This window comes from Sphingopyxis sp. GW821-FHT10B01, from assembly GCF_059415685.1.
The window spans coordinates 543,994-601,664 of the sequence record NZ_JBWKNS010000001.1 but is presented as its reverse complement, the minus strand read 5'-3'; the positions used below and the strand labels follow the sequence as shown (position 1 = coordinate 601,664).

The following is a 57,671-nucleotide window of genomic DNA, read 5'->3' as shown; positions in this document are numbered from 1 at the left end:
CGGACGCGCTCTATGCCGTCACCTACGCCTACACCGGCTATCCGCTGGTCCGTGAGGCGCGCGAGCGTGTTGCGCGCGGCGACCTTGGCCGCATTCGCCGGATTCATGTCGAATATCCGCAAGGCTGGCTGGCCGAGCCGGTCGAGCAGGGTGGCAACCGGCAGGCCGGGTGGCGTACCGACCCCGCGCGGACGGGCGTCGGTGGCTGCATTTCGGACATCGGTGTCCATGCGCTCAACCTGGCTGAATATGTGTCGGGCGAGCGGATCGATCATCTCCTCGCCGACCTTGTGGCGGTCGTGCCCGGGCGTCGGCTCGACGATGATGCCACGCTGTTGCTTCGCTTCGGCGGCGGCGCGCGGGGTTTTGTCGCGGCGACGCAGATCGCCGCGGGCGCGCGCAACGACCTGCGTATCGGAATCTGGGGCGAGCGAGGCGGGCTGCAATGGTCGCACGCCGACAGCCAGCACCTCTATCTACGCTGGCCCGACCGTCCCGACGAGATTGTAAGCGCCGGCGGGCCCTGGCTGGGGCCGGCTGCCGCAGCGGCAACGCGGTTGCCGGCGGGGCATCCCGAGGGCTTCATCGAGGCGTTTGCGAACATCTACCGCGATTTCGCCGGCGCGATCCGGGCGGCGACGCCGATCGCACAAACGCCGCTCTGCGGGATCGAGGATGGCGTGCGCGGGTTGCGCTTCGTCGATGCTGCGTTCCGATCTTCCGCACAAGGCGGCACATGGCAACCGGTCGAAGAAGCCGGGCCGCATAACTGACTCTCCCCTCCGAAAGGTTTTTCATGCGAACGATTAAAGGTCCCGCGATTTTTCTGGCGCAGTTCGAGAGCGACGAGGCGCCGTTCGACAGCCTTGCCGGAATGGCGGGTTGGGCGGCGGCGCTCGGCTACAAGGGCCTCCAGCTTCCCACGGGTGGGCGGCTGGTGAACCTCGAGCTTGCCGCAGAGAGCCGCGACTATTGCGACGAACTGTCCGGCACATTGGCCGAACATGGTCTCGCCATCACCGAGCTTTCGACGCATCTGCAGGGGCAACTCGTCGCGGTCGATCCGGCGCAGGACCGGTTGTTCGACGCCTTCGCACCCGCGCATCTCCACGGTAAACCCGAGGCGCGGCAGGAATGGGCGACCGGGCAATTGCTGCTCGCGGCGAAGGCGAGCCGCAATCTCGGGCTCGATACGCATGTTACTTTCTCGGGCGCGCTCGCGTGGGCGAATTTCTATCCGTGGCCGCAGCGTCCGGCGGGGATGATCGACGACGCCTTCGCCGAACTGGCGCGTCGCTGGCGCCCGATTCTCGACGCCTTCGATGACGCGGGGGTCGATGTGGCCTACGAGATCCATCCGGGCGAAGACCTCCACGATGGCGCCACCTTCGAGCGTTTTCTTGCCGAGGTCGACGATCATCCGCGCGCCAATATCCTCTATGATCCCAGCCACTTCCTGCTGCAACAGCTCGATTATCTTGCCTTCATCGACTTCTATCACGAGCGCATCAAGGCGTTCCATGTGAAGGATGCCGAGTTCCGGCCGAGCGGCCGGTCAGGGGTCTATGGCGGATATCAGGACTGGATCGATCGCCCCGGACGTTTTCGTTCGCTTGGCGACGGCCAGATCGATTTCCGCACGATCTTCTCGAAGCTCGCCCAATATGATTTTCCCGGGTGGGCGGTGCTCGAATGGGAATGTTGCCTGAAGCATCCCGAGGACGGCGCGCGCGAGGGTGCGGGCTTTATTGCCGACCGTATCATCCGCGTCACCGACCGGGCGTTCGACGACTTCGCTGGCGGGTCGGACAGGGGCTGAGGGGCGGAGGCGGGCGGGCTCCTCCCGACTGTAAATGATAACGTTATCAAGAAGGAAAATAGGCATATTGATGCATATTTTGTAATCGATTACTTGACTCCGCCTCCAGCTTGGGTTTTACCCTTGAAAAACATGAACTGTAATCGAGTTCATGAAAAAGATAACAGGAGGGAGAGAGCCTATGGCACATCGTCTGCGTACCTATCTGTGCGTCACCGCGGCGCTGATCGCATCACCCGCACTTGCCCAAGAACAGCCCGAACCGCAGGACGGCGATATCGTCGTGACCGCGACGCGAACCGAGTCGCTTGCCTCGAAGACGCCGATCGCGCTGACGGCGATCGGGGCGGAGGGCCTCCGCGACGCGGGCGTCACCAATCCGACCGCGCTCGCCGACGTGGTGCCCAACCTGTCGATCGATCGCGCCAACGGGCTTCAGATCACCATCCGCGGCGTGACGAGCACCGACGGCACCGAAAAGGGCGACCCGTCCGCCGCTTTCCTGCTCGACGGCGTCTATATCGCCCGTCCGCAGGCGCAGGAGGTGAGCTTCTTCGACATCGAGCGCGTCGAGGTGCTGCGCGGGCCGCAGGGAACGTTGTTCGGCCGCAACACGACAGCCGGCGTCGTTCATGTTATTTCGGCGCGGCCGACCGACAAATTCTCGGCGTCGTTCGATGCGACCTATGGCAATTTCGATACGATCCAGGCGACCGCCGTGGTCAATGTGCCCGTCTCCGCCGGGCTCGCGCTACGCGGAGCGGTCAATTACGACCGCCGCGACAGCTATGTGATCCAGTCCGCGACGTCGCCTTTCGGACTCGATCCCGCGAAGAAAAATCTGTCGGGGCGGCTGTCGGCGCTGATCGAGTTCAGTCCGGACGTTACCCTGCTGGTCAAGGGCGATTATAGCAGCATCAAGGGGCGGCCGACGAACACCGTCAGGTTGACCAATTTCTTCGAACGGCCGTTTGTTGCCGAAGGCCGGCCGCGCTATATCGACATGGGCTCCGCTCAGCGCCGTACGCGCCTGCACAATGACGGGGTTGAATCCTTCTACGACAACGAAACCTGGGGCGTGTCGGCCGAACTCAACTGGGCTTTCGGGCCGGTCGATATGACCTATCTCGGCAGCTACCGCGAACTCACCCGTCACGAAGGCGGTCCGCAGGACTTCGGCGGGCCGATCGCGTTCCCCGGGGTTTTCGACGGCGAATATTGGCAGAATTCGCAGGAGTTGCGCTTCGCCTATAATGACGGCGGGCCGTTCACCGGTCAGGTCGGTGGCTATTATTTCAAGGAAAAGTCGGGGATCGGCGCCTATATCCTGAACCCGCCCTTCATTCCCGGCGCGACGGCTTACGGCTTTCCACAGGACCCGACGGTCTCCGAATCCAAAGGGGTTTTCGGTCAGGTCAGCTATGAACTGATCCCCGATCTGAAGCTCACCGGCGGCATTCGCTATTCGCATGACCTGAAGTCGCGGGTCGGTCAGACCGTCATCGTCTTTCCCGACCCGGTCGGGGTGGTCCCGACCCAGCAGAACACGGCGCGGCGAACCTTCAGCAAGGTGACATGGCGTGCTGGCATCGACTATAACATCGGCAACACCTTGCTCTATGCGACGGTTTCAACCGGGTACAAGGCGGGTGGTTTCAACGACGGATGCGAAGCGGGCTCCGGGACCGGATGCGTTCTGCCCGCCGACGTCCTTTATTATGACCCCGAAACGCTGACCGCCTATGAGGCGGGGGTGAAGACGCGCTTTGCCGATGGCGCTGTTCGCCTCAATGCATCGCTCTTTCATTACGACTATAAAGGCTTGCAGCTGAGCTTTCAGTCCAACAGCTGTGGCGGCCCGTGCCAGATCACGACCAATGCCGCCGCCGCCAAGATCGACGGGGTCGAGCTCGAGGCGATCCTTCAGCCGCATTCGGCGCATCGCTTCGACTTCAGCCTCAATTATCTGAACGCCCGTTACAAGCGCTTCCTGCCGCATCCGACGATCGACTATGCGGGCGTCGATCTCGACCGCTCGCCCTCGCTGACGGCGTCGGCCGGCTATAATTTCACCTATGAAATGGCGAATGGCGGCAAGATCGAGGCGGGCGCACGAATCCGGTTGAGCGATGCCTATTACATCACGGACTTCGCGGTCCCGCTGGCGACCCGGCCGACGGAGAAAGGGCCGTTGCAGTTCCGCCAGCCGAGCTTTCACAAGACCGACCTGACGCTGACCTACACAGCGCCCGATGATCGTTTCTATCTTCAGGCCTATGCCAAGAATCTGGAGAATGAGATCACGCTTTCCACCGCCTCGGCGCAGAACGGCACCAGCGCCGCCTTTGCCGACCCGCGGACCTATGGCGTGCGTGCGGGGGTCAAATTCTGACCCCACCCCCGTCGGGCAAAAGCGAAACCGGGAGAAATGTCATGAGAATGCTCGCCGCAATGGCTCTGGCCTGTTGTGCTATCCCCGCCGCAGCTCAGCAGGCGCCCGTCGCGACGGTGACGGGCGGAGAGGTGCGCGGCGCGGCCGGTGACGGCGTCACCGCTTTCAAGGGCATTCCCTTCGCTGCTCCCCCGGTCGGGCCGCTCCGCTGGCGGGCGCCCCAGCCGGTTCTTCCCTGGGCAGGCGTTCGCGACGCGACCGCCTTCGGGCATGATTGCATGCAACTGCCGTTCCCGAGCGACGCCGCACCCCTCGGCACCGCGCCCTCGGAAGATTGCCTGACCGTCAATGTCTGGGCGCCGGCCCATGCGAAGGGCCGGAAATTGCCCGTCCTCTTCTGGATCTATGGCGGCGGCTTCGTGAATGGCGGCGCCTCGCCCGCGGTGTATGACGGGGCAGCGTTGGCGCGCGAGGGGGTCGTTTTCGTCAGTTTCAATTATCGTGTCGGGCGTTTCGGTTTCTTCGCACATCCCGCGCTGTCGGCCGCCGGCGAAGGGCCGGTCGGCAATTGGGGGCTGATGGACCAGCAGGCGGCGCTGCGTTGGACGCGCGACAATATCGCGGCCTTCGGCGGAGATCCCGACCGTGTCACGATCATGGGCGAGTCCGCTGGCGGCATGTCGGTGCTCAGCCTGCTTGGCGCGCCCGCCGCTCGCGGTCTGTTCCGCGGCGCCATCATCATGTCGGGGGGCGGGCGTACCGCGAGCCAGCAGCGCGAGATATCGCGCGACTTGCCCGGCGCGCCCTCAGCCGAGACGATTGGTGTCAATTTCGCGAAGAGAGCCGGCGTCGAGGGCCGCGACGCGGCAGCCTTGGCTGCGCTGCGCGCGCTACCGGCCGATCGTATCGTGTCGGGCCTCAACCTCGCCAGTCTCTTCGCTCCCCCATCGGGTGCGCCGACCTGGTCGGGCCCTGTCATCGATGGTGTGACGCTGACCGCGAGCGTCGAGGCGATGTTCGACCGCGACGCGCAGGCGCCGGTGCCGGTGATAGTCGGCGCGACCAGCGCCGATATCGGCTTCGTGCCCGCGACGACAAAGGACCAGATATTTGCAAGCTTCGGCGCGAACGCGGCAAAGGCGAAGGCGATCTATGATCCCAAGGGCGATGCGGCCTTTTTCGAGGTGATGCTGAAGGTCGGCGGCGACCGGTTCATGATCGAACCGGCGCGCTATGTCGCGGGCCGCGTGGCCGCGACCGGACGACCAGCCTATCATTACCGTTTTTCCTATGTTGCGGAAGCGGTCCGTGACGGGGCGAAGGGCGCGGCGCATGCCAGCGACATTCCCTATTTCCTGGATACGGTGGCAACCAAATATGGGCCGGCAACGACCGCGGGCGATCGCGCCATGGCGGCGACGGTCAGCCGCTTCGTCGTCAATTTCGTAAAGACCGGAAATCCGAACGGGCCGGGCTTGACCGACTGGCCCCGTTTTCGTCCCGGCGAGCTGATGGATTTCGCGCCGGATGGCCTCGCGCGGCCCGGAAACGATCCGTGGACGGACAGACTCGACCTTGTGGGGCCAGTGCCGCGCTGACGACATCTTGGCGTCGATGTTTCAGCAAGGTCTGCATCCCACCATCGGCGCCGAAGAACGGACATGCCGCTAGCGGCCAATGACGGTCGTCGGCTAGCCGCTCCGAGCTCCGAGTCCCCGTCGGAATGACGTTCCCTGCGGGGCGACGAGTAGCTCGCGACTGCATGCCGGGTCCGATGCTAGAATGCATCTGCAACGCGCGATCTCTAAAGGTCGCGGTGCAGGTGTATACGATGTCGTTGCCCGGGCTCTCCGCGCTTCGCCAGTTCAGGCTTCGCGCAAACGCCGGTGTCGACCGGGGTACGGGGCTACTCAGCCATCTCGCAATTGTATCCCGCTTTGCTACTGGAAACTCGCGGCTGCGGCGGGATCGGCATCCCGCATATTTCTGCGGCGCCGCATCGAAGATGGACGCAGCGTCGGTTCACGGAAGATTGTAGCGTTGCGCCTGTCTGCTTTGCACCGCATTTCCGTTGCTTCCATAACCCTGGTCCTTTCCCGATAGCTGTCCGTGGAGAGCTGGTCATTATCCCGAAGATGACGTGCGCGCGGGCCCTCTGCTCCGCAACTTCGGCGTAGATGCGCTCCGGATTGACTCAATGCAAAATATAATCATATTATATGATGATTGATCTTGATTATAATCATATAAAGAATATCGCTTCGGGCGATCCATGCAGGAGAGGTGGCGAATGTCAGTGAAGGCTCTGGAGCAGCGTCTCGTCGAATTTCGCGAGCGCGGTTATACGATTTTCGAAGGCGCCTATGATGCAGAGCAGATGCAGGCGTGGAAGGACCGTTACGACGATATGGTTCGGCGCAATACGCCGCCAGGTGCGTCCGAGCCGCGCTTGCGCGTGACCAGCGCGCTGGAGCAGGAGCCCGGCCTGATGTTGCCGGCGGTCAATAATCAGGCGGTGCTCGATTTCGCCGAGCGGGTCATGGGCCCCTTCGCTCAACTCGACAATCTTACCTTCATGGCCTTCCCGTCCGAGTCGAAGGAGCAGGCGGAGGGCAAGGTCAGCTTCTGGCATCGCGACCGCTGGGGCTGGATGCCCGATGGGCCGCAATATATCCGGCCCATCGCTTGTAACGCGATCTGCTACCTGCAGGATCTCACCGATGAATATGGTCCCTTGCGCGTCGTCGAAGGATCGCATCGGCGACCGGTTACCATCGAATCCGATGGGCATCGCACCCTGCCGCATCCGGAAGAAACGGTGCTGAACGTCAAGGCGGGCGACGTGGTCTTCACGCATTGCTCACTGCTGCACACGGGCACGCCGAACACCTCGGGCAAGCCGCGCTATTTCTTCAGTAGCTATTATAATCGCGTGGGTCTGCCGACGCGCGACAATCACAAGGGACCAGCCGTCCAGCGGATCGTCGAAGCGGCGCGTGCGCGCAACGACCGGCGGTTGATGCGGCTTTTCGGTGTCGACGACCTGATCGAAGCGCGCGCGAACAGCCTGTTTCTCAGGCCGGATGAGGAGATGTGGGATCGGTGGATCGCCGAGGACCGCGCCGCGCTGGAGCCGTGAAAGCCGGTCTGCGAACCGCGCGTATGGGAGAGATTCCGCTTCTCTGGGCCGAGCCGGCAGGCGCGGGCCTGCGGCCGCTGGTGCTCTGGCTGCACGCCTTCAGCTGGTCGAAGGAGGATGTCGCGCCGCAACTGCTCGAACTTGCCGCGCGCGGCTTTGTGGCGGTGAGCTGGGATCTGCCGCAGCATGGCGAGCGAGGCGGCGAGACACCCGATGAAATCAGGCGGCGGGTTCGAAGCGACCTGCGCCGCCATTTCTGGCCGATTCTGGCCCAGGCCGCCGAAGAGGTGCCCGCCATCATTGACTGGGCCGCCGCGCATTTCGACTGCGCCGGGGCCGTGGGCATTGGCGGCATCTCGATGGGGGGGGATATTGCGGTCGTGTCGGCCGGGATTGATCGCCGTATCGCGCGAGTCGCGGCGGTTCTGGCTACGCCGGACTGGTTGCGCCCGGGATCGGATGAGCCGCAGGGCGTGGCGGGGGAAGAGCAATGGGCATTATATCGCCGGTTCGATCCGCTGAGCAATCCTGCGCATTATCGTCACTGTCCCGCGATGCTGTTCGTCTGCGGTGCGGACGATCGGCAGGTTCCCCCCGAGGGAGCGGAGGCGTTCGTCGCGATGCTGGGCAATATGCATCCGAACGGTTCGGGGCATATGACGATTGCACGCCAACCTGGAATTGCACACCGTTTCACGCCGTGGATGTGGAGCGAGGCCCTGGCATGGTTCGAGGCCGGCTGCGGTCACAACACCCCGTTGCTCCGCTAGTCCTGCACGCATCGCAATCGATGAGCATTCGGTAGAGCGGCTTGACGTCAAAAATAATTAGGCATATTAAATGATATGTACTGAGATAAACAATATGGTATTATGACTCGCTTCGGCGAGGATTGCGCGGTCTTAAGATAACGATAAATCGGCCGGAATCACGGGCCGGCCAAATGGGAGGAAAGCATGTTGCGTAGAGCACTATTCGTATCCGTGTCCGCAATGGCGATGATGTCGCCGGCGGGCGTGGCGAATGCCCAGGAGCAGGTCGCACCGGCAGCGCCGCCGCAGAGCGAGGCTTCGGGGACGGAGGATCCGGAGATCATTGTCACCGGCGTCTTCAGTGCGACCTCGATTGAACGGGCGCCGATTTCGATCACCGCGGTAACCGAAGATGCGCTCCGGCGTCAGGCGCCGATCAGTTCGGCCGACGCCTTGAAAAGCGTCCCCGGCGTGTTCGTCAACTCGTCGCTGGGTGAAATTCGCAACATCGTCTTTTCGCGTGGGGTGTCCGCACGCTCGCTCGAGGCGGCTGGCGGCTATTTCTACATATCGTTGCAGGAGGACGGCCTGCCCGTCGAGCCGGTGACGGCGACGAACTTCGGTCCCGATTATTTCAGCCGTCTCGATCTGATGAACAATCGCATCGAGGCGCTGCGTGGCGGCACCGCGGTGGTGACGGGGGCGAACGCCCCGGGCGGTATTTTCAACTATATCTCGAAAACGGGGAAATCCGCGCCCGGCACGCAGTTCCAGTTCAAACTCGGTCTCGAGGGCGATGGCAAATCGCCGCTTTACCGCTTCGACGGCTACACTGGCGGGCAGATCGCCGACAGCGACCTCTATTATGCGATCGGCGGCTTTTATCGCGTCAGCGACGGGGCCCGCTATCCCGGTTACAAGCTCAACAAGGGCGGTCAGATCCGCGGCAACCTGCTGTGGGACTATGGCGAAGGATCGCTGACGGTCCGCGCGAAATATCTCAACGATCACAACGGCTGGTTCGAGACGTTGCCCGCGCGCGACTTCAAGGATCCCAAGATTCTCGCGCCTTACACAAATTTGTCGTCGGTGCTTCCGCCCGCGTCGCCGCATAGCTATCCCGAGTTCGGCACGGGCGAATTGCGTGACTGGGATGGGTCAAACCTGGTCAAGAGCACGGCGGTGGCGTTCGACGTCGACTGGCGTCACGACCTGACCGACAACATCCAGATCAGCAATAGCTTCCGCTTCTCGCGCAACAAGGCGCACTGGAACACCGTCGCGGTCAATTTCGCGACGCCGCTGACCGATGCCGACGCTGGTATCCGTACCATTCAGGGCACCAGCGGGATCGACGGCACCTATACCTATCGCCTCCCCGACGGCTCGGTCGCCGCGGTGGTGTCACAGGTGGGCGCGACGCGCACGCTGGTTGTCAATAATCTGCCCAACCAGAACATCCTTGCCGGCGGGATCATGGCGGGTCTCGCCTATCAGCCGGATTTCCGGTCGCAGACATTTCAGGATCAGCTGACGATATCGGGGACCTTCGGGCGCCATCGCCTTTCGCTCGGCGCCTATTTTGACCAATCCACCTTTCATCAGCGTTTCTCAGGCGCCGGCGGCGGCGTCATGACGCTCACGCCGCGACCGGTGCTTTTGAGTACGACGCTGACGCGCCCCGATGGTTCGGTCTATCTCGTCACGGATTCGTCGGGCTGGGCGGGGATCGGGCAAGGCCTTGCCATTCGCGAGAGCGGAACGAAGATGACCGACATCGCGGTCTATGGCGGCGATACCTGGGAAGTGACGGACAAGCTTACCATCGATGTCGGTGGTCGCTATGAAAGCTTGAACTACGACTCATTCACTTATGTGCCCGTGGCGTTCACCGGCAACAAGCTGACGACCGGCGGGCGGGACGGCAACCCGTTGACGCTGTACGACAATGCAACCACGGCGCGCGGGGCGAGGTTGCCGTTCAAGCGCAAGTACGACTATTTCGCCTTCTCGGGTTCGGCCGCCTATCAATTCTCGGGCACGTTCCAGGCCTATGCGCGTTATACCAGCGGTAAAAAGGCGCCGGACTTCGGCATCTTGTCGGGGATTACGACCGCGGCAGCGATTGCCACGATTTTCCCTTCGGCGGAGAAAATCCAGCAGATCGAGATGGGGCTGAAATATCGCGATAATGGCGTGTTCATCCAGGCCTTCCCGTTCTGGAGCAAGAATTCGAACATCGCGGACAATCAGACCTTCACCTACAAGGCCGGGACGCCGAACGCGGGAACAAATTATTCGCCGCCACCGGTATTCGGTCAGGTTGAAACCTATGGCATCGAGATTTCCGGCGATTTCGACGTCACCGACCAGCTGAATCTCCACGCCGATCTGACATTGCAGGATCCGAAGGCGAGCGGGTTCAGCACCTACACCCAAGGCCCCAAGGGCGACGGCTCCGATGACATCGTCAGCACGGTTCCGGCGGGAACGGCGGACAATAATCCGAAGGTCATCGCCCGCGCGACGGCGACCTACCGGCCGGTCGAAGCGGTTTCGCTGTTCGCCACCTATTCCTATCTCGGCAAGCGCGCCGCGAACCGCCGCAATGCCTGGTATTTGCCCGCGTTCAGCACGGTCGACGTCGGTGTTGCATGGGACGTGAGCAACAACTTCAGCGTCCAGGGCAATGTCACCAACCTGTTCAACACCGTCGGCATCATGGGCTGGGCGAAGGGGGGCAGCCTGCTGACCGCCCTCGACCGGCAGACGTTGACGCCGGCACAAGTGCAGGCCGATCCGAACCAGCTGTTTTCGGTCCTGCCGAACCAGCCTCGGGCATTCTATCTCACACTCTCGATGAAGCTCTGAGCGAATGCGCATCTGGCCGCTGGCCCCAAGCCGGTTGCGCGCGAGCGACCGGTAGACGGGCCGCGGATCGGGTGCGCATAGCCGTACGGACGGGGTGGGGAGGAGCAGGCGAATGAATGACGCGAGCGGTCTGGAGCCCAAAACGAGGGGTTTGCTCTCGGGATGGCCGCTCGTCGCCATCCTGATGTTCTTCTACTTCCTGTCGTTCGTCGATCGTGCGTTGATCTCGTTGATGGTCGAACCGATTCAGCGCGATCTCGATTTCTCCGATGTCGAGATGGGCCTGCTGCTCGGGCCCGCTTTCGGTATTTTCTATGCCGCTGCCGGTATCCCTCTCGGCCGGCTGATGGACCGCTATTCCAAGCGCTGGCTGTGCATGGGCGTGGTGGCATTTTGGGGCCTTTCGACCGCGGTCTCGGGCATGGCGACCAGCTTCTCGCTATTCTTTGCCAGCCGGCTTGGGCTTGGCGCCGGGGAAGCGGGCCTGTCGCCCGCCGCCTATTCGCTCATGGCGGAGCAAGTGCCCCGCCGGCGCCTTGCCACCGCCTATTCCTTCTACACCATCGGCGCCTTTGCCGGAGGCGGCCTCGCGATCGTGGGGGGTGGCTGGCTCGTTCACAAGCTGGCGCATGCAGATATGGTCGCAGTGCCGCTGCTGGGACAATTTTATCCTTGGCAGCTGACCTTTCTGCTGGTCGGGGGGCTGACTATCCTGGCCGCGCCGCTGGCGCTTTTGTTGCGCGAGAATCTGCGTCCGGCAGCATCCGAAATGTCTGCGGATGGCGGGCAGGCGCCAGGCCTGTGGGCGTTGATCCGCACCGATCCGCTGTTCTACCTCGGTTACCCTTTCGCGTTTGGATCGGTGAATGTCATCGTGACGGCGTTCCACGTATGGACGCCGACCTTCATGGCACGCACCTATGGCTGGAACATCGAAGAAGTCGGCATCGCTTATGGTGCGACACAAGGGATTGCGGGGGTAATCGGACTGCTTGCGATGGGCTGGCTGGTTGAGCGCCTCTACAATCGCGGCATGACCGATGCGCATGCCAAGGTTCCGGCGATCGGCTTGTGCCTCTCGATCCCGGCGATGATCGCGGGCATATTGTCGGGCAGCCCGACAACCTTCCTGCTCGCCTCGACCCTTTTCTGGGGTGTGACCTATACCTATGCGGGTTATGCGCCGGCCGCGTTACAGCTCGGAACACCGGCGTCTTTGCGGGCCAGTGTCGGTGCGGTCTATGTGACCTTCCTGTCGGTGATGGGCCTGTTTATCGGGCCGACCATGGTCAGTTGGTTCACCGAGGGCGTCTTGCAGGACAAATCCAGGATCGGCCTGTCGCTGGTTTTCGTGATGGTCATATGGACGCCGATCGCGCTTGCTGCTCTTCTTCTGATCGCGAAACGGCTGCGCACCAGACACGCCCGCGACACGCTCTGACAGCGTGCTAGCGTTTCGACTGGCGGCGCGCTTCGCTTCCCTTGGCCGATACGCGGGCTACCGTGCCCTTCGAATAGTCGATCAGCTTGCGCATCGCGACGCGGGCCTCGGTGCCGTTGCGATCGACAATCGCGTCGAGGATCGCCTTATGCATCGCGAGCGAATGTTCGGTGCCGTCGGGATTGTCGGCCCCGATCCGGAAACTAATGACCAGCGCCGATTCCACGACCCGTCCCAGCGATGCAAACAGGTCGTTGCCCGAAGCCTCGATAATGGCGCGGTGGAAGGCGAGATCGGATTCGATGCTGTCGTGCGTGCGTCCCGCTGCGGCCATCGCATCGAAGGCTTCGCCCATGCGGCGGAAGTCGTGAAGTTTGGCGCGCGATGCGGCGAGAAAGGCGGCGGTCGGTTCGACCATATGGCGAAGCTCGTATAATTGCTCGAGGACGGCATCGCGATCCTCCGAGCGGAGCCGCCATTCGAGAATATCCGGGTCTAGAAAGTTCCAATTCTCCCGCGGAAGCACAAAAGTGCCTGCTTTCGGCCGCGCATCGACCAGTCCCTTGGCTGCGAGTACGCGCAAGGCTTCGCGCAGCACAGTGCGGCTGACCCCCAGCCGGGCACAGCATTCCTCCTGCCCCGGCAGAGTTGCCCCGGGCGCGAATTCGCCGGACAATATGGCTTGACCCAGATCCTGGATCACGCGGCCGTGCAGTCCTTTGTTTTCAACAGCTTTCATCGGCTTGTGGTTCGTCCGTTAACATATGAAACACGCGATTTATGGCACATAAATATGATCGAATATATAGTGGGCTGTTTCGGCTCCACTAGTACTGAGCGAGCATCTCGTGATCGAGGCCGGTTACGCGATCGACGCCGGTGAGGCTGAGGGCAACGCGCAGCTCTGCCTCGAACAGCGACAGCATGTGGTGCACAGCCGCCTCGCCGCCGGCGCCGAGCGCATAGGCCCAAGCCCGGCCCAGCAGCACGCAATCGGCACCGAGGCAAAGCAACCGCGCGACGTCCAGTCCAGAGCGAACCCCGCCATCGGCAAGGATCTTCAATTTTCCCGCCACCGCGTCGGCAATTGCGGGAAGCGCTTGTGCGGTCGATGGCACGCCGTCGAGTTGCCGGCCTCCATGGTTCGAGACGATGATCCCGTCGGCGCCGACTGCCGCGGCGGTGCTCGCATCCTCCGGGTCGAGTATCCCCTTGATGACCAGCGGGCCCACCCACTCGCTGCGGATAAAGTCCAGATCGTGCCATGTGACGCCCGGGTCGAAATTGCCTCGCATCCAGCCCAGAAAATCATCGAGGCCGCTCTTTTTGCCAAGCAATGGCGCGACATTGCCAAGGCTGTGCGGCCTGCCGAGCAGTCCGACATCCATTGCCCAGTGCGGACGGCGCAGCGCCTGAAATGCGCGGCGAAGAGTACCTTTCATGCCGGGAGCACCGGCAAGGCCCGACCGGTAGTCGCGATAGCGCGTGCCGGGCACGGGCATATCCACGGTGAAGACGAGCACTGCGCAGCCGTGCGCGCGTGCCTGTGCCAGCAGATCGCGCACGAAGCCGCGATCGCGCATCATGTAGAGCTGGAACCAGAAAGGCGCGCGCGCCGCTGCAGCTACTTCTGCCAGTGAACAGGCCGATACGGTCGACAGGCAGAAAGGAATGCCCGCTGTTTCCGCTGCGGAGATCGCCTGCCGCTCGCCGCGGCGGGCAAGCATGCCGGCGAGACCGATCGGCCCCAGTGCGATGGGCATGGACTGGCGTCGTCCGAAAATCTCGATCCCCAGATCGATGTCGGAAACATCGCGAAGCACGCGCTGGCGCAACGCTATGCGTTGCAGGTCGGCCCGGTTCCGATGGAGCGTGACCTCATCATAGGATCCACCATCGACATATTCGAAAAGGAATTTCGGCAGCCGACGCCGCGCCAGCTCGCGATAGTCGGATATCGATGCTGCGACCCTCATATTCCGGAAACCCTCCTATGCCTTCAATATTGGCTTGACAGTGGACATATAATCATACTTATTATGGGTATCAAAGGGTAATTAATAGAATGAGATTGCGATGACGACCCAAAGTTTCACCCTTGTCGAAGGCCGAAGTCATGCCGGGGCGAACCATTATGATTTTGAAGGCCGGGTGGCTGTCGTCACGGGGGGGGCGCAAGGGATCGGTTTCGGCGTTGCGCAGCGGATCGTCACCGGAGGTGGCTCGGTTGCGCTGTGGGACCGGGATGGCAAGATGCTCGACGATGCCGTCGCGCGGTTCGGGGATAGCGCGCGCGTGCTTTGTCAGCGCGTCGATATAGGCGATCTCGGCGCCGTCGAGGCTGCTGCGCAAGAGGCCGTCGATCATTTCGGCCGGATCGACATATTGATCAACAATGCGGCGCTGGTCGGACCGAATGTTCCGACCTGGGAATATCCGCCCGACGCCTTTCGCGATGTCGTGCATGTGGGCCTGACCGGCGCATTTTACTGCTGCCGCGCGGTGGTGCCGCACATGATGCAGAAGGGATATGGCCGGATCGTCAACGTGAGCTCGATCGCGGGCAAGGAAGGCAATCCGAACGCCGTTGCCTACAGCTCTGCCAAGGCTGGCCTGCTCGCGTTGACCAAATCGCTCGGCAAGGAACTGGCCGGCCATGATATTGCGGTCAACGCGGTGACTCCGGCGTTCGCAAAAACCGCGCTCGCCATGACTCAGTCGCCGCAGCATATTGAATATATTCTTTCGAAGATTCCGCGGGGCCGCATGCTCGATATCGCGGAAGCGACCTCGATGATCTGCTGGCTTGCGACCGAGGAAAACTCGTTCACCACGGCGGCAGTTTTCGATCTTTCCGGTGGCCGGGCGACCTATTGAGGCCATGAATCTGCCGGCAGGCGACACAATCAGAAGGGATAGATATGCGTATTGTAAGGTTCGGTCCGGAAGGGGCGGAGCGATATGGCCTGCTGGACGACGCCGGCGTCGTTCGCGACGCATCGTCGGCCCTCGGTGATGATATCGATGATTTCGGCCAGGTTGTCGAAGCCCTCGGTCGCATAAACCCACGCGACCTGCCTGCCGCGCCCGAAGATGTCCGGCTTGGATGTCCTGTGGCGCGGGTCGGGAAGGTCATTTGCGTCGGGTTGAACTATTCGGATCATGCGGCGGAAACCAGCATGGCGGTGCCGGTCGAGCCGGTCCTGTTCATGAAAGCGAATACGTCGGTTTGCGGCCCGAATGACGATATCCGCATTCCGGTCGACGCCACGAAAGTGGATTGGGAGGTCGAGCTGGGCGTCGTCATCGGCAAACGGACGACGCGTGTGAGCGAAGCGGAGGCACTGGATCATGTCGCCGGATACACGGTGGTCCACGATGTTTCCGAGCGCGGTTTCCAGCTGGAAGGAACCGGGCAATGGCTGAAGGGAAAGAGCCTGGACAGTTTCTGCCCCGTCGGCCCCTGGCTCGTCACGCGTGACGATGCCGGCGATCCGCAGGATCTCGCGATGTATCTCGATGTGAACGGCCAGCGCATGCAGGACGGCTCGACGAAAACGATGGTTTTCAAGGTGGCCTTCCTCGTTTCCTATATCAGCCGCTTCATGACGCTCGAGCCGGGCGATCTGATTTCCACCGGCACGCCGCCGGGTGTGGGCATGGGGAAGCAGCCACCGGTCTATCTGAAGCCGGGCGATCGCGTGACGCTCGGCATCGAGGGGCTCGGCACCCAGCAGCAGGTGGTGCGTCTGACGGATTAGGGGATCGGCCCGCTGCCTCCTTCCTGTCCTCGACGCCTTTTGCATCTTTCCAAGGAACAAACATGAAAATCACAGTGACCGACGCGACCTTTCCATCTCTTACGCACGAGCGCGCGGTTGCGGAGGAGTTCGGTGCCATATTCGTGGAAGCGAAATGCGCGAGCGCTGACGATGTCACCGCGGCGGCGGACGGCACCGACGTGCTGATCGTCCAGTTTGCGCAGGTCACTGCGGATGCGATTGCCAGACTGGCGCCGGGTTCGCTGATCGTCCGCTATGGCATCGGACTCGACAATATCGATCTCGCCGCGGCGGAGGCACATGGTGTGAAGGTCGCCTATGTGCCCGATTATGCCACCGGAGAGGTTGCCGATCATACGGTCGCATTGATCCTCACCATGCTGCGTTCGGTGGTGCCGCTGGACCAGTCCGTGCGCGATGGAAAATGGGACGCGGTAGGGGTTGCCGGCGCGTTGCGGGCCTTTCCTGAAACCATCGTGGGTTTTGTCGGGTTCGGGCGTATCGGGCGGGAGGTGCTCGCTCGCCTCAAGCCGTTCGGTTTCAAGGCTATCGTTGCGGACCCCTTCGCCGATCCGGCGATGTTGACCGGGCTGGGCGTCGAGGCCGTGGATCTCGACACGCTGTTCGACCGCGCGGATGTCGTCACGCTGCATTGTCCCCTCACGCCCGAGACGCGCCATGTGGTGAACGCCGCACGGCTGGCTCGGAAACCGGACCGGGCCGCACTGGTCAATACCGCGCGCGGCGGGCTGATCGATCCGGATGCACTCGCCGATGCACTCGGGTCCGGCCAATTGCGCGCGGCTGCGCTCGACGTGTTCGAGGTCGAACCGCTGCCGCAGGACTCCTCGTTGCGCCATTGCCCGAATCTGATCCTGACCCCGCACGCTGCCTGGTATTCGACCAGCGCGATCGAGCGTCTGCAGGCGCTTGCTGCGGACGAGGTCAGGCGGCATCTCACGGGACAACCGATGCGGCGATCCGCAACCGGCTGAAGTTTTCAATCCATATTCATCCCGATCGAAATACGCCGCGCCGCAGCGACGAGGTGCGGAGCCAATGCCAGCAACTGCTCCTCGCGCAGCCTGTCGGATGCGCCGGTGATCGAAAGGCCGGCAAAGGGTCGGCCGCGCTTGTCGAAGATGGCCGTGCCGATGCTGCTGCTCGCCGCGGGCGGGACGCCGATCGACATCGCAAAGCCGCGCTCGCGTATCTGCGCCAGTTCTTCGGCAAGCTGGCCGGGCGGAATGATTTCGGTCTCCGATTTCCGTCGAAAACGCGGCGTCTGCAGGTAGCGCAGCTGCTCGGCTTCGGGCAGGTGTGCAAGCACGGACTTGCCGCTGCTCGACCAGCTGAGATCCCAGCTCGTTCCAACTGGCAGGAATATATTGACGCTGTTCACGCCGTCGATGCGCTCGATCAATGCGATATTTTCGCCGTCGACAAGCCCCAGGTGAATCGTTTCTCCAGTGGCGTGGCGCAGTGCATCCATCACCGAGAGGGCCGCCATGCGCAGGCCGCTCTTGCGTTCGATCGCCCGGCCACCGACCGCGATCGGCCGCATCGACACCGACCATAAGGGCCGGCTTCCGCCGTCGCGCTCGAGCCAGCCGAAAGCTTCCAGCGCGAGCAGCAGGCGGTGCACCGTCGCCTTGGGCAGGGCGAGGCGACGCGCGATATCGCTCGCGCCGATCGGTTGCCATTCAGCGACTCGCTCGACGAGAAGAAGCGCCAGGCCGACTGGCCGCGAAGGCCCTTTAAGATCGGTCTCGCCCGCCGCGCGCGTCGTTTGCAAGCCTCGTTTTTCTTCGCCCATCGAACTTCCTTGCAACGGTTTCGCGTGGTGCTCCGGAGACAGCGCTACACTCAAATCTGCCAACCTCGAACCGATTTAATGTCTCATTATATGGTACAATGTATTATATAAAGAGACAATATAGATTGACCCGGGACAAAATAGACGGCACCCGAAAGGAACTGCGTGATTCGGACGGGAGATCGGCCGGTTTGCAAGCAGAGTAAGGTCGCGCCGGGAGAGGGCGGGATAGAGGGCCGCAAGCCACATAGTGGCTGACAGGTCGTCGACTTCCCCACCGTCTGTTTTCCGGAAGGACCGAGAGGGCAGGAATTGTCCGTTCGCGCGGACAACGGAGAGGGGACGAACATGACGATTCGACGCAACATGACGCGCGCCGCTGTAACGGGGTTGCTGATGACGGGGAGTTCGGCAGCTCTGGCGCAAGAGAGCGCCGCACAATCTTCGGCCAACGACGAAGGCGGCATCGCCGAAATCGTCGTGACCGCGCAGAAGCGCGAGGAAAATCTTCAGGACACGCCGATTTCGATCGTCGCCTTCGGCTCCGACGCGCTCGAACAGAAAGGCGTCAACTCGCTCAACGACCTTTTCACGGGGGGGATTCCTTCGCTGCGCATCTCGCCCTTTCTAGGCCGGGCCTCGGCGGTTTCGATCGGCATGCGCGGGTTGGTTCCGGTCGATGCAACACAGGTGACGCGCGATCCGACGGTGGGCATCTACATCGACAGTGTCTATGTTGGCCGCGTCTCGGGGCTCGGCATGGAGCTTTCCGATATCGAACGCATCGAGGTGCTGCGCGGTCCGCAGGGTACGCTTTTTGGGCGCAACACGATCGGCGGCGCGGTCAGCGTCGTCACCAAGCGCCCGACCGGCGAATTCGGCGTCGACGTGAAAGCGGGCCTTGGCAACTATGACAGCCGCACCGTTGCGGCGCATGTGAACCTGCCGCGGATCGCCGGGGTCGCGATCAAGCTCGACGGGCTTTACAGTGACCGCGGGGGGTTGGTGCTCAACCCCAATCCCGATTTCCACGACTATTCGGAAATCCGCAAATATGGCTTCAAGGCGACCGCGCTGTGGGAACCGGCGGACAATCTGTCGATCCTCTATTCCTATGACCAGTCGCATGACAAATCGACAAGCAACTACAGCGATATCACCGCGACCGATCAAGCCGCGGCGCTGCGGCCGAGTTTCATTACGCTGCGCGAGGGGCGCGTGCGGACCGCGCGCATCGGCGTGCCGGTGCTACGTAATCCACAGCGTGCGCGCGGGCATTCGTTGATTGCCGAATGGGATGTCGCCGACTCTCTGACGATCCGCTCGATCTCGGCATGGCGCGACCTGACGTCGGTCCAGTGGGACCAGGACACCGGCGGCGTTACCGCTTGGGGCCCAAACCGCCCGTTCGGGCGGCTGAGCTATGCGCTCGTCGACCAGAACCAGTTTAGCCAGGAAGTCCAGTTCGTCGGCGATACGGGCGATTTCAAATATGTCTTTGGCGGCTATTATTTCAACGAGAATGGCGCGGACGAGGCGACCGTCTTCTCGTCGGCCCGGCTGAACGCGACGAACAGCGGGATCACGCTGTTTCCCGAACCCGTACCCGATGCCGGTGCGGCGAATATCCCCGATCGCGCGGCACGCGTGAACGTCAAGTCGAAGGCCTTGTTCGGGCAGGTCACCTGGTCGCCGATGGCGCTGCTCGGCCTGCATGTGACGGTCGGGGCGCGCTACACCGACGATCATAAGGATGGTTTCCTCACCGCCATTCGCGGTGTGAATCCGAACCTCGACTTCGAGTTCAACTCGAGCCGCTTCGATCCAATGGCAACGATCGCCTATGATTTCATGGGCGACGTCAACGCCTATGTGAAGGTCAGTCGCGCCTATCGTGCCGGCGGCGCCAACACGCGTTCGTCGATTCTGCGGCCGTTCGGCGAAGAAGAACTGGTGGCATGGGAGGCCGGTTTGAAGGCCGACCTCTTCGACCGCCGGGCCCGTCTCAATATTGCCGCTTATACGAGCCGCCTTTCGAACCAGCAGGTGGACTTCATCAACCCGGCCTTTGTGTCGAATACCGAGACGGTCAATGCGCCCGAGAAGCGGCGATTGAAGGGCGTCGAGGTCGATCTGACTCTCGCGCCGGTTCGCGACCTGCTTTTCGCCATCAATTATGTCTATACCGACGCGCCCGCGACACCGGTCCGCAACATCTTTTCGGGGATGATCGAACAGGTGGACTCGGCCTTCACGCCGAAACATGCCGTGACGCTCACAGCGGACTACACCTTTCCACGCTTCTCCTTCGGCGAGCTCAGGGTCCATTTCGACGCGAATACGGCCGGCAATTATTTCGCCAACGGCACGGTCGATTACAAGGCAGAGAGCGCTTTCCTGATCAACGGACGCCTCACGCTGGGCGACATCGATGTGGCCGGCGGCACGTTCGACGTCGCGCTGTGGGCGAAGAACCTGACCAACGCCAATTATAATTATTTCGATTTCCGCGTCGCTGGCCGCAACACGACGACGCGTTACAACGACCCGCGCACCTATGGTCTCGAAGCGCGCGTCCGGTTTTGACGATCAGGAGAATATTATGTCCTTCCGCCTGAAGCTGCTCGCCGCCCTCGCGCTGCTCGCACCTGCGAATCCGGCATCGGCCCGCAATATCGTGATCGGCAACGATGATGGTCTTACGGCCAATGTGAAGGCGCTATACGAGGCGCTGAAGTCAGAAGGGCATGATGTTATCGTTGCCGTGCCATGCTCGCAGCAGAGCGGAATGGGCGGAGCGCTCAAGATCATGAAACCGCTGGGCCCGTTGGCGGCAGATTGCGTGAACGGCGCAGCAAAGACTGGTGATCCGGGTGCAGGGGTGATGACCCGACCGGGTCTCGGCAAGGATTTCTATTATGTCGACGGTACGCCCGTCATGGCGATGTTGTATGGCATCGACGTGGTCGCGAACGAGCGCTGGGGGAGGGCGCCCGATCTGGTCCTGTCGGGCCCCAACATCGGTCAGAATTCGGGGAATATCGTTGTCAGTTCGGGAACCGTTAGCAACGTCCAATATGCCATCATGCGGGATATTCCGGCTATCGCATTGAGCGCCGGTGAGAACAGCGCCAGCGGCGCCGATCTTGCCAACCCGCTCTCGACACGCGTCGCCAGCCGGTCGCTGGAACTAATCGACAGTCTGGAGGCGGCGTCACATGGGGGCAGGCTGCTTCCTCCCGGGCTCGCTCTGAACGTGAATTTTCCGGACGCGCCTGAAACGGCAAGCTGGAAATTCGCCCGGATCGGGAACTTCATGCGATATGAATTCAAATTCGTTTCGGATTTGCCCTCGGCAATGGGCAAGCCTCCGGTCGAGGGGCGAGTGCCGCTCCCCGGTCTGTTCGCTACCATTTCGCAAAAGGCGCCGGGCGTCGGGGAAGAGGGGGACGAGGCGGCAGTGGCTCGACATGCGATTTCGGTGAGTGTGCTACAGGTCGCCTACGACGCCGCTGACTCCCAGAGGGCAAAGGTTGAACAGCTTCTGGACGCACTGATCCGCAATTGATCGAAAGCGGCTCGCTTACCCGCGCTGCAGCTTCGTGCCTGTACCGGGCGACGCGTCGAATGGGCGGGGGCCGCCGGTCTGACGGAAACTGTTTTGCCTCGTCCCCGCTTCGTGAAACTAGGGTAGTCCCCGGGTTTGCCGACGCGCCTCAACCTGCGGAAACGGGGGCCAGCATCCCGAACCATGCTACCAATGCAAGGATGGCGAGCCCCGCCGACGCTTCCAGTATGAGGCTGGTGCGCATCGCTGCGACGGCGCGGGCCGGGTCGGCGCTCATGGCACCCGGGTCGACGGCGGCCCGCAAAGCTGGCGTGAGCCGCCAGCGGTTAACTGCGGCGAGGATGAGCATCGCGGCGAACAGAAGCAGCTTCACGGTGAGGAGCTGTCCGTAGGGCGACCCGGCCGATCGCGCAATATTCCCGGCTCCGATGACGATCTGGGCGTTCACCAGTCCGGTCGCTGCGATGACCAGCACGCACAGGGTTCCTACTCGCGTGAACTGGTCGAGGCCGCGTGCGGCAAAGGCCAAGCGTGCCTCGCTCGCCGGCTCAACGGGGCGAAGTAGCAGCAGGAAAGCGGCGATGGCGCCGAGCCAGATCGCGGCGGCGATCATGTGGGCGGCATCGTTCACGCGATGGAGCCAGCCGACCGCGCCTTCGGTCGCGCCGGCGTGGCCGGTCCAGAGCAATGTCACGAGCGCAGTCGAGCCGGCGGCGAAAAGAATCGAGGTGGCGAGCGTCGGGTTACGGCGAAACCGTAAGGTTGCGGTGATCGCAACAAGCAGCGCGGTCATGCGTACGATCCAGGCGATTCCGGTGTCGGTCTCGCGAACGATGGACAGAAACATTTCGTGATCGATTGCGAAGACGTTGACCCCCTGCATGGTGACGATGAGCACGACCATGCCGACGAAGGACAAGAGCAGGGCGAAGGCGCACAGCCACGGCTGGGGCTGATGCAAAAGCGATCCCGGCTCGCGATTGCTCCGCTCGGCCGGCCGGAGGGCATAAAGCGGAAAAGCGGCGAGCCCCGTGATGAGCATCAGGCTTGCGAAAAGCGCGAACCTGATGCTCATCAGCAAGACGTCGGTCATCGCCTTATTTCACGGTGAAGCTGAATTCGCTTCCCATGCGATGCGTATCTGCGCCTGCGGCGGACCATTTGACCTTATAACTGCCAGGTACGAGTGCGCGCTTGGCCGAGAGCGTCATCGACTTGCCGTCCTTGCCCATCATCGGCGTCACGGGAATTTTCATCGGCGCATGATTGGCCATGCCAGGCATTCCGGTCATCACCAGTTCGACCTTCATCGTCGAGGCGATGACCTTCTCGTTGAACCGCAGGCTGACAGAGGTCACCTTCGAGACGGTCGCGTTCGCAGCGGGGGTCGAGCCGACAAGCTTCGTGTGTGCGCCCGCCGCAGTTGGCGCAAGAAGCAGCGCGAGGGCCGCAGTGGCAACCGGGAGAATGGACTTGATCATAAATGCTCCAAATTTTGGTCTGTCCTGCTAATACGCAAGGCAGTGGCCAAGCCCTCGGAAAATCAGCACGGAGTTGTTGAATTATTTCTGAGGGATGATGTGACCGTGCGCGTATGATCTAGGTGAAGGACTGGCGAGAAAGCCTGATGGACGAATTGCGGATTTTGAATGAAGCCGAATTGCCGGCCGCGCTGGATGCGCTCGACGAGCGGATTCTCATTGCGCTTTCGGGACGCCAACGCGAGTCGTCAGCGACGCGGCGGATGATGGCGCTTGCGGCTTTCGTTTCGCTAGGCGGCGGCTTTGTCGTCGGTAGCGTCATGGTTCCGCCCGCTGTGGCCGCGAGTCCGATCACGCCGCTTATCCCGGCCAGCCCTCTAGCCCCCTCAACCTCGCTGGATTCACGTTGATGACCTCGTCGCGTCGCTTTCTTCTCTTTGGTCTGGTCGCTTTCCTTGCGGCGCTCGCTGGCGTGCTTGCCGGACGCTTCGTAGTCGAGGCGCCGCGCGCCAGCGAGACCGAACTGCACGCGCTTCTCCACAGCCAGTTGAAGCTCTCGGCCGCGCAGCAAGCGAAAATTGACCAGATCGAGACGAAATTCGCAGCCCGCCGCGATGCACTCGAACTCGATATGCGCGCCGCCAATATCAGGCTCGCTCAAGCGATCGAGGCGGAGCATGGCTATGGCCCGCGCGTCACCGAGGCGATCGACGAGACTCACCGGGTGATGGGAGAGCTGCAGAAGGAGACGCTCCAGCATCTGTTCGCGATGCGTGTCGTTCTGGATCGCGAGCAGGCGGCGATGTTCGACAAGAGCGTGGTCAAGGCGCTGACCGCCGATGCGCGGTGAGCCTCGATCTTTCGCAATGTAGCGACCGCGAGCTCGCCGCACTTGCCCATGCCGGACAGCAGCAGGCCCATCGGGAATTGCTGCGGCGCTACAAGGCGCCGGTCTTTCGCCTGATCCGCAACAATATCGGCGATCCCGACGAGGCCATGGACCTGACGCAGGAGGCCTTTGTCGCGGGCTTTGCGGCGCTCGGCCGCTACGATGCCGACCGGCCGTTTCGGATCTGGATTGCGCGTATCGCGCTCAACAAGTGCCGCGACTGGGCGCGGCGCCGCGCGGTTCGGTCCTTTTTTTCCCGGGCCCTGCCGCTCGACAGCGCCCATGATGTCGCAAGCGACGGGCCGGCTCCCGACGCAGAGGCAGCGGACCGCGCCGAGCTGGCCCGCGTCCGTGCCGCCATGTCCCGCCTGGCGCCGAATCTGCGCGAGGTTCTTGTTCTTCGCGGTATCGAGGAGCTCAGCCAGGCGGAAACCGCCGAACTGCTCCAGACAAGCGAAAAGACGGTCGAGACGCGGCTCTATCGTGCGCGCGCGAAATTGAGGGCTTTGCTGGGCGAAGCGTCGGCGCGCGCGGGCGGCTGATGTAGCATGGCAGAGACAGTTTTTTAGCTTGAGACGGTGAGGGGCGCGTAGGCGTGCCGCGTATGACTATAGAGATAAGGCAGAATTCGGGAATTTTATGCAGATAGACAGGCGTCGTTTCGTGAGTGGAGCATTGGGCGGGGGAGCGGTGGCCGCGCTGGCACCCTGGTTTCCCGCTTGGGCGCAGCCCGTTTCACCGGGTATTGTCGCGCCGCTTCCGACCGTCTCGGGCAATGACATCACGCTGCGCATCGCGCGCCAGACGATGCGCGTAGACGGCAAGATCAGTCGCGCGATCGGCATCAACGGCACCGTCCCGGCGCCGCTCGTTCGCCTGAAGGAAGGTCAGACGGCTAAGCTCACTGTTGTCAACGATCTGGATGAGGACAGCTCAATCCATTGGCACGGGTTGATCCTGCCGTTCCATATGGACGGCGTTCCGGGCGTCAGCTTTCCCGGCATCAAGCCGCGGTCGAAATTCGTCTATGAATTTCCGGTCGTCCAGTCGGGGACCTATTGGTATCACAGCCATTCGGGGCTTCAGGAACAGATCGGCCATTATGGCCCGATCGTCATCGATCCCGCCGGCCCCGATCCCGTCGCGCACGACCGCGAACATGTCATCGTGCTGTCGGACCATAGCCGGATCTCGCCCGAGGAAATTTTCCGCAAGCTGAAGGTTAATCCCGGCCATTTCAACATGCAACGCCAGACGCTCGGCGGGTTGCTCGCGGGCAAGGATCAACCGCTCAAGGACCGCGTCGAATGGGGCGCGATGCGTATGGATCCGACCGACGTCGCCGACGTCAACGGGTCTACCTATACCTTCCTCGTCAACGGCTATGGTCCGCGCGACAATTGGACCGCGCTGTTCACCCCGGGCGAGCGCGTCCGCCTGCGCATCATCAACGCGTCGGCGATGTCGATCTTCAACGTCCGGATTCCGGGGCTGCGGATGGCCGTGGTTCAGTCCGACGGGCTGAACGTCGTGCCGGTCGAAATCGACGAGTTCCAGATCGGCGTCGCCGAAACCTATGACGTCATCGTCACCCCGACCGACGACCGCGCTTACACCTTTGTCGCCGAGGTCAACGACCGCTCGGGCATGGCGCGCGCGACACTGGCGCCGCGCGCCGGGATGGCGGCCGAGGTTCCGGCGCTGCGCAAGCGTCCGCTCGCGACGATGACCGACATGGGTATGGGCGCGATGGCAGGCGGCGCGGTGGGCGACGCTACGTGTGCGCCCGAACATGCGGCGATGGGACATTGCACCCCCGCTGCCGATGCCGGAGCGGGCGATCATGCAGCAATGGGACACGGAGCCGCTGCTGGCGGCGCCATGAACCACAGTATGCGCGACTTCAGCGTCGCGCCGCAGGTCAAGCGTGATCCCAGCGTCCAGTCGATTTCGCCGATGCCGATCAACCGGATGGGCGAGCCGGGACAGGGGCTGGAGGATGTCGGGCACAAGGTGCTGACCTATCACGACCTGAAATCGCTCGATCGCAACCCCGATGTCCGCGCGCCCGAACGCTCGCTCGACATCCATCTGACGGGCAATATGGAACGTTTCATGTGGTCGTTCGACGGCGTGAAGATGTCCGATCATCACGAGCCGATCCCGTTCCTCGAAGGCGAGCGGGTGCGCGTCAATCTGATCAACGATTCGATGATGGTTCACCCCATCCATCTGCACGGCCATTTCTTTGAGCTGGTGACGGGCAAGGGCGATCATTCGCCGCGCAAGCACACGGTGATCGTCCAGCCGGGCGGCATCGCGACCTTCGACTTCACCGCCGATGCGCTCGGCGACTGGGCGTTCCATTGCCATCTCCTCTATCATATGCACGCGGGGATGATGCGCGTTGTCAGCGTCCGTCCGCGCGGAGACGCCGCATGAGCCGCGCGTGGACCCTGCTCGCCGGACTGTCGGCGATCGCCTTCGCAGTCCCCGCCGCGGCGCAGTCGGCGCATGAGGGGCATCCGCCGCGGAAGCCTGTTGTCGATGTCGGTTGTACGCCCGAGCATGCCGCGATGGGGCATTGCATCCTTGAGGGCGAGGGCACCACGACCAGCGCGCATGGCGAGCAGATGCCCACACCGGCTGAGGGTGATACCGGCTGCACTCCCGAACATGCGGCGATGGGCCATTGCACGCTGAAGGACGATCCCGCCCCCGCTGCGCATGGCGATCATACGCCTGCGCCGGTGGCAAGCGACCCCGACTGCGCGCCCGAGCATGCCGCCATGGGGCATTGCACCCCCAAGGCGGCGGCCCCGGCACCCGGCGCGGTCGGCACCGATCTGCCCGCGGGCGATGCGCCCGCGCCCGCGCCGCCGAGCGACTGGTACGCCGACCGCATTTTCCCCAAGGCCGAAATGGATCATGCGCGCCACGCGATGATGGTCGAAAGCGGCGGCCTGTTGGTCGGCTACACCAGCCTCGACCTCGAATATCAGTCGCGCAAGGGGCATGACGGTTTCAGCTGGGATGGCGAAGTCTGGTACGGCGGCGACATCAACCGGCTAACGATCAAAAGCGAGGGCGAAGGTGCCTTTGGCGAGGGGCTGGAGGGCACCGAGACGCAGTTGCTCTACAGCCGCGCGATCGGTCCCTATTTCAACGCGCAGGCCGGTATCCGCCAGGATTTCGGACCGGGTGCCGACCGGACCTATGCCACGATCGGCTTCGAGGGGTTAGCGCCTTACTGGTTCGAGGTCGAGGGTGCCCTGTTTTTGTCGGACAAGGGGGACGTGCTTGGTCGCATCGAAGGCTATTACGACCAGCGCATCACGCAGAAGCTGATCCTTCAGCCGATGGCCGAACTTAACCTCTCGGCTCAGGATATTCGCGAGAGCGGGATCGGCGCCGGTTTGTCCGACGTCGCACTCGGGCTTCGTCTGCGTTACGAGATCGTCAGGGAGTTCGCGCCCTATGTCGGGGTCGAATGGGCGCGCAAGGTCGGCGATACAGCGCGCTTTGCAAGGGCTTCGGGCGAGGGCGCGAGCAGCGTCAGTCTGGTCGCCGGGGTGCGGGTCTGGTTCTAGTTTCAGGAAGGCGCACGAGCATGACATCGCAATGGAGCCGGCGAAGCCTCCTCGGGCTGTTCGCCGCAGCGGGCGGTGCAGTTCTGGCGGGATGCGGCAGCGGCCCTGCGGATGCGCCGAAGCGAGCGGCCGCGGCTGAAAGCGAGGCTTTTGTCGTCTATCGCGATCCCGAGTGCGGCTGTTGCGAGGCGTGGGCCGGGATCGCCCGTGAAGCCGGCCATAAGGTAACGGTCGAGAACCGCGCCGACATGGCCGCGGTGAAAGAACGCCTGGGTGTTCCGCCGGACCTCGCATCCTGCCACACCGCGCTCGTCGGGGGCTATGCGATCGAAGGCCATGTGCCGATGGCGCATGTTGCGCGGCTCCTTCGCGACAAGCCAGAAGACATAAAAGGGATCGCCGTTCCGGGTATGCCCCGCGGCTCGCCAGGGATGGAAATGCCCGACGGGAGCCGCGACAGCTTCGAGGTGATGGCGTTCGATCGCGAGGGTCGTATTTCGGTTTTTTCCGCCTGATTGATGCGTCGGCCTGCGTGCTTGCCTGCTTTCAAAAAAATGTCATGTGAAGTGAGGGGTGGATGCTTCGGATGCGTATTATATGGACCGGCTACGCACTCATTGTATCGAATTAAGTCATTGATCTTCAATATAATTTTTAATTGACCTGTATATACATTTGGTGCTTTCTGGGGGTGGGTAACGCAACCAGAAGGGGGTTTCGCGATGAAGATCAGGACAGTTTTGCTCGCCGGCGCGGCGGTTTTTGCAGGCATTGCCGCACCAGCATTTGCACAGGGCGAGTCGGCAGCCGATACGGGCGTGGACAGCGCCGTCGGCGGCAACGACATCGTGGTGACCGGGTCGCGCATCCGCCGGCAGGATCTTGCCGGCGTCGGACCGGCGACGGTCGTTTCCGCCGAGCAGATCGAGAACACGGGCGTCGTCAATATCGAGACCGTGCTGCAGCGGCTTCCCGCCAACGCGGGCTTCGCGGGCAACCAGACCTCGGCCTATTGGACCGGCAACGGCTATGGTACGGCGCAGGTCAATCTTCGCGGTCTCGGCATCAAGCGCACGCTCGTGCTGCTCAACGGCCGCCGCCTCGTTGCAGGCGGCACCGGGGCCAACTCGTCGCCCGATCTCAACATGATCCCCGTTGCCGCGCTCGCGCGCACCGACGTCCTCAAGGACGGGGCGTCGGCGATCTATGGTGCCGATGCGATGGCAGGCGTCGTCAACCTTGTCACCCGGAGCGACTATGAAGGCCTCGGCCTCAGCGTGCGGCAGGGCCTCACCGAAAAGGGCGACGGGTCGGATTTTACCGCCGACCTGATCTGGGGCATCCGGAACGATCGCGGCGGCTTTATGGCGGCGGTGACGTACCAGAAGACCAAGGCGGTCAACATGGCAAGCCGCGCGCCTTGCTCGCTTGCCGAAACCACCCCGGGTTCGCTCAGCTGCGTCAACAGCGCGTCGACGATCGGCGGCCGCGCGGTGCTGCCGAACGGTCAGCAGATCAACTTCAACCAGATTCTGGGCGGCAACGGCAATTTCTTCGAGCCGTACAGCGCCGCCAAGCATAATTTCAACTCGGCGCCGTTCCTCAATGCCGTCAGCCCGGTCGAGCGCGTCAGCACGGCGTTCTTTGCCGACTATGATTTGACCGATAGCATCGAGGCGTTCGGCGAGTTCCTTTATACCTTCCGCAAGTCGAACCAGATCGCGACGCCGGGAACGCTGCGCAACCTGTCGATAGCGGCGAGCAACCCGACCAACCCGACCGGGCAGAATATCGTTCTCGTCCAGCGGCGCCTTGCCGAGCCCGGTGCGCGCCAGTTCTTCCAGGAAACCAACACCTGGCAGGGCACATTCGGGCTGCGCGGCAAATTGTCGAACGATTGGGGATGGGAAGTCGCCGGCGCTTTCGGACGCAACAGCGCGGTTGACGGTTCGACCAACGTTGCCAATCTCGAGCGCGTCCGCAACTCGCTCGATACGACGAAGTGCAGCCTTGCGGCGGGCGCCGCGATCCCCTGCGGTGACTATCTCGGCTTCGGTGACCTGACGCCGCAGGTGCTCGACTATATCCTGTTCACCTCGCGCGATCGTGGCGGCAACCAGCTGGCGACGGTCACCGCCGACCTCAACGGCGACCTGTTCAAGCTGCCCGCGGGGCCGGTCTCCTTTGCGGCGGGTGTCGTGTATCGCAAGGAAAAAGGCTGGCGCGATCCCGATCCGCTGACTGTCCTTGGTATCGCGAACACCAACCAGCAGAGCCCGATTTCGGGGACCAGCACCGCGAAGGAAGCCTATCTCGAGCTTTCGGTGCCGATCCTTGCCGATACGCCCTTCTTCCAGGCGCTGACCGCCGGCGGCGCGGTGCGCTATTCGAACTATGACCTGTTCGGCAGCGACTGGAACTACAAGGCCAGTCTCGACTGGGTGATCAACGACAGCGTCCGCCTGCGCGGAACCTATGGCACCGGCTTCCGCATCCCGAACGTCCCCGAACTGTTCGGCGGCGTGTCCGAAGGCAATCTGACCACCACAGATCCGTGCTCGCGCTATTCGACGAGCGGCAATGCGACGTTGATCGCCAATTGTCAGGCGTCGCGCGTTCCGGCGAATTATGTCCAGTTGGGCACGACGATCCTGACCACCGTGGGCGGCAACCAGAATCTCCAGCCCGAAAGCTCGACGACCTGGACGGTCGGCACGGTCGTCTCGCCGAAGGGCTTGATTCCCGGTCTGTCGCTGACCGCCGACTGGTTCGACATCACGATCAAGGACGCGATCCGCGCGATCCCGGGTTCGACCAAACTCGCCATCTGCTACGCGAGCACGAATCTGTCGCACCCGTTCTGCGACGATTTCACGCGCAGCCCGCTGACCGGCGAAGTCACTTTCCTCTCCGCCCAGCCGATCAACACCGGGCGCGAGGAAATGAACGGCCTCGATCTCGGACTGGTCTATAACAACGACATCGGCGGGGTGAATGTCTCGCTCGACGTCAACCTGACCTACCTCAACAAATATGTCGTCCTGCCTTTCCCCGGCGGCGCACCGATCGATTTCGACGGCTTCATCGGCGGCGGGAATGGCGGCTATCCGAAGTGGCGTGGTTATGGTGTGCTGACGGCGGAAAAGGACGGGATCAGCGCGACCTGGTCGACGCAGTGGATCGGCAAGGCGACCGACTTCAATGCGGACCCCGGCGAAATCGGGTACAAGACACCCAACGTCTTTTATCATAACCTCCAGGTCGCGTTCGAGATGACCGAGAAGACGCGCTTTCAACTCGGCGTCGATAATCTGTTCGATCGCAAGGCGCCCTATATCCAGAGCTTCACCGATGCGAACACCGACACCATGACCTATGATTTGCTCGGGCGGCGCTTCTACGTCGGCTTCCGCACGGCATTCTGAGGACAGGGGCATGACAATCCGCTGGCCGCTGCTCGTTCGGCGAACGCATAAATGGCTGGCCCTGGTGGTTGGCGTCCAGGCTTTGCTCTGGACGCTGACGGGGCTCTACATGGTCGTTGTCCATATCGACATCATCCATGGCGACAATCTTGTGCGCTCACCGGCAGCCGAACCGTTCAACCTCGCGGGTCTTGCGCCGCCCGCTCGCATCGTCACGGCAGCTCCCGGCGCGTCGGAGCTCCGCCTGCAACGCTTCTTCGATCGTCCGGTCTGGCGCGCGGAGACACCCGAGGGACCAAAGTTATACGATGCCCGCACGGGCGCGCCGCTGCCTGCCCTGACCGAGTCCCAGGTCCGGGATCAGGCGCGGCGCATCTATACCGGCGAAGGCAGGATCGCGTCGGTGCGGCTGCTGACGAAGGCGCCGCAGGAGATGCAATCGCGCAAGCCGCCCTATTGGCAGGTGGAGTTCGAGGGCTGGAACCGTCCGACGCTCTATCTCTCGCCGCAAACCGGCGAACTGATTTCGCGGCGGCATGCGCTGTGGCGTGTCTTCGACATCGCGTGGATGCTTCACATCATGGACTATGACAAGCGGACCGACGTCAACAATCCGCTGCTTCGCGTCGCGACCTGGAGCGCCTTTGCCATGGCGCTGACGGGGGCATGGCTTCTGATTTGGTCGTTCAAGCGCCGCAAAAGGAACAAGGCATGAAACGCATTCGCCTGACGCCGCTGTTTTTCCGGCGTATTCACAAATGGGTCGGGCTGATCCTCGGCTTGCAATTCCTGCTCTGGGCACTCAGCGGCTCGGTGATGGCGCTGCTCGACAAGGACAAGGTCGGCGGCCACGGCGGCGGAATGTCGCACGCGCACCCGTTGCCGGCGGGGGAATATTTCGACCTCGCGGCTCTGCCGCGCGGCGAACCCGTCACGGGCGTGGTCCTGCGCGATCTGGGCGCGCGCCCCGTTTACGAGCTTCGCTCCGCCAAGGGTGTCCGTCTGGTCGATGCGACAAACGGCGAACTGGTGCATGTCGATGGGCAAATGGCGCGCGACGTCGCTTCGATGATGAACGAGGCGCCGATCCGCAAGGTCAGCGTGCTAGCCAAGTCGAATCTCGAAACGCGCGACCACGAAGGCGCGATGTGGCGCGTCGATTTCGCCGATGCGGAGAATAGCAGCGCCTATGTCGCGCTCGATACCGCCCGCTTCCTTGTGATGCGCGGCGATACCTGGCGGACCTGGGACTTCTTCTGGATGCTGCACAATATGGATTATGTGAACCGGAAGAGCTTCAATCACCCGCTGATCATCTTTGTCGCCTTCGGCACGCTCTGGCTGTCCGGAACCGGCTTCTATCTGCTCTTCAAGAGTTTCGGTCGCGCCGATTTCCGCTGGCTGCGCCGGCGGCGCAAGCCGGTTGTGACGCGAAGCGCGGTCTGAGACGTCAGTCGTCGATCGCGAAGGCGGCCGAGAGTTCGAAGCGCGAGCCGGGATGCGTCAGCCAGGCGTGCGAGACGAGGCGCGAATGGCTCCAAGTCCGGCGCGTCATTCGCAGCACCGGTTCGACGGCGGACAGTCCGAGCATGCTGTGCGTCCGCGCGTCGGGCATCTCTGCGCGGACGCGGTGCTCGACGCGTTCGAGCGGCGCGGTGCGCGTCAGATACTCGTTCGGCGTCATCTGCGTGAAGTCGATCTTTCCATAGTCGGGGGCGACCGAGGCGAGCACGAAACGTTCTTCGAGCTGGATCGGAAACTCGGCTTCGTGGTGCACGATGATCGAATGGAACAGTTTCGTGCCGACCGGAACCTCGAGAAGGGCTGCTGTGTCGGCGTTCGCCCGTATCTCGTCATTCTGCACGACACGGGCGCGATAGACGTGGCCGCGATCGCGAATTTCGTCGGCAATATTCCGGATTTCGATCATCTGACCGATTGGCTTCGGTTCCGCGACGAACGACCCGCTGCCGGCGCGGCGAACCAGAATGCCTGCAGCCTGCAGTTCGCGAAGCGCCCGGTTTGCAGTCATGCGCGATACGTCAAACTGTTGCACCAGCTCGGCTTCCGACGGGACACGGTCGCCCGGTTTAAGAAGCCCGTCCCGAACAGCTTCGCAGATGCTCTGCTTGATTGCGGCGTAACGCGGCCCGGAGCGCCCGTCCTTGTCGTCGCTTTCACTCCTCCGGACAACGGCTGAACCATTTAGAAAGTTTGAACCGCTCCCGGGCGGGCGTGCGATGAATACCATAGCCCGTCTATACAGGTTGGCGTGCGAAAATTCCAAGCGGCTGAACGTAAAAAGCATATGGTATATGTTTGCGGTAGCGCCATTACCCAGGCCGTTCGCGCCATGATCGACTTGGCCCCCGCAAGCGGTCATTCCTTCGGCACAGGGATGTCGATGGCTTTGTGCGGCGATTTGCCTCCGGCCCCGTAACCAGCCTCAGCAATTAAACTATTGCGGAGCGTGACCCGGCCCTACTGGCCGACCAAGGCGGCGCGAGGGCGGCGGCCATGTCATCGATCATCTGGAAGAACGGGCGCAGCTGCTGGATCAAGGGGTTCAAAAAGTGGCCGCAGCATCTTTTAACTGTGACGAAAAGGATTCCACATAGGTTTGACGTTGTTGCGCGGAGGGCTGGGTCGTCGCGCAGGCACTGACGATGCGAATGTCCTGTACCCCCATCGACCTGAAAACATGCAGCAGATAGGGCAGCTGGAAATCCTGCTCGTCGCCGCTCGCCGTCGAGGAGCGGGTCAGAATGAACTGGACCGGGCGGTCGCGAAGCAAGCCCACATGCCGCCGCGTGGCGGCGTCAAAGCCGAAGGTGCGCCCCGGCTGCATCAGATTGTCGAGATAGCGCTTCATCGCCCAGGGAACCGAATAATTCCACATCGGGCAGGACAGCAGAATCTTGTCGGCGCGATCGAAATCCTCGATCAGCCGTTCGGTACCAACCCACGCCTGCTTTCCTGCATCCGTCTGTGGTTCGTGAAACAGCGGGGCCAGCTTGTGAATGGCGTGGATAGCGCCGAAATCTGGGTTCGCCCGGTCGTCGAACACATTGATGTGGCGAATTGCATGGCCGGGATGAAGAATGCGGTACCGTTCGAGAAACCCGGCTGCCAGCTTTTGCGAGTCGGACCGTTCGCCCTTGGGGCTCCCCGAAATATGGAGGATATTCATTCGGTTGTCTCCCATTTGTCGGTTTGGCCGCTTTATCCACGGTCGAGATTGGCGATGACGCGGCGTAGCAGATCTTCCAGTGCGGCCACTTCATGTGCAGGGATATCGCGCGTCGCAAGAATGCGGATGTCGCGGCTGACAGGAAGAAGCGCGCCTTCGAGCGCACGACCGCGCTGAGTCAGGAAGATCAGCACCTCGCGGCGGTTTCCGGCGTTGCGGCGCCGATCTATCAACCCCTTTTTCTCCAGTTCGCGCAAGGTAACCGTGGCTGTCGCGTCGGAAATTGCGAGTTGTCTGGCTAGCGTGTGCTGGCAGATTCCGTTGCTCTGCCACAATTGCCGCAGGAAACGCCATTGACCGGGCGAAATTCCGTGCGCGACCGTCTCCCGCTCCAGTTGTCGCCGGAAGGAATGGAAGGCGAGGCGGGCGAGGTCGTGAAGCACTTCACCCGTTCGCACACCGCACCCGTCGTTTCGCCGGCCCGCCACCGTCGCGTCAGAAGCCCTTGGTGATTTCCAGCGCGATGGTTCGCGACGGATTGACGAACACCGCCCAGGTCTGCGCGACGAGCGGCACGCCGAAGGACTGGCTGAACGACACCTTGTTGGTCAGGTTGCGGCCGATCAGCGCGATCTCGAGATCGTTCGCTTCCGACGCGAGCGCAAGCCGGGCGTCGATCTTTGTATAGGCCGGCATGATGTTGTTGGGATTCCGGTCGTCCTGATAGATGGAGGCCCCGGTATAATCCGCGGTGACGCGTCCCGTCAGCGCCCAGTCCGGCGACATCGGCACCCGGAGCTCGGCATAGCTGTTCCACTTCCACTCGGGCGCGCGGGTCAGCCGGTATCCCGCGAGGTTCATCGTCGTGCAGCCGGCAGGCGCGTTGTAGACGCAGGCCGCGCCGGGATAGTTGGTGTAATAGGCGTCGAGATAGGCGAGCGATCCGCCGAGGGTCAGCATCTCGCCGATCCGGACACTCATGTCGCCTTCGATACCGCGCGACCGCGCTTCGGCGGCGTTGCCTGTGGTGAAGGACGAACCGGTGAAAGACGAGACCTGAAGATTGGTGAAATCGGTCGTAAACGCCGCCACGTTGAGGTGGAGGCGGTTGTCGAGCAGCCGCAGCTTGGCGCCGACTTCCCAGGATTTTGCACGTTCGGGTTCGAATTCGACCCGGCCCGTGAGGCCGAGGCGGCTGTCGTTCGACACATAGCCGCCGCCCTTTGAGCCTGTGGCGTAACTGACATAGACTTGCGCCGCAGGGCCGAATTTGTAGCTGAGCTTTGCCGAATAATCCCACAGGGCCTCGCTGCGCGAGCGGATAAAGACATAGCTGGGATAGGCAAGCACGCCCATTTCGCCCGCGATGCGCGCCCGCTTCGATTCATGATTATATCGCAAGCTCCCGCTGAAGGTCAGCGCGTCAGTCAGGTGCCAGTCGATCGCGGCAAAGGGCGACAGCGCTTCGCTGGTCTGATGGAACGGCAAGCGTGCGGTTCCCTGCAGCAACGGGCCGATCGGCGGTGTGAGTATCTTGTCGGCGCCGTTCCAGTAGATTTCCTGGAGGATATCCGAACGTGCGTAGAAATAGGAGCCGCCGAAGAACAGGTCGACCGGACCGATGGTGCCCGAGACGCGGATTTCCTGCGACATCTGCGCGCTTTTTTCGGTGTGGATCGAATCCGAAAAGCGGATCGGACTGATGTCGATGTCGTTCTGCGTCCGCGCCCGCAGGCGCTGATAGCCCGAGATCGACGAGAGCTCGAAACCCCCGCCAAGGTCAAGTTTCGCGGTCAGCGTCAGGTTCAGATTATTGGTCCGCGAAAATTCGGGATAGATCGAGTTTTGAGCGCGTTCGAACGAAGGGCGTTCGGGCGGGCCGCCGACGGTCGCCGAAGCGGCGCGGATCTGGTTGCAGAAGGTGCAGTTGCCGAGCCCGTTGTAGGTCAGATTGCCGCCCTTGAAATTATTCTTGGCATATTCGGCCTTGAACAGGATCGAGCCGCCGCCGCTGGCAGGTTCGAACAGCAACTGGCCGCGCACGCCCATATTGTTGTTGCTGTTGTCGTCGCGCGCCGTGACGCGGTTGTACATATAGCCGCCCTCGTGCCCCGCCTGAAAGCTGAGGCGCGCGCTGAGGCTTTCGGTCAGCGGGCCGGAGACGAAACCGCCGCCGCCATAGCCTTCATTCTCGAACTCGTAGCGCCCGCGCAGTTGCGCCTCGAACTGCCGCGTGGGGGCGCGGCTGATCACGCTGATCGCACCGGCGTTGGTGTTCTTTCCGAACAACGCGCCCTGCGGGCCGCGCACGACCTCGACACGCGCGACATCCATCATCGCGGTCTGCATCGAGCGCGAGCGCCCCGAATAGACGCCGTCGATGAAGAATCCGACCGACTGTTCGAACGCGAGGTTACCGCCGCCCGAACCGAGGCCACGCATCGACACGACGAAATTGCCGTTGGTCTGGTCGATCTGGAGATTGGGGATGCTTGACTGAAGGTCGTTGAACTGGCGGATGCCCATCGCCTCCATGCCTTCGCCGCTGATCGCGGCCACCGAAAGTGGAACGTCGAGCAGCGTCTGCTCGCGTTTCGTCGCGGTCACGACGATTTCGGCGTCCCTGTCGGCCGATGGCCCACCGGTCTGAGCATAGGCAGATGTCGGCACGGCAAGGCTGGCAAGCAGCATCGAACGGAAAAGCGTAATCCGGTTCATTCTTCCCTCCCATATCCGGATGCCCCTCGCCCCGTCGTCAGGACGGATTTTCCGGGAGCACCCTTGTCGTTGGCGTTGCAGTCTTCCTTTTTCGGGCGCGCGAATTCGTTCGCGGGCGGTATGTCAGTAAATCAACGAATTGGGTTCCATCCCGAGCAGGGCGCGGCCGTGCAGTTCGGATGCCGCGTCGATGTCGTAGATGACGTGGTTGGACATGACGTTCACGTCGCGCAGGTGACGCTGTAGCGGATTGCCGCGCATATGCGCGCCCGCGCCCGCTGCCTCGACCAGCGAGCGGATCGCGCCGCGGCAAATCTCCACCGCGCTTGCGATCTGCAGCCGCATGAAGCTCCGCTGTTCGAAGTTCGCGGGCACGGGGCCGGCGGCCAGCTCCACATTGCGGTTGACCGCGGATCGCAGCAGCATCTCGGCTGTCGCGATCTGGACGTTTGCATGGCCGAGCCGCATCTGCGCTGCGGGCTTGTCCGACTGCCTGTTCGTGCTGCCGGGGATGACGCGATGCCGGAGCTGCTCGCCGAACGCGGCGACCGCCGCTCGCCCGATCCCCACCGCGCCGATCGCGGCGGTGACGCCCAGAAACGGCGTCATCGGCTGGCGATAAACGGGGTTGTCGTAGAGCCGCGCGCCGTGGCTGATACCCGCGCGCATATCGTTCATATTCATCGTCCGGTATTCGGGAATGAAGGCGTCTGCGATGAACAGGTCGTGGCTGCCCGTGCCCTCCATTCCGTCGATATGCCAGGTGTCGAGCACTGCGACGCCCTTCGTCGGCAGGGCGCAGAACAGCACGCGGCGCTCGGGGTCGTCGGGAATGGCGCAGGCCACCATCACCCAATCCGAGTTCATGATTCCGGTCCCCCATTTCCAGCGGCCCGAAATGCGATATCCGCCATCGACCGGGATTGCCTTGCCGGGGGGCGCGGTCACACCTGGCGCAATCACATAGGGAATGTGATCGCCGCGACCGCCGAAGATCTCGTCCTGAAATTGTTCGGGGAACTGGCACAGCATCCAGACATGTTCGACACAGAAGGCGGCGACCCAGCCGGTCGATGCGCAACCCTCGGCCAGCGGAAGCATGGCGTCGAGGAAGCTGTCGACGTCGAATTCGAGCCCGCCATATTTGCGCGGAAGGAAATGGTAGAAGCACCCCGTTGCGCGGATCGCGTTCCACACGTCGGTGACCGGATGACGCGCCCGTTCGCATTCTTCCGCGTGCCGCTGGAGCAGCGGTTTGAGCGCCGTCGTCCGCCGGACCAGTTCCTCTGGCGTGAGCGCCGCCAGTTCGGCGCGCGACAGGAAATCATCTCCGGCCGGAATCTCCGGCTGCACGGTCGGGGGTAATTCCATGTCGGCCACGGCCATTCTCTCCTCTCCTGATCTGGAGAGAAGTTTGTCAGGTAGACTGACAAAGTCAATAGTATTCTAACTATTTTTCGATGGGCGTCCGCAGGGCCGGAATCGGTCCCCAATCCATTGAAATTGCGTCGTCGAGCGCGCGGAGGCGATCTTTGCCCAGGCGCTCGTCCAGATGTTCGTGCAGCCCCTTCATGACGGTTTCGGCGGCATGGCGAAGCGGCGCCGAGTCGGGGTGGAACGTGATTTTCTGCGCGCGTCTGTCCTGCGGATCGGGTTCCGCTACGAGAATGTTGCGCTCGACCAGCCTCGCGATCAGCTGGCTCATCGACTGGCGCGTGATGCCAAGGTTGGTCGCGAGGCGGGCGGGGCGTGTTTCGCCCATGGCGATATTCGCGAACAGCATCGACTGGGTGCGCGTCGGCGTCGGCCAGCCCTCGCGGAGCAGATTGGATTGCAGCGCCTCGTCATACCAATAAACCGCCCGCAACAGGTGGATCATGGTCATCGGATAGCTGGGTGATTGCTTCATCGGCGCGTCCGGCCCTTTTTCTGGAACGAGCCCGCGATGGACCAGTTCGGGCAGGCTTGCCAAGCCCCTTGTGCCGCAGGGACATCCGGACGCATGGGTTAGTGGCCTCGCTAAAGCAGCTCAAACACGTCGTAGCGTACGGCGCCGCCAATGCTGGCGCCCAGGCCGACGGCGACGATGTCGTTGAGCCACAGGTAACGCTCGTCGCCGGTCTCGAACATCGGCGTCGTGCGGAAATAGACTTCGGCCTTTTCCTCGGGCGTCTGCGGTCCCCCTTTTCGCGCATGCTTGTGCGCCGCCGACAGCGGCCGCAGCACGCCGCGGTACGAGACATAGATCAGCGCGCCGTCGTGCGTTTCCATCGTGATGCGTGCGTCGAGCCGCAGCGTGTCATTGTCGTCGATCGTGGCCCAGTCGCCGCCGCTCGGCATCACGCGGCCGTGCAATCGCTCACCCTCGACTTCGCCGCCCGTCAATGCGGCGATCATCCGGCGTCCGAAATGCGCCTTTCCGATCATCTGCTGCGGTTCGGTGAAGGTCGCGATGTAGGAACAGAGATAGCGGAAACGGGGCTCTTCCATTGGTCATCCTCTCGAAAAAGGGGGGAGGGCGCGGCAGAATGCGGCCGCGCCCGCCGGTCAGATCTTGAACGCGACCGTCACGCCATAGGTGCGCGGCGGCGCATAGGGCGTCAGGATCTGACGAAACGCGCCAAAATAGGTCACGTAGGTCGGGGTCAGTTCGTCGGTCAGATTCTTGCCCCACAGCGACAATTCCCAACGCTCGTCGGGGCCCGAAAGCGAAAGGCGCGCGTCGAGATTGTCATGCGAAGGCCACAGCTGTTGGGGAATATTGGATGCCTCGAAATAGGCATCGTCGACCCAGCTGTAATCGACGCGCAGCTTGGCCGACAGGTCGCCGATCGGGGTTTCGAATTGGCCTCCGATGTTGAACTTGTTCTTCGGAGAGCGGGGCAGACGGTTGCCCGTGTAGTTCAGGCCCGGAATCGAATATTCGGTGAACTTCGCATCGAGATACGCATAGCTGCCGTCGATCTGGAATCCCTCGAAAGGCCGCGCGACAGCTTCGACCTCGATGCCCTTGATCCGCGCCTTGGCCGCGTTGCTGACGACGACGCAGCACAGCGGGATGAGCTGTGAGACCTGGAGGTCCGAATAGTCGGTGCGGAACGCCGCGACGTTGAGCCGAAGCCGGCGATCGAGCCAGTCGGTTTTCGCGCCGACCTCATAACCCCAGGCGAATTCGGGGTCATATGGCGTTGAAGCGCCCGACGCGGTGCCCGACAATCCCTGAAAGCCGCCGCTCTTGTAGCCCCGCGCGACCGAGGCGTAGAGCAGTACGTCGTCGGTTGCTTTCCAGTTGAGCGCGAAGCGCGGTGTGAAAGCCTTCCAGCTCTTCTTTCCGGTGACGTCGTATCCGCCGATCGATCCAAGCGGCGGGGGCAGGCCCGGGCCGGTGTCGGCCTTGAATCCCGCGAAGCGCCCGCTTTTGCGCTCCCACGTCATGCGCGCGCCGACCGTTGCGGTCAGCGACGGCACAATCTCGAAGTCGACCTGACCGAAAACCGCGACGCTGCGTGCGTTGACGGACTGCGGATAGATGCCCGTCCCCGAACCGGCGGGAGTCGGGAAATCCTGAATCTGTCCTTCGATACGGTCATTGTTTTCCTTGAGGAAGTAGGCGCCCGTCTGCCCTTTCAGGCGCCCGTCCCAAGCGTCGAAAGCAAACCGCAACTCCTGACTGAACTGGCTGTTGTCCTCTTTGCCAAAGCTGGTCGATTCGATTTGCGCCGGCGGATTGATCGGATTGCTGAAGAAGGGCGTGACGAAGTTGAACTTCACCTTGCGCAGCGCGGTGAGCGACGTCAGCGTCCCGAACGGCAGGTCCAGATTGACCTCGGCCGAATAGGTCTGGATCGTCCGCTTTACCTCGCCATCGATATACGCGTTTACGACGCGCGGATCCGGGTTGATGCCGACGCAGTGGATCCCGCCCTGAAAGCTGGTGTCGCAATTATTGTGGCGCGGATTGCCCTTCTGGTCCTGATGCGCGATGTCGGCGCGCAGGATGATGTCGAGCGTGTCGGTCGGCACAAAGCGCAGCGCGACGCGGCCCGTGGTCAGGTTGAGGTCGTTGACGTCGTTGCCCGTCGTTTCGTTATATTCGAAGCCGTCGCGTTGCTTGTGCGACACGCCTGCCGACAGATAGAGTTTGTCGGTCAGCGCCATATTGCCGCGCGCGGTCACGCCGAAGCGATCATAATTGCCGTAAGTGCCCTCGAAAAAGAAGCTCGTCTCATCGGTCGGCTTGCGGCTGATGAACTGAACCAGACCGCCGATCGCATTCTTGCCGAACAGCGTACCCTGTGGCCCGCGCAGCACCTCGACGCGTTCGAGGTCGAGCGCATCGAGGTCGGGGGTACCGCCCCGGCCGGCATAGACGCCGTCGATGAAGACGACCACCGACGGATCGCCGCCAGCGTTCTGGCTGATGCCCGGTGGGCTACCGATGCCACGCATCGCGAAGTTGGTGTTGACTGGATCGACCGCGCTGACCGCAAGGCCTGGGGTGCGGATCGCGATATCCTGCACCGTTTCGATGCTGTTATCGCGAAGCTGCTCGGCGCCGAAGGCCGTGACGGAGATGGGGACGTCCTGAAGCCGCTGTTCCTGCCGCTGCGCGGTGACGATAATGTCGCCGCTCATTTCTTCGGCGGTACCTTGCGCGGCGGCTGCCGCGGGCAGCGCGGCGACCGCCGCGCCGGCCAAGAACAGGACAGACTGCTTTCTTCCGAAATTTGTCATCTCGCGTCTCCCAACACGTTGTTTTTGTGCGTCCCGATCATGCTTGACTCGGGTGCAAATTTACTTAGTGTTCTAAGTAAATACTGATATATAACAGGCTGACTTGCAGCGCAAGAGCGAGCGGAGGACGGGAGTGATGGCGAGGGAGGGCAGGCATGTCGGGCCGAGTGTCGATGCGGACGCCGCGTCGCCGGAGTGGCCGCGTCCGATCTATCGCTGGTACGTCGTCGGCGTCCTCTTGGTCGCCTATACGCTGTCCTTCATCGACCGGATGATTCTCAGCCTGCTGGTCGCGCCGATCCGTGCCGCGCTCGACATTTCGGATACGCAGGTCAGCCTGCTCATCGGGCTCGCCTTTGCGCTTTTCTACACGGTTCTGGGTCTTCCGATCGCGTGGATTGCCGACCGCTGGAACCGGCGGAATCTCATCGTCATCGGGGTGGCGCTCTGGAGCGTGATGACGGCAGGTTGCGGCTTTGCCGGAAGCTACGCGACGCTGTTTTTCGCCCGCATGGGAGTCGGAGTTGGTGAGGCCGCGCTTTCGCCTGCTGCCTATTCGATGCTCAGCGACACCTTCCCGCGCGATCGGCTCGCACGCGCAATGGCGGTCTATTCGATCGGTGTCCCGCTTGGTTCGGGCGTTGCGTTGATCCTTGGTTCCTTCGTCGTGCAGGCGGTTCTTGCGGCGCCGATGGTCGACCTGCCGCTGATCGGGCCGGTCGAGGCGTGGCGCACGATTTTCATCTGGGTCGCGACGCCGGGGCTGCTCGTCTGCCTGCTGCTCCTGACGATACGCGAGCCGCTTCGGCGGGGTCTCCGGGCATCCTCGGTCGGCGATTCTGTAAAGGCGCCGGGCTTGCTTGCATATCTGGCAAGCCAGCGCGCCGCGCTCGGGTCTCTGTTCGCGGGCATGTCGCTGATCGGCCTCGTTATGTACGGCGTCATTGCGTGGGTGCCGACCTTCTTCTCGCGAACCTACGGGATGGACGTGTCGCAAGCCGGCCTGTGGTTCGGTGTCATCATGGCAACGGGCGGCGCTGCAGGGCTGGTGGCGGGCGGGACGCTGGCTGATCGGTGGTTCGCAAAAGGAGTTGCCGATGCGCATCTGCGTGTGATGCGTCTGTCGATCCTGCTCGGCGGGCCACCGTTGCTTGCGGCGGCGCTGATGCCCAATGCGCCGCTCGCCTTCGCCATGCTCGCAATCGCCTTTCCCATGTTGACGATGCACGGCGTCGGAACGGTGGCGCTGCAGTTCATTACGCCGAACGAATATCGGGCCCGCGTCACGGCGCTCTATTTCTTTGTCGTCAACCTCGTGGGGCTTGGCTTCGGTCCGATGTTGATGGCGCTGCTCACGGATCACCTGTTCGGTGACGATACCGCACTGCGCTATTCGATTGCCTTGGTGACCGCCGTGGCACTGCCGCTGGCGGCGATCGTGCTGACCGCGGGGTTCTCGGCCTTTGCCCGCGATTTGACGAAGACGGCGGACGCCACTCGTTGACCCGTGCCTCTTGTGCAGCCGCCGTCACAAAATCAAATGAGTCGAGAATGGATATAAAGAGCGAACCTGCCGGCTCCATGTCCGCCTTTGCGGTTTCCTCACCAAAAGCCGTCAGTCCGCTACCGGCTGGACTGGGTCACCACTTTGTCGGTCAATCCACCTGAAAATGGAGAGCGAGTAGGTGTCGGCGGCATTCAAAAGGCTCGCGGCTCCAATTCCATTTCCGGAACGGCTCGCCGCTCGGTTCCTAGCATGCCCGAGCTCTCCCAGACGATTACGACCGTTTGCTGATACATCTTGCGTCTGACCTCAACAAATGCGCCAAGGATTCTGATAATCGCGCTGTCCGACCCGTTGCAGACTATTTCAACCCGGTCCAGCGATCCAAGAGGTTCGAGGGCGGCATCGACGATTTTGCGCTGCTCGTCAGAAAGCGTCCGGTAGAAACCTGCAATCCCGACCACAGTGACGGTTTTACGTTCGCGGTAGAACTCTGCTGCCACAACGCCGGCGTCTGGACAGGTCACGACCACTCGATCGGAGTTGGTCAGCGGCCCCGGCACTTCATATGCCGTTATCGGCGGCGGAAGCGCAGGGTCAGCGAAAATCAGGGTGAAAGCCGGAATCAGAAACACAAAATTACCTCTGGTTTGTCAACGCTCAGCCTATGGCGCGGCATTCTCGTCCGCAACCGAAGTGAGGCGCGTAAAATCGACCATTCACGATCCACGCCCCAAAGCCGTCAGGCTGTAACGGGCCAGGGAACGCTAACGGCGGTTTGGTTTCGAAGCACGAGGGTCGTTGAAGGCGCGGAGAACCGGTATCTGCCGTATCAGAGGATGGTCTGCGGGAGGGGGCGTCGCCCCTAAAGCCGTCGGACATAGGGGAACCACACCGAGATGGCCGTCCCTTTGCCAGCGGCGGATGACAAGGCGAATGTGCCGCCGATCGCTTCGGCCCTGCTACGCATTCCGCTGATGCCTTGACCGCCAGGTACGATATGATCCTTGTCAAAGCCTGAACCATTGTCCGCCATGGAAACAGCCACGCCGGGGATGCCGTCCCGGGTTTCCTCAACGCACGCCAGTTCGATCTGGTTCGCCCGCGAATGCATCATCACATTGGCGAGCGCCTCCTGGAACAGGCGCAGCAAATGGAGCGAGTTGGTCGCGTCGAGCCAGCCGATCCTTTCGCAACGGTCGACCTTCCAGTGGAGCTTGATGCCCGCCTCGACCAGATCGGGTTCGGCGCGGTGCCGAAAATTCCCGAGCAATGCCACGACATCCCCGGCGAGCGGTTCCAGCGAGTCCACGGTCAGTTTCAGATCGGACAGTGCGCGTTTCAACGTTGCGATCGATGCAGGCGGGTGATTCTGGCGCTCGGCGACTGTTAGCGCGGCGACAAGATTCGACCCGATCCCGTCGTGCATTTCACGCATGATCCGGCCGCGCTCGGTTTCAAGGGCCCGCGCGACTTCAAGTTTGCGCATCTCCTTGTCGCGTTCTTCGAGGGCGACGCGGGCATCCTCCACTCTGGCCTCAAGTTCGGCATTGACGCCTTCCAGCCTGCCAAAGGCGAGGTTGGCGCGTCTCCCGAACGACAGCAGCAGGACAAGGCAGAACAGGCTACCGATATAGGGTTGCAGAAAAAAGCCGAGGCCGTCCCAAAGGCGGCTGTCCCATTGCCGGCCAATGTCATGAACCGTACCAGCGATGATCGCCGCGAGGCACAATGTTATCAGCGCCGCCCCGGCGTTGCGGCTCCGCCACCAGTGGGTGAACAACAGAAAGCCGGTATAGGCGACGCAGGCCACGGCCAGCAAATTCCCGATCGAGTCGGTGCCAAAGGGGCCGGTCCAACCCCATTCAACCGTTACAAACCGGATCAGGCACAGGATCATGCCTGCTGTCAGCAGGATCGCGCCATGGAGTTTCCATCGCGGCAGCCGAACATAAACAAGGCAAAAGGCAAGGCTTGCCGACATCGCCGGATAGACGGTGTAATAGGTCATCGTCTTGAAAGCGATGATGCCGAATGGCGCCCTTACTGCCGTGAAATTATAGTCGCGGGCAAACCACATCAAGCCAAGGATCGCGAGCAGCAGAAGCTCCGTTTCGCCCCGGCGAAGCAGCCAGAACCACAGCGCTGCGGCTGCGAGCACGATCATCGCCAGATTGGCCGCCTGCACACCCGTAATGCGCCAGAAATGCATTCGCTCGTGCCGTGCATCGAGGACGGCGGCCGGGCCAAGATAATAATCGCCGCTGACTAGGTCGTAATTGCTTTCTATCCTGACCAGTAGGTCGTTGGAGCCATCGGCAAGCAAGGATCGGGGCAGGCGCACGATCTCGGGGCGATACCAGCCGAGCGCGCGGTTATCGCCTTCGGTGAAATTGCGAAAAATCTCCTGCCCGTTCAGCAGGACTTCGATCCGTTCATAGTTATTTTCTGTATAGAGTGCGACCGGCCCTGCGGGCAGCCGCCGACGATCGAAACGCAGCCGCAGCCAGAGTGTCTTGGTCGTCGATGTGGCACCCATTTTCTCGAAACCGAAGCCCCGGCGCGCCGCCCCGCGCTCCCATCCGCCAGTTGGTATCTGCGCACTGTCGGTGCGGGCATAATCGGCGTCGGTAAAGCGCAGAACGCCTCTGTCTTCCCTGACAAAGCTGTTGAGCGACGCTGCGGCCGATGCCGGTGCAGGCCCGGCAATCAACAGCAGCAGAAACAGCGCCCTAATTGCGCGTAATAAGGCCCTGGCTCCCCGCTTCAAACAATGCCTCCGCCCTGCTGTTTACTTCGAGTTTACGATAGATATTCTTGACGTGAAAACCAATTGTATTGAGCGAAACGTGCAGGATATCGCCGCATTCGGCATAGGAAAAGCCGCGCGCCAGCAGTTGCAGGACTTCGGTTTCGCGTTCCGACAGGGGCGAGATGGGGGGCGGTAGCGAAGGGGAACGATCCTCGACCATCTGCTCCATGATGCGGCGTGCGATGACCGGCGATATCGGGGAGCCGCCGCGCCGGATCTCCATGATCGCCTCGATGCACGATTCGATGCGCTGGTCCTTGAGAAGATAGCCCCGCGCCCCTGCGCGAATACTGTCGAGCACCTTTTGCTGATCGGCAAACTGGGTGATGACCAATATATCGGTGCCCCGCCCCTTGGCCGCCTCCTTGGCGATCAGCGTGGTGCCATCTCCATCGGGAAGGCCGAGGTCGCACAGCAGCACATCATAGCCGCCCGCATCGACGAGGCCGCTGCCGCTGACCAGGCTGTTCGCCCTGTTGACGACCATCATGCCCGTCGCCGCATTGACCGCATCGGCGAAACGTCCGGCCAATATCGGATCATCTTCGATAATCGCAACGCGGATCACCATCGCCGCCTCCGGTTGTGCCTGTTGGCCGGATGATAGCGGTCAGGTCCCCGCAGTAAACCCACATGAATATGTGGGGCCTGCCCACATGCTCATGTGGGGGCGTCCGCCGCGGTCTGCGCTAACCGCATCGCAGGGTCAGCCATCAGGGGGCAGCGAGCCGAGTAGACCGGCGTTTCCCCGCCTTTCTTGGGAGCGATTGAGATGAGCATGAAGATATGGAAAGACGCAGCGCGGATGGAACTCCGGGCAGCGCGTGCAGCAAGGCGCTGGAAGATCGCCGGGAGCATCGTGGCGCTGTCGGCGGCTTTGGGCGCTAATGCAGCGTGGGCCGACCCGACACCGGAATGCAATACCGCCGACGGACCGGGACCCGACGGGATTTCGGGTAACTCCGACGATATTTCGGGAACAACCGAATGTGGAGCCAATGCCACTGCCGCAGCCAGCTTCAGCACCGCGACGGGAGTAGGCAGTCTCGCGGGAGCTACCGGGATCAGCGGCGCTACGGCAACCGGAAATGATAGCCGCGCGGTTGGCAACTTGAGCACGGCGACCGGAAACAACAGTCGCGCCGAACAGGACGAAAGCACCGCGACCGGCGCGTACAGCACCGCCAACGGCCAACGCAGCACGGTGACGGGCACATACAGCCAGGTGGTCGGTCAGAGTGGCACGGCGACCGGGACCTTCAGCACGGTCATCGGCACATTCGGGACGGCGACGGGCGCGGCTAGCGCGGCGTTTGGCGATTCTAGCAGCGCCTACGGAAATCTGTCGAGGGCTGGGAGCAATGGTGGCGTTGGCAACAGCGGGGCCTATACGGCGCCGACGTTCCAGAACGATCGCGCCACCGCGATCGGCGCCGGGGCCGAGGCAGGCGCAGGGGCGGGCGGGCAGACCGACGCCACTGCCGTGGGTGCCGGTGCGATAGCGAATGCGCGCGATGCCACTGCGACCGGCGCGGGCAGTATTGCCGTGGGCGTCGGCGCCACAGCGACGGGCCGGGACAGCGAGGCGAGCGGTATCGATGCCACCGCCACAGGCCGGGGCAGCCGCGCAACGGAAGACTTCGCAACCGCTATTGGCTCCGACGCGGAAGCCAGCGGCATGCTCTCGTCGGCTTTTGGCAAGAGTTCCAGAGCGACCAGGCGAAGTGCAACCGCCATCGGCCTTTCAAGCAAGGCAACGGGTGATTTTTCGACCGCCGTTGGCACGCTGTCCGAAGCGTCGAGAACCGAAAGCACGGCGATCGGCACCGGCAGCAGAGCGATCGGGGCGCAAGCTACCGCGGTTGGTCAGGGCAGCAACGCCACACAAGTGGGCGCGACCGCATTGGGGCAGGATAGCCAGGCGCTCGCCGAAGACAGCATCGCGATTGGCCGCGCCAGCCGTGCCATGGACCGCTTCGCAACGGCAGTTGGCGGCGAATCCGAAGCGAGCGGGTTGTTCGCATCCGCTTTCGGCAACGCCTCCGGCGCAACGATGCGCAGCACAACCGCCGTCGGCGTTCTGAGCAAGGCGACCGCTGACTTCGCCACGGCGGTGGGCATGTCTTCCGAAGCATCGGTCATCGAAAGCACCGCGTTGGGCACAGGGGCCAAGGCGCAGGCCGCTGGCGCCGTCGCCCTCGGGCAGGGATCGATCGCCGATCGTGCCGACAGCGTATCGGTGGGTCAGGTCGGGCGCGAGCGTCAGATCGTCAACGTGGCCGCAGGGACGCAGGCGACCGATGCGGTCAACAGAGCCCAGTTGGACGTGGTGGAGGCCAAGGCCGACGCTGCGCAGGTGACGGCCAATTCGGCGCTGGCGGCGGCGGGCGCGGGCGCTGGAAGCGCGACCGCCGCGCAGGCCACGGCCGACGCTGCGATCGCCAACGCGGCCGCTGCCCAGACTACCGCCGATACCGCACGCGCCGAAGCGGCAGCGGCACAGGGGACGGCCAACACGGCGCTCGCCAGCGCTGCAACCGCGCAGGGTACGGCTGATACCGCACGCACCGAGGCGGCTGCGGCACAAACCACTGCGACCGGTGCCGCAACAAACGCCAGCGCGGCGCTGGCCCAGAATGTTGTGCAGGAAGGACGAATCACCGCAGTTGAGGATGTCAACACGGTGCAGGGTACGCAAATTTCGGCTGCCCAGACGGTCAACACAACCCAGAATAGCCGGCTCGTGTTGCTCGAAACAACCACCTCGACGGCCATCCCGGCGTTGCAGGCGCTGACCACAACCCACAGCGCCCAGATCGGTGAGCTATATGCGATTACCGATCGTGACCGGCGGGATGCACGGCGCGGTACCGCCACCGCAGTAGCGCTCACGGCAGCCCCGATGCCGTCGGAGCCCGGCAAGACGAGCTATACGTTCAACCTCGCCACCTTCCGTGGGGAACAGGCGGTTGGCGCGTCGATCGCCCATCGCTTCGATACGGGCGCGCCTTTCGCCTTCACTGCTGGTGTTTCCTATGCCGGCAAAAGCAATACCGCGGTTCGGGTCGGCGTCGCCGGGGAGTTCTAGGCTCCCACCGCCGCGATCATACTCCCGGTACGGCGACGGGGGCTGTGTCAGCAGCCACGTCGCCGTACCGGCGCTTCCCCTTGAACTGCGATGGTGATGGCTGCCTCAGTTCTTCCGGCGCAGCTTTCGACAGCGCGGGCGGGTGGTATGACGCGGAACAGAGGTTCAATTCTGGTTCCGGCCGACGTAATTTCGACTAGGCGGTCAGCCCTTGTTCCATGAGTCAGAAGATTGCTTTGCGACGATGCTTGTTTTCGCGTCGGCACGCTGATCGAGGCGCCCATCGTTGCCGCTTTAGCTTATTTGGTAGAGCACATCATTCGTAATGATGGGGTCACAGGTTCGAGTCCTGAAGCACCATCCTCCCTGAAATCGTTGAAAATAGTGTCTTACCGGACGATTGTCTGCCGACTGTGGCACCGTCGTTGTCGAACGATGGCCCGTCTCGCACTCGCCTGACCGTTTCAGAATCATGCAAGATGCCTCTGCCGCGCATGACTCGAGGATGTCACACAGAAAACAGATTGGCTGTGGCGGCGAGGCGGATTGATCGATATCGGCATGGCGCGCCGGTCCATCTGCGAGAGCTCGCAGGCAAAATATGCCTCGGCCGGTTTTTTGCGCACAGCTTCATATCCCGTCGCCGCACCTGCGGCCCGAAAGATGGCGTCCGAGATCGAGGGCCGTTTCAAGAGAATCGGCGAACAGGGCATTTCAGATTCAATTACTCCCGCACGCCTTGGAGCGCGTCCGATCCCGCCATCTCGATCGGCAGTAGCAGGGCGAAGACGGTGCCTTGCGGCCCAGACGCCAGTTCGATCACGCCGCCGATCGCGTCGGCTCGGCGCGCCTGATTGCCCAAGCCGCGGCCCTGTGTCTTGCCAGCCGGGTCAAAGCCGCTGCCGTTATCGATGATTTCGACACGGGCCTGCGCATTGTTCATCCCGGTTTTCAATATGATTTCGGTGGCGCCAGCGTGCTTGATTATGTTGGTGAAGGCTTCCTGAAGGATGCGCAGGATGTGGAGCGAATGGCGCTGGTCGAGCCAGAGGAGTGGAGGCAGGTCGACGACCTCCCAGCGGAGCCGGATGCCCGTCGCTTCGAGCCGCGGCTGGAGGCGGAAGCGGAGCGTGCCGAGCAACAACAGCAGATCGGTTTCAACGGGCTCCATCGAATCGATGGTGAGTTTCAGATCATCGATGCAGCTTTTCAGCAGCTGGGCGATGTCGGCCTCGTCAATGCGGCCGTGCTCAACGACGCGCAGGGCGCTGACCAGCGACGAGCCCAATCCGTCGTGCATGTCCTGCATCAGTCGTTGACGCTCCTGAAGCAGGACCTCGCGCCGCTCGATCTCGCGCAGCCGGCGATGGCTGGCGGTGAGTTCCGCCTCGCGCGCCGCAAGGCGATCGGCCAGCACGATATTGGCCTGCTCGATGTCGCCCATCGCCTTGGTGTAGCGGCTGAGCATGATCTGGCAGAAGGCGACGATCATTCCGACCTGCGCATAGAAGGTGAGGAACAGTCCTTCGATATCCACCAGATTGTTTTGAAGCATCATATCATAGCCGCCGAGCAGGACGGCGAGGACGCCGCAGCCGGCGAGTACACACCCCTCGGTCGAACCCGCCCGCCAGCTGCGGTGGAAGCCGAAGACAAGGGCGAGACCACCTAGCGACGCCATCGTGAGATACATGATCGGGGAGATGATCGTCGCGTCGAAGGTTCCCGCGAAAACTGGGAGTGTGACGAGCGCGAACAGCCCGCACATCAGGCTCAGCGCTGCGGTGAGCAGGGGCATGCGACGATGAATGAGGCGGGTCAGGAACAGATGGACGATCAGGACCATCCAGCCCATCGAATTGACCGTGAGCCAGCCGAACCAGGCATCAGAAACGGGGAGCCGGTCGAGGCCCATATACGCATGCATCAACCGCAGGAAGGTGGCCACGGTCATCGCCGCGAATAACAGGTAGAGCGTCTCGCGCCGGCGCCGCAACCAGACGAGGAAAGCGAAGACACCGGTCGCGAGAAACATACCCGAGCTGATATAGGGCAGCTCGGTCTGGAAGAAGCTGCGCACCAGATAGCTTGCGCCGAGCTGGTCATAGGTACCGACCCACATGGTCGACAGCGCGCCGCCGATGCCACGGACATGCCGCATGCGGATCAGGATATCGCGCGGCGGCTCGGTCTCCGCAGCGTCTTCGAGCGCGAGCCACAGCGGGCGGTTCGAACCGTTCCACTGCAGATTGGCGTGCGACTGGTAGAAAAGCCGTCCATCGACATAGATCGCGATCTCGCCGTCGGTTTTCCAGCGCGGGATATAGAGATAGGCGCCGCGCGGGACCGGATGGGCGGAGTCGAGGTGGACATGATACCAAGTGGTCCGGGTCGGGAGGCGCGCGGCATCGCCGGCCCCCGGCAACGTGTTCGGCCGGGGGGCGTGAGGCAGCTCCACCATCCGCCATGTCCCCGCGATCGCGCGTTTGTCGGCGGTGCGTGAGGGCGGGGGATAGCCTTCGCTGTTCTGGACGAGGATCTCGGCCCGGGTGAGATGCAGGCCTTCGGGACGGCTGACCCAGTAAAGGCCGGACAAGAGCAGAGCGACCGCACCCAAATAGAGCAGGAATACGCGCAGTCGGCGGTCCAGCTGCATCCTTACAGGATTCCGTGGTTGCGGGCCTCGTAGATGGCCTCGGCTTTCGAGCGCACCTCGAGCTTTTGATAGATGCGCCGCATGAAGGTCATCACGGTGTTGCGCGACACCTGCATCAGTTCGGCAATCTCGTCATAGCTGAACCCTTTGGTCGTCAATTCGAGCGCTTCGCGTTCGCGCGGCGACAAGGGCGAGGCGAGCGGCGGCAGTTCGGGCTGTTGTGGCTCGGGCGGGCGAAAACGCAACAGGATCTGACGCGCAATGCGCGGGCTGATCGGGCTGCCGCCGCCGTGCAGCGTCCGGATATCGTCGGTCATCCGCTCGGGCGAGCTGTCCTTGAGCAGATAGCCCGCCGCGCCCGCCTCGATCGAGGCGATGACATGCTTTTCGTCGGCGAAGGTGGTGCTGACCATGATCCCGCATTCGGGCCAGACGGCACGCGCGGCGCGGATCACCTCTATCCCCGATCCGTCGGGCAGGCCGAGATCGACCACCAATATGTCGAGCGGCAGACCTTCGAGCAGGTGCATCGCCTGCGCGACGCTGTATGCCATGCCGGTAAGCGTCATGTCGTCTGCATGGCCCACCGCAGCGGCGAAGCTGTTCTGAAAGGCGACGTCATCCTCAACCAGCGCGACTTTGAGAAGCGGTGGCAGGGGATCGGGCATCGGAACATCCTGGCGCGGCGGTCGGTTGGCGCGTCCGGCGACGCTTGCATCGCGGCACTATACCATCGGCTTGGCCGGATGCTGTCGCTACTTATAGCGACATATACAGGATTTCGTTTGCGATACAATTTTCCCGGTTTCTGCTAGGGAATGACGCCGTTCCGCCAGACAAAGGGCTGCGCCATGCCGATCCCCGCGCCGATATCGCCGATGTTAGCGGCCGAACTGGTCGGCGATATCTACGAGGCCGCGGTCGACGCGTCGTTGTGGCGTCCGTTCGTCGAAAAGATCGGCGCCATTTATCCGGACGTGCGTATCACGCTCTTTGGCCACGACGAAGCAGCGGGGCCGGCCACCGGCCTCGATATCAAGACCAATTTTTCCGAAGCGGCTTATCGCGACTATGCCGCGCATTACGTCTCCAACAGCCCCTATGTGCATTTTGTTCGGCAGAATCGGATCGGGCTGCCGACACGATCGGAGACGATTATCGACGATCAGATACTGTTCCGAACCGAACATTATAACGACTATCTGCGCCCGCACGGGCTGGGCCATTATGGTGTGGGCATGGTGCTGGAGCGCGAGCCCGACGGCTGGACCGCGTTGACGCTAGCCGATCTTCGCGACGACGAAGCGCGGCGCGACCATCAGATGGCATTGCTCGGCCTGCTCGCGCCGTATCTGCGCCGTGCGCTGAAGCTCAGGCGAACATTGACCGCGGCGCGGTCGGAAGCGCTGGTGCCGCAAGCGCTGTTCGATGCATGGACGCATGCCGCTTTCGTGCTCGATCGCGCGGGGCGGGTGGTCTCAATGAACCGCCGCGCCGAGGCGCTGGTCGCGAGTGACCGCGGCGTCGGGCTCAGCCGTCTTGGTCGACCCTATAGTTTCGACGCCAGAAGCAGCCGCGCGCTCGACGCGGCGATTGCTACATGTCGTACACTCGCGGGCGTGGGGGGAGACGAGGGGCTTGACGGCTTACTGCTGCCGCGCCGCGGCGACGGGTCGCCCCTTCACGCGATGCTGTGGCCAATCGCTTCGCTTGCCGAGTTCAGCCTGCCGGTCGCATCCGGCCGGATATTGCTCGTCGTGTCCGACCCTGACAGCACGCCGCCCGATGCCGTCCGATGGATTGCGCGCCGCTTTGGCCTTTCGCCTGCGGAGGCCCGTCTCGCCGGAGCGGTGATCGACGGGATGCCACTCGCCCACGCGGCAGAGCAGTTGGGTATCCGGCTGTCCACGGCGCGGACGCGGCTCAAGACCATCCAGGCCAAGACGGGATGTCATCGCCAACTCGACCTCGTCCGGCTGGCCATGTCGGTACCCTCGATCCAACGCGACTGACTTCCGGAGAAGCGGACGCGCGGCCCCCTCCCATATGGGAGCTATTTAACGCTTCTTCTGCTGCTTAGGCATCCCGCCGCAAGCTGGACGCGGGGTCCGGCATCGCGGGGGAAACGGGGTCGATGAGTGCGCGAATTGTCGAAACACAGATGTTATCCATGTCTTGGGTTTCGCGAATTAAGATACTGAAAAAAAGTAATTTTCATGGTGTCGAGAGCCCGGTGTCGCTATTAGTAGCGACAGACGTGTCATCTCGTTCCCGATACAATTTGTACATGAGGACGCCAGTCGGCGTTTTGGAGGCGGGGGCCTGCCTGACATGATTTCTCTCGAAGAATGCCCGCCGATGACGCGTGCGCAGCTCCGTGACGCAATCCGGCGCAAAGCCTTGCTCATCGCTGCGGCGCTGCTGTTGGCGGGTACGGCGCTTGCCGTGCCCGCTCAAGCGCAGCAACGAACCTTGCCCTCGCGGCAGGAGCTCAATCCCGCCCAGCAATCGCCGATCCCGGCAGCGCCGCGCGGGGAGCTGTTTCGCAACATCGAAGCCGGGCCATGTCTCTTCGCCGAAAGCAACCTCAGCTTCACACTCACCGGCGTCGATTTTCGCGGCGCCAACGGTGCTCTCGCACTTGATGGCGAGCGGCTGGCGCTGGCCTATGGGGATATGGTTGGTCGCGAACTGCCGCTGACGGCGATCTGCGCGATCCGCGATCGCGTCGCGGCGCTCTATCTGCGGCGCGGCGTGCTGGCGGCGGTGACGATTCCCGAACAGCGCATTGCCGACGGGCGCGTCGTGATCGATGTTACCGAGGCGCATGTGGCTTCGGTCAGCTATCATGGCGACGTCGGCCCGGCGCAGCGCCAGGTCGCGCGTTATCTCGACAAGCTCAAGGGCTTGACGCCTTTCGACCTCAACACCGCACAGCGCTATTTGCTGCTCGCTTCGGACATTCCGGGTGTGCAGGTGCAGGCGTCGCTCAAACAGTCGGCAGGCGGCAATGGCGCGGTCGATCTCGACATCGCGGTCAGCCGCGCCGCGGTAACGGGCAGCGTCAGCGCCAACGACTATGGTTCGAACTCCATCGGCCGCGGCCTCGCGACCCTGCGCGCCGATTTCAACAGTTTCACCACGCTTGGGGAGCGCACGTCGATCGTCGGATATGGCACGATAGACAGCACCGAACAGCGCGTGCTTCAGGTCACCGAAAGCATCAAGCTGGGCGGGGAGGGGGTTTCGGTTGATTTGTCGGGTTCCTTTGCACGTACCAAGCCGGGCGGGGCGGTTTCGGCGCTCGACCTGGTCGGGAACAGCTTTGCCGGCAATGCGCGGATCAGCTATCCGCTGCTGCGCCACCGCCGGCACAATCTCACCCTTTCGGCCGGCCTCGAATGGATCGACCAGAAGGTCGAGTTCGGCGGCGGGGCCGCGACGCTCACCGACGACAAGCTGCGGATCTATTTCGCCCGGCTCGACGGCCATCTGGCCCCGCGCGAACTGGCCGACCATTCGGTGGCGGCGACGGGTTCGGTCGAAATCCGCCGCGGGGTCAGCGGCCTGGGGGCGAGCCGTTTCGGCAACCGGAACGCCTCGCGATTCCGCGGGCGTCCCGATGCGACGGTGATGCGCGCCGAGCTTTCGGTCGGCGGCCGCGTCGCGGGTCCGCTGGTCGCGACGGTGGCGTCGAGCTGGCAATACACCGACACGCCGCTGCTTTCCTATGAAGAATATTCGGCCGGCACCATGTCGGTCGGCCGCGGCTATGACCCGTCGGCGGCGTCGGGCGACCGGGCGCTGACCTATGGCGTCGAGCTGTCGAGCGTGCCGATCGCGCTGGGCAAGAACGCGGCCTTCCGGCCCTATGCTTTCGTCGACGCGGTTCGGCTGACCAATATCGGACCGGGAGCGGGGGAAGACCGGTTGCGCTCGGTCGGCGTGGGGGTTCGCGCGCGGCTTGGGCCCTTGCTCGCGCTCGACGCCGCATGGGCGCGCCCGCTCGATCGTCTCGCGCCCGGCACCCCCATACCCGCCGATCGTTTTCTCGTCAGCCTTACCGCTTCGATCTTCTGAGGAAGACCATCATGCCCGTCCGCTCTTCGTCATCCGGTCTTCGTCGCAGCCGCCTCTTCACGACGTCGGCCTTCGGCGCGCTCGCGCTGGCCGCGGTGCTGTCCGCTCCCGCGTCCGCGCAGCTCAATCAGGGCGCCACGCCTGCACAGAGCAACGGTTCGGCGCCGACGATCGACCAGTCGGTCCCCAACACCACGACGGTGACGCTGGGCGGATCGCGCACGGTGATCGACTGGGACAAGTTCGACATCAACAGCGGCGAGCGCGCGGACTTCATCTTCGCCGACCGCAGCGATATCGTACTCAACCGCGTCGGCGGCGCGGGCAGCACGATCAACGGCGATCTCAACGGCCTGATCGGGGCGGGCGGTCCGGCGGGCGGCAACATCTGGATCTATAACGCCAATGGCGTCGTGATCGGCGCCAATGCGCGGATCAACACCGGCGGCCTGCTTGTCACGACCGCTGCGATCGACCGCGCCGACGATGCCACGCCCGGCGGTTTCCTCGACGGCAGTTCGACCGGTTTCGGTTTCACCGGTGCGGCGACGGGCAGCGGCATCACCGTGCGCAACGGTGCGCAGGTCAACAGCCATGGCGGCGCGATCGCGCTGGTCTCCACCACCGTGACGGCCGAGGCGGGATCGAGCATCTCGGCGCAGGACGGCGGCAATGTGCTGATCGGCTCGGCGGCGAAGTACAAGATCCGCTTCCGGCCGACGAGCACCGACGATCTCGACCTGCTCAGTTTCGAAGTGGCGAGCGCCGCCGACGGCACGAACTCGAACAACGGCACCGAGCTGGCGGGCTCGATCAGCGGCAACCGCGTCTTCGTCGCGACCATCGCCAAGACCGGACTGACCAACCAGATCATCAACACCGGCGCGATCACCGCGACCGACGCGGCGCTCGACGAGACCGGCGCGATCGTGCTCAGCACCGGCCACAACATCGTGAACGGTGCGGCGAGCAGCGCGACCTTCGTCACCGATGCCGGTTATGGCGACCTGGTGACCGGCACGGGCGCCAGCGGCTCGCTTACCGCGTCCAAGATCTCGCTGCTCGCGTCGAACACGCTCTACGCCAACGGCACGATCAACGCAGGCGCCGGCACGGTTGATCTCGTCGCGCACTATGGGGGGATCAGCAACGGCTTTGGCGCCAACAACGGCATTACCGCCGGCATGCTCACCGCCGACGCCAATTATGGCATCACGCTCCAGGCCACCAATCACATCGCCAAGCTGGGCGATCTCACCGTCCACGATACCGGCAGCCTGTTCATTGACGAGATCTACGTCCAGAATCAGGGCAATCTGGAGATATCCGGCGACATCCGCACCGCCGCCGGGGTCACGCTCTATTCGCCCACCGGCACGTTCAGCGGCACCGGCCGCGTTTATGCCGGCAAGGTCAGCGTCATGGGGCGCGGCCTGGTCAATGTGGATTCGGCCACGCGGCTGGCCTATGCCGACTCCTATGGCGATCTCGAGGTCCGCAGCAATGGCGACCTGACCGTCGGACTCGATGGTTCGAGCAGCCAGAACAACATCGTGCGGCTGACGGCGAACAGCGGCGCGATCACCCAGACGGGCGGCGCCGGGCTGACCGGCACCGTGATCGCCAATGCGCTGGGCGATATCAAGCTGAGTGCCAGCAACAGCTTCAGCAACGTCAGCGCGACCTCCGCCAATGCCGGCGCGATTGCTCTCAACGCGACGGGTAATCTCGATTTCAAGGTGAGCACCGGTACGGCGGTGCAGGTCACCACCGGCGGCGACGCTACCGCGTCGGGCACGAACGCGATCAGTGCCGGCCAGTTGAGCATCGCCGCGGGTGGCCGGATCGCCATCGACACCAACGGCGACGCCGGCGCCGTGCTCGGTGGCCTCGGCGCGGGCGGCTCGATCACGATTGCGATGGA

General features: G+C 62.9%; 46 protein-coding genes and 1 tRNA gene (2 of these 47 only partly in view). 28 read left to right on the top strand and 19 right to left on the bottom strand.

Annotated features, from left to right (window positions below):
* From AC07NV_RS02550 to AC07NV_RS02515, 8 genes are all read left to right on the top strand, one after another.
* Positions 1-773, top strand: the 3' portion of a protein-coding gene (locus AC07NV_RS02550) for a Gfo/Idh/MocA family protein (RefSeq protein ID WP_495164768.1). 403 nt of this gene lie to the left of the window's left edge; 773 of the gene's 1,176 nt are visible here — the last part of the coding sequence; its start codon lies beyond the left edge, outside the window; its stop codon occupies positions 771-773.
* 23 nt (positions 774-796) lie between these two features.
* The gene (locus tag AC07NV_RS02545) at positions 797-1,819 is read left to right on the top strand and encodes a sugar phosphate isomerase/epimerase family protein (protein WP_495164767.1); all 1,023 of its coding nucleotides are present in this window, start codon (positions 797-799) and stop codon (positions 1,817-1,819) included.
* A gap of 181 nt (positions 1,820-2,000) precedes the next feature.
* Positions 2,001-4,211, top strand: coding sequence for a TonB-dependent receptor (locus AC07NV_RS02540; protein ID WP_495164766.1), 2,211 nt, complete (start codon positions 2,001-2,003; stop codon positions 4,209-4,211).
* A 41-nt stretch (positions 4,212-4,252) separates the two neighbouring features.
* Positions 4,253-5,809: a carboxylesterase/lipase family protein gene (locus tag AC07NV_RS02535; protein ID WP_495164765.1), complete on the top strand. Its 1,557-nt coding sequence runs from the start codon at positions 4,253-4,255 to the stop codon at positions 5,807-5,809.
* Between the two features lie 692 nt (positions 5,810-6,501).
* Complete coding sequence (locus tag AC07NV_RS02530; RefSeq protein ID WP_495164764.1) at positions 6,502-7,350, top strand: phytanoyl-CoA dioxygenase family protein; 849 nt, start codon at positions 6,502-6,504, stop codon at positions 7,348-7,350.
* Positions 7,347-8,120 carry an alpha/beta hydrolase family protein gene (locus AC07NV_RS02525; RefSeq protein ID WP_495164763.1) on the top strand — a complete coding sequence of 258 codons (774 nt, stop codon included), beginning with the start codon at positions 7,347-7,349 and terminating at the stop codon, positions 8,118-8,120. Before AC07NV_RS02530 ends, AC07NV_RS02525 begins: the two co-directional genes overlap by 4 nt.
* Positions 8,121-8,342: 222 nt before the next feature.
* A complete protein-coding gene (locus tag AC07NV_RS02520; RefSeq protein WP_495164762.1) occupies positions 8,343-10,973 on the top strand; it encodes a TonB-dependent receptor in 2,631 nt (876 codons plus the stop codon).
* Between the two features lie 112 nt (positions 10,974-11,085).
* Positions 11,086-12,414 (top strand): MFS transporter, encoded by a 1,329-nt coding sequence (locus AC07NV_RS02515; RefSeq protein ID WP_495164761.1) that lies wholly within the window; start codon positions 11,086-11,088, stop codon positions 12,412-12,414.
* Between the two features lie 7 nt (positions 12,415-12,421).
* Here the strand turns inward: AC07NV_RS02515 and AC07NV_RS02510 are convergent, their stop codons facing one another.
* Both AC07NV_RS02510 and lldD read right to left on the bottom strand, forming a co-directional pair.
* Positions 12,422-13,153, bottom strand: coding sequence for a FadR/GntR family transcriptional regulator (locus tag AC07NV_RS02510; RefSeq protein ID WP_495164760.1), 732 nt, complete (start codon positions 13,151-13,153; stop codon positions 12,422-12,424).
* 88 nt (positions 13,154-13,241) lie between these two features.
* Entirely contained in the window at positions 13,242-14,390 is a 1,149-nt protein-coding gene (lldD, locus tag AC07NV_RS02505; RefSeq protein ID WP_495164759.1) for an FMN-dependent L-lactate dehydrogenase LldD, read from the bottom strand.
* A 100-nt stretch (positions 14,391-14,490) separates the two neighbouring features.
* On the opposite strand from lldD, the gene AC07NV_RS02500 reads away from it, so the two are divergent.
* Positions 14,491-15,291, top strand: coding sequence for an SDR family NAD(P)-dependent oxidoreductase (locus tag AC07NV_RS02500; RefSeq protein WP_495164758.1), 801 nt, complete (start codon positions 14,491-14,493; stop codon positions 15,289-15,291).
* Positions 15,292-15,320: 29 nt separating this feature from the next.
* On the opposite strand, the gene AC07NV_RS02495 is transcribed toward AC07NV_RS02500, so the two are convergent.
* The gene (locus AC07NV_RS02495) at positions 15,321-15,578 is read right to left on the bottom strand and encodes a hypothetical protein (protein WP_495164757.1); all 258 of its coding nucleotides are present in this window, start codon (positions 15,576-15,578) and stop codon (positions 15,321-15,323) included.
* Between the two features lie 15 nt (positions 15,579-15,593).
* Between AC07NV_RS02495 and AC07NV_RS02490 the strand changes: the two genes are divergently transcribed.
* Positions 15,594-16,175 carry a fumarylacetoacetate hydrolase family protein gene (locus AC07NV_RS02490; protein WP_495164756.1) on the top strand — a complete coding sequence of 194 codons (582 nt, stop codon included), beginning with the start codon at positions 15,594-15,596 and terminating at the stop codon, positions 16,173-16,175.
* A 62-nt stretch (positions 16,176-16,237) separates the two neighbouring features.
* On the top strand, positions 16,238-17,191 hold the full coding sequence (locus AC07NV_RS02485) for a C-terminal binding protein (RefSeq protein ID WP_495164755.1): 954 nt from the start codon (positions 16,238-16,240) through the stop codon (positions 17,189-17,191).
* A gap of 5 nt (positions 17,192-17,196) precedes the next feature.
* On the opposite strand, the gene AC07NV_RS02480 is transcribed toward AC07NV_RS02485, so the two are convergent.
* Positions 17,197-17,991, bottom strand: a complete 795-nt coding sequence (locus AC07NV_RS02480) for an IclR family transcriptional regulator (protein WP_495164754.1) — start codon at positions 17,989-17,991, stop codon at positions 17,197-17,199.
* A 369-nt stretch (positions 17,992-18,360) separates the two neighbouring features.
* On the opposite strand from AC07NV_RS02480, the gene AC07NV_RS02475 reads away from it, so the two are divergent.
* Together AC07NV_RS02475 and AC07NV_RS02470 are read left to right on the top strand one after the other, a co-directional pair.
* A complete protein-coding gene (locus AC07NV_RS02475; RefSeq protein ID WP_495164753.1) occupies positions 18,361-20,598 on the top strand; it encodes a TonB-dependent receptor in 2,238 nt (745 codons plus the stop codon).
* A 16-nt stretch (positions 20,599-20,614) separates the two neighbouring features.
* Positions 20,615-21,580 (top strand): 5'/3'-nucleotidase SurE, encoded by a 966-nt coding sequence (locus AC07NV_RS02470; RefSeq protein ID WP_495164752.1) that lies wholly within the window; start codon positions 20,615-20,617, stop codon positions 21,578-21,580.
* 148 nt (positions 21,581-21,728) lie between these two features.
* On the opposite strand, the gene copD is transcribed toward AC07NV_RS02470, so the two are convergent.
* Together copD and copC are read right to left on the bottom strand one after the other, a co-directional pair.
* Positions 21,729-22,673 carry a copper homeostasis membrane protein CopD gene (copD, locus tag AC07NV_RS02465; RefSeq protein WP_495164751.1) on the bottom strand — a complete coding sequence of 315 codons (945 nt, stop codon included), beginning with the start codon at positions 22,671-22,673 and terminating at the stop codon, positions 21,729-21,731.
* 4 nt (positions 22,674-22,677) lie between these two features.
* Positions 22,678-23,061, bottom strand: a complete 384-nt coding sequence (gene copC, locus AC07NV_RS02460; RefSeq protein ID WP_495164750.1) for a copper homeostasis periplasmic binding protein CopC — start codon at positions 23,059-23,061, stop codon at positions 22,678-22,680.
* Between the two features lie 146 nt (positions 23,062-23,207).
* On the opposite strand from copC, the gene AC07NV_RS02455 reads away from it, so the two are divergent.
* The 9 genes from AC07NV_RS02455 to AC07NV_RS02415 all read left to right on the top strand — a co-directional run bounded on the left by AC07NV_RS02455 (position 23,208) and on the right by AC07NV_RS02415 (position 32,411).
* On the top strand, positions 23,208-23,471 hold the full coding sequence (locus AC07NV_RS02455) for a hypothetical protein (RefSeq protein WP_495164749.1): 264 nt from the start codon (positions 23,208-23,210) through the stop codon (positions 23,469-23,471).
* Complete coding sequence (locus AC07NV_RS02450) at positions 23,471-23,911, top strand: periplasmic heavy metal sensor (RefSeq protein ID WP_495164748.1); 441 nt, start codon at positions 23,471-23,473, stop codon at positions 23,909-23,911. The genes AC07NV_RS02455 and AC07NV_RS02450 overlap by 1 nt, the downstream gene beginning before the upstream one ends.
* Positions 23,908-24,492, top strand: coding sequence for an RNA polymerase sigma factor (locus AC07NV_RS02445; RefSeq protein WP_495164747.1), 585 nt, complete (start codon positions 23,908-23,910; stop codon positions 24,490-24,492). The genes AC07NV_RS02450 and AC07NV_RS02445 overlap by 4 nt, the downstream gene beginning before the upstream one ends.
* 97 nt (positions 24,493-24,589) lie before the next feature.
* Positions 24,590-26,392, top strand: a complete 1,803-nt coding sequence (locus tag AC07NV_RS02440; protein ID WP_495164746.1) for a copper resistance system multicopper oxidase — start codon at positions 24,590-24,592, stop codon at positions 26,390-26,392.
* Positions 26,389-27,540: a copper resistance protein B gene (locus tag AC07NV_RS02435; RefSeq protein ID WP_495164745.1), complete on the top strand. Its 1,152-nt coding sequence runs from the start codon at positions 26,389-26,391 to the stop codon at positions 27,538-27,540. The genes AC07NV_RS02440 and AC07NV_RS02435 overlap by 4 nt, the downstream gene beginning before the upstream one ends.
* Before the next feature lie 20 nt (positions 27,541-27,560).
* Positions 27,561-28,055: a DUF411 domain-containing protein gene (locus AC07NV_RS02430; RefSeq protein ID WP_495164744.1), complete on the top strand. Its 495-nt coding sequence runs from the start codon at positions 27,561-27,563 to the stop codon at positions 28,053-28,055.
* Between the two features lie 207 nt (positions 28,056-28,262).
* Positions 28,263-30,965: a TonB-dependent receptor domain-containing protein gene (locus tag AC07NV_RS02425; protein ID WP_495164743.1), complete on the top strand. Its 2,703-nt coding sequence runs from the start codon at positions 28,263-28,265 to the stop codon at positions 30,963-30,965.
* Between the two features lie 10 nt (positions 30,966-30,975).
* On the top strand, positions 30,976-31,680 hold the full coding sequence (locus tag AC07NV_RS02420) for a hypothetical protein (protein WP_495164742.1): 705 nt from the start codon (positions 30,976-30,978) through the stop codon (positions 31,678-31,680).
* Positions 31,677-32,411, top strand: coding sequence for a PepSY domain-containing protein (locus tag AC07NV_RS02415; RefSeq protein WP_495164741.1), 735 nt, complete (start codon positions 31,677-31,679; stop codon positions 32,409-32,411). Before AC07NV_RS02420 ends, AC07NV_RS02415 begins: the two co-directional genes overlap by 4 nt.
* 4 nt (positions 32,412-32,415) lie before the next feature.
* On the opposite strand, the gene hutC is transcribed toward AC07NV_RS02415, so the two are convergent.
* The 8 genes from hutC to AC07NV_RS02375 all read right to left on the bottom strand — a co-directional run bounded on the left by hutC (position 32,416) and on the right by AC07NV_RS02375 (position 41,571).
* On the bottom strand, positions 32,416-33,216 hold the full coding sequence (gene hutC / locus AC07NV_RS02410; protein WP_495164740.1) for a histidine utilization transcriptional repressor HutC: 801 nt from the start codon (positions 33,214-33,216) through the stop codon (positions 32,416-32,418).
* A gap of 315 nt (positions 33,217-33,531) precedes the next feature.
* A complete protein-coding gene (locus AC07NV_RS02405) occupies positions 33,532-34,155 on the bottom strand; it encodes an FMN-dependent NADH-azoreductase (RefSeq protein ID WP_495164739.1) in 624 nt (207 codons plus the stop codon).
* Positions 34,156-34,187: 32 nt separating this feature from the next.
* Positions 34,188-34,598 (bottom strand): MarR family winged helix-turn-helix transcriptional regulator, encoded by a 411-nt coding sequence (locus tag AC07NV_RS02400; protein WP_495164738.1) that lies wholly within the window; start codon positions 34,596-34,598, stop codon positions 34,188-34,190.
* 52 nt (positions 34,599-34,650) lie between these two features.
* On the bottom strand, positions 34,651-36,873 hold the full coding sequence (locus AC07NV_RS02395) for a TonB-dependent receptor (RefSeq protein ID WP_495164737.1): 2,223 nt from the start codon (positions 36,871-36,873) through the stop codon (positions 34,651-34,653).
* Positions 36,874-36,996: 123 nt separating this feature from the next.
* Positions 36,997-38,259, bottom strand: coding sequence for an acyl-CoA dehydrogenase family protein (locus AC07NV_RS02390; protein ID WP_495164736.1), 1,263 nt, complete (start codon positions 38,257-38,259; stop codon positions 36,997-36,999).
* Positions 38,260-38,323: 64 nt separating this feature from the next.
* Positions 38,324-38,782, bottom strand: coding sequence for a MarR family winged helix-turn-helix transcriptional regulator (locus AC07NV_RS02385; protein WP_495164735.1), 459 nt, complete (start codon positions 38,780-38,782; stop codon positions 38,324-38,326).
* 110 nt (positions 38,783-38,892) lie between these two features.
* Positions 38,893-39,363: a DUF3237 domain-containing protein gene (locus tag AC07NV_RS02380; RefSeq protein WP_495164734.1), complete on the bottom strand. Its 471-nt coding sequence runs from the start codon at positions 39,361-39,363 to the stop codon at positions 38,893-38,895.
* 57 nt (positions 39,364-39,420) lie between these two features.
* On the bottom strand, positions 39,421-41,571 hold the full coding sequence (locus AC07NV_RS02375) for a TonB-dependent receptor (RefSeq protein ID WP_495164733.1): 2,151 nt from the start codon (positions 41,569-41,571) through the stop codon (positions 39,421-39,423).
* Positions 41,572-41,743: 172 nt separating this feature from the next.
* Here AC07NV_RS02375 and AC07NV_RS02370 point away from each other — a divergent pair, with 172 nt between their 5' ends.
* Positions 41,744-43,111, top strand: a complete 1,368-nt coding sequence (locus tag AC07NV_RS02370; protein WP_495164732.1) for a spinster family MFS transporter — start codon at positions 41,744-41,746, stop codon at positions 43,109-43,111.
* A gap of 194 nt (positions 43,112-43,305) precedes the next feature.
* Here the strand turns inward: AC07NV_RS02370 and AC07NV_RS02365 are convergent, their stop codons facing one another.
* The 3 genes from AC07NV_RS02365 to AC07NV_RS02355 all read right to left on the bottom strand — a co-directional run bounded on the left by AC07NV_RS02365 (position 43,306) and on the right by AC07NV_RS02355 (position 46,494).
* Positions 43,306-43,746 carry a hypothetical protein gene (locus AC07NV_RS02365; protein WP_495164731.1) on the bottom strand — a complete coding sequence of 147 codons (441 nt, stop codon included), beginning with the start codon at positions 43,744-43,746 and terminating at the stop codon, positions 43,306-43,308.
* Positions 43,747-43,976: 230 nt separating this feature from the next.
* Positions 43,977-45,824: a sensor histidine kinase gene (locus AC07NV_RS02360; protein ID WP_495164730.1), complete on the bottom strand. Its 1,848-nt coding sequence runs from the start codon at positions 45,822-45,824 to the stop codon at positions 43,977-43,979.
* Positions 45,825-45,843: 19 nt separating this feature from the next.
* Positions 45,844-46,494 carry a response regulator gene (locus AC07NV_RS02355; protein ID WP_495164729.1) on the bottom strand — a complete coding sequence of 217 codons (651 nt, stop codon included), beginning with the start codon at positions 46,492-46,494 and terminating at the stop codon, positions 45,844-45,846.
* 207 nt (positions 46,495-46,701) lie between these two features.
* On the opposite strand from AC07NV_RS02355, the gene AC07NV_RS02350 reads away from it, so the two are divergent.
* Positions 46,702-49,011: a hypothetical protein gene (locus AC07NV_RS02350; protein ID WP_495164728.1), complete on the top strand. Its 2,310-nt coding sequence runs from the start codon at positions 46,702-46,704 to the stop codon at positions 49,009-49,011.
* Between the two features lie 291 nt (positions 49,012-49,302).
* Positions 49,303-49,371: transfer RNA gene (locus AC07NV_RS02345), tRNA-Thr, on the top strand.
* 364 nt (positions 49,372-49,735) lie between these two features.
* Here the strand turns inward: AC07NV_RS02345 and AC07NV_RS02340 are convergent.
* A complete protein-coding gene (locus AC07NV_RS02340) occupies positions 49,736-51,667 on the bottom strand; it encodes a sensor histidine kinase (protein WP_495164727.1) in 1,932 nt (643 codons plus the stop codon).
* Positions 51,668-51,669: 2 nt separating this feature from the next.
* Complete coding sequence (locus tag AC07NV_RS02335) at positions 51,670-52,335, bottom strand: response regulator (RefSeq protein WP_495164726.1); 666 nt, start codon at positions 52,333-52,335, stop codon at positions 51,670-51,672.
* 150 nt (positions 52,336-52,485) lie between these two features.
* On the opposite strand from AC07NV_RS02335, the gene AC07NV_RS02330 reads away from it, so the two are divergent.
* The 3 genes from AC07NV_RS02330 to AC07NV_RS02320 all read left to right on the top strand — a co-directional run.
* The gene (locus tag AC07NV_RS02330) at positions 52,486-53,679 is read left to right on the top strand and encodes a helix-turn-helix transcriptional regulator (protein WP_495164725.1); all 1,194 of its coding nucleotides are present in this window, start codon (positions 52,486-52,488) and stop codon (positions 53,677-53,679) included.
* 319 nt (positions 53,680-53,998) lie between these two features.
* Positions 53,999-55,747 carry a ShlB/FhaC/HecB family hemolysin secretion/activation protein gene (locus tag AC07NV_RS02325; protein ID WP_495164724.1) on the top strand — a complete coding sequence of 583 codons (1,749 nt, stop codon included), beginning with the start codon at positions 53,999-54,001 and terminating at the stop codon, positions 55,745-55,747.
* Positions 55,748-55,758: 11 nt separating this feature from the next.
* A protein-coding gene (locus AC07NV_RS02320) for a YDG domain-containing protein (protein ID WP_495164723.1) crosses the window boundary here: on the top strand, positions 55,759-57,671 show its 5' end (the start). Its footprint extends 11,683 nt past the window's final position; the window shows 1,913 of its 13,596 coding nt (coding positions 1-1,913); it begins with the start codon at positions 55,759-55,761; the stop codon falls past the right edge of the window.

Coding starts and splice junctions, on each gene's coding strand:
- AC07NV_RS02545 (WP_495164767.1), top strand. CDS start 797: ATGCGAACGATTAAAGGTCCCGCGATTTTTCTGGCGCAGTTCGAGAGC.
- AC07NV_RS02540 (WP_495164766.1), top strand. CDS start 2,001: ATGGCACATCGTCTGCGTACCTATCTGTGCGTCACCGCGGCGCTGATC.
- AC07NV_RS02535 (WP_495164765.1), top strand. CDS start 4,253: ATGAGAATGCTCGCCGCAATGGCTCTGGCCTGTTGTGCTATCCCCGCC.
- AC07NV_RS02530 (WP_495164764.1), top strand. CDS start 6,502: ATGTCAGTGAAGGCTCTGGAGCAGCGTCTCGTCGAATTTCGCGAGCGC.
- AC07NV_RS02520 (WP_495164762.1), top strand. CDS start 8,343: ATGGCGATGATGTCGCCGGCGGGCGTGGCGAATGCCCAGGAGCAGGTC.
- AC07NV_RS02515 (WP_495164761.1), top strand. CDS start 11,086: ATGAATGACGCGAGCGGTCTGGAGCCCAAAACGAGGGGTTTGCTCTCG.
- AC07NV_RS02510 (WP_495164760.1), bottom strand. CDS start 13,153: ATGAAAGCTGTTGAAAACAAAGGACTGCACGGCCGCGTGATCCAGGAT.
- lldD (WP_495164759.1), bottom strand. CDS start 14,390: ATGAGGGTCGCAGCATCGATATCCGACTATCGCGAGCTGGCGCGGCGT.
- AC07NV_RS02500 (WP_495164758.1), top strand. CDS start 14,491: ATGACGACCCAAAGTTTCACCCTTGTCGAAGGCCGAAGTCATGCCGGG.
- AC07NV_RS02495 (WP_495164757.1), bottom strand. CDS start 15,578: ATGATCCGAATAGTTCAACCCGACGCAAATGACCTTCCCGACCCGCGC.
- AC07NV_RS02490 (WP_495164756.1), top strand. CDS start 15,594: ATGGCGGTGCCGGTCGAGCCGGTCCTGTTCATGAAAGCGAATACGTCG.
- AC07NV_RS02485 (WP_495164755.1), top strand. CDS start 16,238: ATGAAAATCACAGTGACCGACGCGACCTTTCCATCTCTTACGCACGAG.
- AC07NV_RS02475 (WP_495164753.1), top strand. CDS start 18,361: ATGACGATTCGACGCAACATGACGCGCGCCGCTGTAACGGGGTTGCTG.
- AC07NV_RS02470 (WP_495164752.1), top strand. CDS start 20,615: ATGTCCTTCCGCCTGAAGCTGCTCGCCGCCCTCGCGCTGCTCGCACCT.
- copD (WP_495164751.1), bottom strand. CDS start 22,673: ATGACCGACGTCTTGCTGATGAGCATCAGGTTCGCGCTTTTCGCAAGC.
- copC (WP_495164750.1), bottom strand. CDS start 23,061: ATGATCAAGTCCATTCTCCCGGTTGCCACTGCGGCCCTCGCGCTGCTT.
- AC07NV_RS02455 (WP_495164749.1), top strand. CDS start 23,208: ATGGACGAATTGCGGATTTTGAATGAAGCCGAATTGCCGGCCGCGCTG.
- AC07NV_RS02450 (WP_495164748.1), top strand. CDS start 23,471: ATGACCTCGTCGCGTCGCTTTCTTCTCTTTGGTCTGGTCGCTTTCCTT.
- AC07NV_RS02440 (WP_495164746.1), top strand. CDS start 24,590: ATGCAGATAGACAGGCGTCGTTTCGTGAGTGGAGCATTGGGCGGGGGA.
- AC07NV_RS02435 (WP_495164745.1), top strand. CDS start 26,389: ATGAGCCGCGCGTGGACCCTGCTCGCCGGACTGTCGGCGATCGCCTTC.
- AC07NV_RS02430 (WP_495164744.1), top strand. CDS start 27,561: ATGACATCGCAATGGAGCCGGCGAAGCCTCCTCGGGCTGTTCGCCGCA.
- AC07NV_RS02425 (WP_495164743.1), top strand. CDS start 28,263: ATGAAGATCAGGACAGTTTTGCTCGCCGGCGCGGCGGTTTTTGCAGGC.
- AC07NV_RS02420 (WP_495164742.1), top strand. CDS start 30,976: ATGACAATCCGCTGGCCGCTGCTCGTTCGGCGAACGCATAAATGGCTG.
- AC07NV_RS02415 (WP_495164741.1), top strand. CDS start 31,677: ATGAAACGCATTCGCCTGACGCCGCTGTTTTTCCGGCGTATTCACAAA.
- hutC (WP_495164740.1), bottom strand. CDS start 33,216: ATGGTATTCATCGCACGCCCGCCCGGGAGCGGTTCAAACTTTCTAAAT.
- AC07NV_RS02405 (WP_495164739.1), bottom strand. CDS start 34,155: ATGAATATCCTCCATATTTCGGGGAGCCCCAAGGGCGAACGGTCCGAC.
- AC07NV_RS02395 (WP_495164737.1), bottom strand. CDS start 36,873: ATGAACCGGATTACGCTTTTCCGTTCGATGCTGCTTGCCAGCCTTGCC.
- AC07NV_RS02390 (WP_495164736.1), bottom strand. CDS start 38,259: ATGGCCGTGGCCGACATGGAATTACCCCCGACCGTGCAGCCGGAGATT.
- AC07NV_RS02385 (WP_495164735.1), bottom strand. CDS start 38,782: ATGAAGCAATCACCCAGCTATCCGATGACCATGATCCACCTGTTGCGG.
- AC07NV_RS02380 (WP_495164734.1), bottom strand. CDS start 39,363: ATGGAAGAGCCCCGTTTCCGCTATCTCTGTTCCTACATCGCGACCTTC.
- AC07NV_RS02370 (WP_495164732.1), top strand. CDS start 41,744: ATGGCGAGGGAGGGCAGGCATGTCGGGCCGAGTGTCGATGCGGACGCC.
- AC07NV_RS02355 (WP_495164729.1), bottom strand. CDS start 46,494: ATGGTGATCCGCGTTGCGATTATCGAAGATGATCCGATATTGGCCGGA.
- AC07NV_RS02350 (WP_495164728.1), top strand. CDS start 46,702: ATGAAGATATGGAAAGACGCAGCGCGGATGGAACTCCGGGCAGCGCGT.
- AC07NV_RS02340 (WP_495164727.1), bottom strand. CDS start 51,667: ATGCAGCTGGACCGCCGACTGCGCGTATTCCTGCTCTATTTGGGTGCG.
- AC07NV_RS02335 (WP_495164726.1), bottom strand. CDS start 52,335: ATGCCCGATCCCCTGCCACCGCTTCTCAAAGTCGCGCTGGTTGAGGAT.
- AC07NV_RS02330 (WP_495164725.1), top strand. CDS start 52,486: ATGACGCCGTTCCGCCAGACAAAGGGCTGCGCCATGCCGATCCCCGCG.
- AC07NV_RS02325 (WP_495164724.1), top strand. CDS start 53,999: ATGATTTCTCTCGAAGAATGCCCGCCGATGACGCGTGCGCAGCTCCGT.